Source organism: Sphaerochaeta pleomorpha str. Grapes (assembly GCF_000236685.1).
In the GTDB taxonomy this organism is placed as follows: domain Bacteria; phylum Spirochaetota; class Spirochaetia; order Sphaerochaetales; family Sphaerochaetaceae; genus Sphaerochaeta; species Sphaerochaeta pleomorpha.
Genome location: NC_016633.1, coordinates 1,491,656 through 1,549,326 on the forward strand (window position 1 = coordinate 1,491,656; position 57,671 = coordinate 1,549,326).

At 46.9% G+C, this 57,671-nt stretch carries 52 protein-coding genes (2 of these 52 running past the window's edge); 24 read left to right on the forward strand and 28 right to left on the reverse strand.

The window, feature by feature from the left end; all coding sequences use genetic code 11:
- The 5 genes in view from SPIGRAPES_RS06850 to SPIGRAPES_RS16510 are tightly spaced (at most 1 nt apart) and all read left to right on the forward strand, a layout consistent with a single transcriptional unit that may run on beyond the window.
- On the forward strand, window positions 1-772 hold the final stretch of the coding sequence (locus SPIGRAPES_RS06850) for a TonB-dependent receptor plug domain-containing protein (RefSeq protein WP_014270040.1). Its footprint begins 1,136 nt before the window's first position; 772 of the gene's 1,908 nt are visible here — the last part of the coding sequence; its start codon lies beyond the left edge, outside the window; its stop codon occupies window positions 770-772.
- Window position 773: 1 nt separating this feature from the next.
- A complete protein-coding gene (locus tag SPIGRAPES_RS06855) occupies window positions 774-1,193 on the forward strand; it encodes a MotA/TolQ/ExbB proton channel family protein (RefSeq protein ID WP_050805755.1) in 420 nt (139 codons plus the stop codon).
- The gene (locus tag SPIGRAPES_RS17000) at window positions 1,169-1,516 is read left to right on the forward strand and encodes a biopolymer transporter ExbD (protein WP_014270041.1); all 348 of its coding nucleotides are present in this window, start codon (window positions 1,169-1,171) and stop codon (window positions 1,514-1,516) included. Before SPIGRAPES_RS06855 ends, SPIGRAPES_RS17000 begins: the two co-directional genes overlap by 25 nt.
- Complete coding sequence (locus SPIGRAPES_RS06865) at window positions 1,513-1,863, forward strand: biopolymer transporter ExbD (RefSeq protein ID WP_014270042.1); 351 nt, start codon at window positions 1,513-1,515, stop codon at window positions 1,861-1,863. The genes SPIGRAPES_RS17000 and SPIGRAPES_RS06865 overlap by 4 nt, the downstream gene beginning before the upstream one ends.
- Window positions 1,860-2,624 carry an energy transducer TonB gene (locus tag SPIGRAPES_RS16510; RefSeq protein WP_014270043.1) on the forward strand — a complete coding sequence of 255 codons (765 nt, stop codon included), beginning with the start codon at window positions 1,860-1,862 and terminating at the stop codon, window positions 2,622-2,624. Before SPIGRAPES_RS06865 ends, SPIGRAPES_RS16510 begins: the two co-directional genes overlap by 4 nt.
- On the opposite strand, the gene SPIGRAPES_RS06875 is transcribed toward SPIGRAPES_RS16510, so the two are convergent.
- Complete coding sequence (locus SPIGRAPES_RS06875) at window positions 2,611-3,858, reverse strand: hypothetical protein (protein ID WP_014270044.1); 1,248 nt, start codon at window positions 3,856-3,858, stop codon at window positions 2,611-2,613. The two genes, SPIGRAPES_RS16510 and SPIGRAPES_RS06875, sit on opposite strands and share 14 nt — an antisense overlap.
- 98 nt (window positions 3,859-3,956) lie before the next feature.
- Between SPIGRAPES_RS06875 and SPIGRAPES_RS06880 the strand changes: the two genes are divergently transcribed.
- Window positions 3,957-6,314 (forward strand): alpha-galactosidase, encoded by a 2,358-nt coding sequence (locus SPIGRAPES_RS06880; protein WP_014270045.1) that lies wholly within the window; start codon window positions 3,957-3,959, stop codon window positions 6,312-6,314.
- On the opposite strand, the gene SPIGRAPES_RS06885 is transcribed toward SPIGRAPES_RS06880, so the two are convergent.
- Window positions 6,311-7,438: an NAD(P)/FAD-dependent oxidoreductase gene (locus SPIGRAPES_RS06885; RefSeq protein ID WP_014270046.1), complete on the reverse strand. Its 1,128-nt coding sequence runs from the start codon at window positions 7,436-7,438 to the stop codon at window positions 6,311-6,313. The two genes, SPIGRAPES_RS06880 and SPIGRAPES_RS06885, sit on opposite strands and share 4 nt — an antisense overlap.
- Window positions 7,439-7,538: 100 nt before the next feature.
- Here SPIGRAPES_RS06885 and SPIGRAPES_RS06890 point away from each other — a divergent pair, with 100 nt between their 5' ends.
- Both SPIGRAPES_RS06890 and SPIGRAPES_RS06895 read left to right on the forward strand, forming a co-directional pair.
- Window positions 7,539-8,024 carry a GNAT family N-acetyltransferase gene (locus SPIGRAPES_RS06890; RefSeq protein WP_245535479.1) on the forward strand — a complete coding sequence of 162 codons (486 nt, stop codon included), beginning with the start codon at window positions 7,539-7,541 and terminating at the stop codon, window positions 8,022-8,024.
- Window positions 8,000-8,968: an NAD(P)H-dependent glycerol-3-phosphate dehydrogenase gene (locus SPIGRAPES_RS06895; protein WP_014270048.1), complete on the forward strand. Its 969-nt coding sequence runs from the start codon at window positions 8,000-8,002 to the stop codon at window positions 8,966-8,968. Before SPIGRAPES_RS06890 ends, SPIGRAPES_RS06895 begins: the two co-directional genes overlap by 25 nt.
- Window positions 8,969-9,587: 619 nt before the next feature.
- Here the strand turns inward: SPIGRAPES_RS06895 and SPIGRAPES_RS06900 are convergent.
- From SPIGRAPES_RS06900 to SPIGRAPES_RS06910, 3 genes are read right to left on the reverse strand one after another with little or no spacing between them, the layout of a single operon-like run.
- Entirely contained in the window at window positions 9,588-10,310 is a 723-nt protein-coding gene (locus SPIGRAPES_RS06900; protein ID WP_014270050.1) for an SIMPL domain-containing protein, read from the reverse strand.
- Between the two features lie 14 nt (window positions 10,311-10,324).
- Window positions 10,325-10,933, reverse strand: a complete 609-nt coding sequence (locus SPIGRAPES_RS06905) for an NUDIX hydrolase (protein WP_014270051.1) — start codon at window positions 10,931-10,933, stop codon at window positions 10,325-10,327.
- Between the two features lie 2 nt (window positions 10,934-10,935).
- Complete coding sequence (locus tag SPIGRAPES_RS06910; protein WP_014270052.1) at window positions 10,936-11,865, reverse strand: Mrp/NBP35 family ATP-binding protein; 930 nt, start codon at window positions 11,863-11,865, stop codon at window positions 10,936-10,938.
- 322 nt (window positions 11,866-12,187) lie between these two features.
- Between SPIGRAPES_RS06910 and SPIGRAPES_RS06915 the strand changes: the two genes are divergently transcribed.
- The 14 genes from SPIGRAPES_RS06915 to SPIGRAPES_RS06985 all read left to right on the forward strand — a co-directional run bounded on the left by SPIGRAPES_RS06915 (window position 12,188) and on the right by SPIGRAPES_RS06985 (window position 29,582).
- On the forward strand, window positions 12,188-12,460 hold the full coding sequence (locus SPIGRAPES_RS06915) for an OadG family protein (RefSeq protein WP_014270053.1): 273 nt from the start codon (window positions 12,188-12,190) through the stop codon (window positions 12,458-12,460).
- 24 nt (window positions 12,461-12,484) lie between these two features.
- Window positions 12,485-14,314, forward strand: coding sequence for a biotin/lipoyl-containing protein (locus SPIGRAPES_RS06920; protein ID WP_014270054.1), 1,830 nt, complete (start codon window positions 12,485-12,487; stop codon window positions 14,312-14,314).
- Window positions 14,315-14,328: 14 nt separating this feature from the next.
- Entirely contained in the window at window positions 14,329-15,525 is a 1,197-nt protein-coding gene (locus tag SPIGRAPES_RS06925; protein ID WP_014270055.1) for a sodium ion-translocating decarboxylase subunit beta, read from the forward strand.
- Window positions 15,526-15,615: 90 nt separating this feature from the next.
- Window positions 15,616-16,563: an alpha/beta hydrolase gene (locus SPIGRAPES_RS06930; protein ID WP_014270056.1), complete on the forward strand. Its 948-nt coding sequence runs from the start codon at window positions 15,616-15,618 to the stop codon at window positions 16,561-16,563.
- 3 nt (window positions 16,564-16,566) lie between these two features.
- Window positions 16,567-17,049, forward strand: coding sequence for a deoxycytidylate deaminase (locus tag SPIGRAPES_RS06935; RefSeq protein ID WP_014270057.1), 483 nt, complete (start codon window positions 16,567-16,569; stop codon window positions 17,047-17,049).
- Window positions 17,050-17,051: 2 nt separating this feature from the next.
- On the forward strand, window positions 17,052-17,975 hold the full coding sequence (locus SPIGRAPES_RS06940; protein WP_014270058.1) for a 1-phosphofructokinase family hexose kinase: 924 nt from the start codon (window positions 17,052-17,054) through the stop codon (window positions 17,973-17,975).
- A 204-nt stretch (window positions 17,976-18,179) separates the two neighbouring features.
- Entirely contained in the window at window positions 18,180-19,214 is a 1,035-nt protein-coding gene (locus SPIGRAPES_RS06945) for a BMP family lipoprotein (protein WP_014270059.1), read from the forward strand.
- 72 nt (window positions 19,215-19,286) lie between these two features.
- The gene (locus SPIGRAPES_RS06950) at window positions 19,287-20,825 is read left to right on the forward strand and encodes an ABC transporter ATP-binding protein (protein WP_014270060.1); all 1,539 of its coding nucleotides are present in this window, start codon (window positions 19,287-19,289) and stop codon (window positions 20,823-20,825) included.
- A complete protein-coding gene (locus tag SPIGRAPES_RS06955; RefSeq protein ID WP_014270061.1) occupies window positions 20,809-21,912 on the forward strand; it encodes an ABC transporter permease in 1,104 nt (367 codons plus the stop codon). The genes SPIGRAPES_RS06950 and SPIGRAPES_RS06955 overlap by 17 nt, the downstream gene beginning before the upstream one ends.
- On the forward strand, window positions 21,909-22,853 hold the full coding sequence (locus SPIGRAPES_RS06960; protein WP_014270062.1) for an ABC transporter permease: 945 nt from the start codon (window positions 21,909-21,911) through the stop codon (window positions 22,851-22,853). Before SPIGRAPES_RS06955 ends, SPIGRAPES_RS06960 begins: the two co-directional genes overlap by 4 nt.
- Before the next feature lie 225 nt (window positions 22,854-23,078).
- Window positions 23,079-24,074: an Abi family protein gene (locus tag SPIGRAPES_RS06965; RefSeq protein ID WP_014270063.1), complete on the forward strand. Its 996-nt coding sequence runs from the start codon at window positions 23,079-23,081 to the stop codon at window positions 24,072-24,074.
- Between the two features lie 331 nt (window positions 24,075-24,405).
- On the forward strand, window positions 24,406-26,991 hold the full coding sequence (gene xdh, locus SPIGRAPES_RS06970; RefSeq protein ID WP_014270064.1) for a selenium-dependent xanthine dehydrogenase: 2,586 nt from the start codon (window positions 24,406-24,408) through the stop codon (window positions 26,989-26,991).
- Window positions 26,992-27,426: 435 nt separating this feature from the next.
- Window positions 27,427-28,281 (forward strand): AraC family transcriptional regulator, encoded by an 855-nt coding sequence (locus SPIGRAPES_RS06980; protein ID WP_014270066.1) that lies wholly within the window; start codon window positions 27,427-27,429, stop codon window positions 28,279-28,281.
- 38 nt (window positions 28,282-28,319) lie between these two features.
- Entirely contained in the window at window positions 28,320-29,582 is a 1,263-nt protein-coding gene (locus SPIGRAPES_RS06985; RefSeq protein ID WP_014270067.1) for an amidohydrolase family protein, read from the forward strand.
- Window positions 29,583-29,664: 82 nt separating this feature from the next.
- On the opposite strand, the gene SPIGRAPES_RS06990 is transcribed toward SPIGRAPES_RS06985, so the two are convergent.
- Window positions 29,665-30,669 carry a purine-nucleoside phosphorylase gene (locus SPIGRAPES_RS06990; RefSeq protein ID WP_014270068.1) on the reverse strand — a complete coding sequence of 335 codons (1,005 nt, stop codon included), beginning with the start codon at window positions 30,667-30,669 and terminating at the stop codon, window positions 29,665-29,667.
- A 305-nt stretch (window positions 30,670-30,974) separates the two neighbouring features.
- Here SPIGRAPES_RS06990 and SPIGRAPES_RS06995 point away from each other — a divergent pair, with 305 nt between their 5' ends.
- Entirely contained in the window at window positions 30,975-32,447 is a 1,473-nt protein-coding gene (locus SPIGRAPES_RS06995) for an NAD(P)H-dependent flavin oxidoreductase (RefSeq protein WP_014270069.1), read from the forward strand.
- Between the two features lie 112 nt (window positions 32,448-32,559).
- Here SPIGRAPES_RS06995 and SPIGRAPES_RS07000 read toward each other — a convergent pair whose 3' ends face one another.
- The 19 genes from SPIGRAPES_RS07000 to SPIGRAPES_RS16520 all read right to left on the reverse strand — a co-directional run bounded on the left by SPIGRAPES_RS07000 (window position 32,560) and on the right by SPIGRAPES_RS16520 (window position 53,522).
- Window positions 32,560-32,937, reverse strand: a complete 378-nt coding sequence (locus tag SPIGRAPES_RS07000; RefSeq protein ID WP_014270070.1) for a pyridoxamine 5'-phosphate oxidase family protein — start codon at window positions 32,935-32,937, stop codon at window positions 32,560-32,562.
- A gap of 21 nt (window positions 32,938-32,958) precedes the next feature.
- Entirely contained in the window at window positions 32,959-34,872 is a 1,914-nt protein-coding gene (locus SPIGRAPES_RS07005) for an ABC transporter ATP-binding protein (protein ID WP_014270071.1), read from the reverse strand.
- Entirely contained in the window at window positions 34,869-37,076 is a 2,208-nt protein-coding gene (locus tag SPIGRAPES_RS07010; RefSeq protein WP_014270072.1) for an ABC transporter ATP-binding protein, read from the reverse strand. The genes SPIGRAPES_RS07005 and SPIGRAPES_RS07010 overlap by 4 nt, the downstream gene beginning before the upstream one ends.
- Entirely contained in the window at window positions 37,069-37,548 is a 480-nt protein-coding gene (locus SPIGRAPES_RS07015; RefSeq protein ID WP_014270073.1) for a MarR family winged helix-turn-helix transcriptional regulator, read from the reverse strand. The genes SPIGRAPES_RS07010 and SPIGRAPES_RS07015 overlap by 8 nt, the downstream gene beginning before the upstream one ends.
- Before the next feature lie 216 nt (window positions 37,549-37,764).
- Complete coding sequence (locus SPIGRAPES_RS07020) at window positions 37,765-39,237, reverse strand: FGGY-family carbohydrate kinase (protein ID WP_014270074.1); 1,473 nt, start codon at window positions 39,235-39,237, stop codon at window positions 37,765-37,767.
- A gap of 38 nt (window positions 39,238-39,275) precedes the next feature.
- Window positions 39,276-40,598: an amidohydrolase family protein gene (locus SPIGRAPES_RS07025; protein WP_014270075.1), complete on the reverse strand. Its 1,323-nt coding sequence runs from the start codon at window positions 40,596-40,598 to the stop codon at window positions 39,276-39,278.
- Window positions 40,599-40,618: 20 nt separating this feature from the next.
- Window positions 40,619-41,581, reverse strand: a complete 963-nt coding sequence (locus SPIGRAPES_RS07030) for an ABC transporter permease (RefSeq protein ID WP_014270076.1) — start codon at window positions 41,579-41,581, stop codon at window positions 40,619-40,621.
- A complete protein-coding gene (locus tag SPIGRAPES_RS07035) occupies window positions 41,578-42,687 on the reverse strand; it encodes an ABC transporter permease (protein ID WP_014270077.1) in 1,110 nt (369 codons plus the stop codon). The genes SPIGRAPES_RS07030 and SPIGRAPES_RS07035 overlap by 4 nt, the downstream gene beginning before the upstream one ends.
- Window positions 42,684-44,201: an ABC transporter ATP-binding protein gene (locus tag SPIGRAPES_RS07040; RefSeq protein WP_014270078.1), complete on the reverse strand. Its 1,518-nt coding sequence runs from the start codon at window positions 44,199-44,201 to the stop codon at window positions 42,684-42,686. The genes SPIGRAPES_RS07035 and SPIGRAPES_RS07040 overlap by 4 nt, the downstream gene beginning before the upstream one ends.
- Window positions 44,202-44,268: 67 nt before the next feature.
- On the reverse strand, window positions 44,269-45,333 hold the full coding sequence (locus tag SPIGRAPES_RS07045; protein ID WP_014270079.1) for a BMP family ABC transporter substrate-binding protein: 1,065 nt from the start codon (window positions 45,331-45,333) through the stop codon (window positions 44,269-44,271).
- A 20-nt stretch (window positions 45,334-45,353) separates the two neighbouring features.
- Entirely contained in the window at window positions 45,354-46,166 is an 813-nt protein-coding gene (locus tag SPIGRAPES_RS07050; RefSeq protein WP_014270080.1) for a BtpA/SgcQ family protein, read from the reverse strand.
- A 20-nt stretch (window positions 46,167-46,186) separates the two neighbouring features.
- Complete coding sequence (locus tag SPIGRAPES_RS07055) at window positions 46,187-46,945, reverse strand: DeoR/GlpR family DNA-binding transcription regulator (protein WP_014270081.1); 759 nt, start codon at window positions 46,943-46,945, stop codon at window positions 46,187-46,189.
- A gap of 499 nt (window positions 46,946-47,444) precedes the next feature.
- On the reverse strand, window positions 47,445-48,614 hold the full coding sequence (locus tag SPIGRAPES_RS07060; protein ID WP_014270082.1) for an iron-containing alcohol dehydrogenase: 1,170 nt from the start codon (window positions 48,612-48,614) through the stop codon (window positions 47,445-47,447).
- 128 nt (window positions 48,615-48,742) lie between these two features.
- Entirely contained in the window at window positions 48,743-50,038 is a 1,296-nt protein-coding gene (locus SPIGRAPES_RS07065) for a TRAP transporter large permease (protein ID WP_014270083.1), read from the reverse strand.
- The gene (locus SPIGRAPES_RS07070; RefSeq protein WP_014270084.1) at window positions 50,035-50,526 is read right to left on the reverse strand and encodes a TRAP transporter small permease; all 492 of its coding nucleotides are present in this window, start codon (window positions 50,524-50,526) and stop codon (window positions 50,035-50,037) included. The genes SPIGRAPES_RS07065 and SPIGRAPES_RS07070 overlap by 4 nt, the downstream gene beginning before the upstream one ends.
- Before the next feature lie 81 nt (window positions 50,527-50,607).
- Complete coding sequence (locus SPIGRAPES_RS07075; RefSeq protein ID WP_014270085.1) at window positions 50,608-51,612, reverse strand: TRAP transporter substrate-binding protein; 1,005 nt, start codon at window positions 51,610-51,612, stop codon at window positions 50,608-50,610.
- 89 nt (window positions 51,613-51,701) lie between these two features.
- Complete coding sequence (locus SPIGRAPES_RS07080) at window positions 51,702-52,388, reverse strand: ribulose-phosphate 3-epimerase (protein ID WP_014270086.1); 687 nt, start codon at window positions 52,386-52,388, stop codon at window positions 51,702-51,704.
- Window positions 52,389-52,393: 5 nt separating this feature from the next.
- Complete coding sequence (locus SPIGRAPES_RS16515; RefSeq protein WP_014270087.1) at window positions 52,394-53,143, reverse strand: 5-deoxy-glucuronate isomerase; 750 nt, start codon at window positions 53,141-53,143, stop codon at window positions 52,394-52,396.
- Between the two features lie 49 nt (window positions 53,144-53,192).
- Window positions 53,193-53,522 (reverse strand): cupin domain-containing protein, encoded by a 330-nt coding sequence (locus tag SPIGRAPES_RS16520; RefSeq protein WP_014270088.1) that lies wholly within the window; start codon window positions 53,520-53,522, stop codon window positions 53,193-53,195.
- Window positions 53,523-53,769: 247 nt separating this feature from the next.
- Here SPIGRAPES_RS16520 and SPIGRAPES_RS07095 point away from each other — a divergent pair, with 247 nt between their 5' ends.
- Window positions 53,770-54,810, forward strand: a complete 1,041-nt coding sequence (locus SPIGRAPES_RS07095) for a substrate-binding domain-containing protein (RefSeq protein ID WP_014270089.1) — start codon at window positions 53,770-53,772, stop codon at window positions 54,808-54,810.
- Window positions 54,811-54,949: 139 nt separating this feature from the next.
- Here the strand turns inward: SPIGRAPES_RS07095 and SPIGRAPES_RS07100 are convergent, their stop codons facing one another.
- The 3 genes from SPIGRAPES_RS07100 to SPIGRAPES_RS07110 all read right to left on the reverse strand — a co-directional run.
- The gene (locus SPIGRAPES_RS07100) at window positions 54,950-56,245 is read right to left on the reverse strand and encodes a TRAP transporter large permease (RefSeq protein ID WP_014270090.1); all 1,296 of its coding nucleotides are present in this window, start codon (window positions 56,243-56,245) and stop codon (window positions 54,950-54,952) included.
- The gene (locus SPIGRAPES_RS07105) at window positions 56,242-56,733 is read right to left on the reverse strand and encodes a TRAP transporter small permease (protein WP_014270084.1); all 492 of its coding nucleotides are present in this window, start codon (window positions 56,731-56,733) and stop codon (window positions 56,242-56,244) included. Before SPIGRAPES_RS07105 ends, SPIGRAPES_RS07100 begins: the two co-directional genes overlap by 4 nt.
- A gap of 81 nt (window positions 56,734-56,814) precedes the next feature.
- On the reverse strand, window positions 56,815-57,671 hold the 3' portion of the coding sequence (locus tag SPIGRAPES_RS07110; RefSeq protein ID WP_014270091.1) for a TRAP transporter substrate-binding protein. The gene runs 142 nt beyond the window's last position; only the last 857 of its 999 coding nucleotides appear in the window; its start codon lies off the right edge, out of view; the stop codon is at window positions 56,815-56,817.

Below are 57,671 nucleotides of genomic sequence, written 5' to 3' on the forward strand. Positions count from 1 at the left end.
CAATGGAAGCATCTACCTGCCCACTGGCCTTGTCTCATTGCATCCAAGTGTCAACATTGCCTATATCAGCGACACGAACCAAGTGTCACCCAATGCTTCCCTTGGTGTAATCTATGCAATCCTTGATACAACGTCTCTCAAGGCAACGGTAAGCTATGCGGAAAATGTTCCCACGTTCAGCCAGATGTACTGGCCAGACGACTGGGGTTACCATGGAAATCCTGATTTAAAGACTGAAAAAGGTATCAATGGAGATTTGGGGGCATCCTATACGAACGGTCCTCTTTCCTACGAGGGATCCCTGTTTGGAAGGAATATCTACGATGCAATCGCGGGGGACCCCAATGACAATTACATCCCTTATAACATTGCCCATAGCGTCTATTTCGGAACAGAGCAGAGTGTGGAATGGACAATCAATGCAATGTTTGCCTTACAGTCCAGTTACCAGTACAACAAAAGTTTCGACCTTTCCAACGGGCAGACCCTTTCGGACAATATCGAGGTCTCCTCGGTGCGAAAACATACGGCAAAAGCCTCTGTTTCTTACACACAGAACATCTATGATGTGGTGCTGTCAGGCGAATACCTTGGGAAAACCACGTACTCCGATGCAATCGTGTTGCTGAACCTCAGTGCAAACGCCCAGGTTACTGAAAATCTAAAAACCTATATTGCTATCGACAACCTGCTTAATACGTCCTATGAGTTATATAGCGGTTACCCGATGCCCAAGATGAAGGTCCGTCTCGGTGGAAGCTGGAATTTCTAAGATGGAAGCAACCAATCTACTTTCACTCTTACAAAAGGGAGGAGCGGTCATGTGGCCGCTCTTTGCCCTCCTGGTCATCACCTTGGTGGTAGCAGCACAGCGGGCGATAACGCTTGTCATGCTCTATCGAAACGGGGAAAAGGAAACCAAGGCAAAACTCGAAAACCCGCTTTCGATTCTAGACCTCATCGCCATGATCAGCCCGGTTATTGGATTTTTGGGAACCGTAACGGGTATGATCAATGCATTCAAGTCAGTGTCGGAAGCAACGTCGGTACAGCTACAGGTTGTGGCCTCCGGGCTCTATGAAGCGCTGTTCACTACGGCCTTCGGCCTTATCATATCCATTGTGGCTACTATCTTTAGTTTTCTCCTGGATATGGCAATAGGAAAGGTATGCGAAGACGAAAACAAGAGTTAGCACAGCCAAGCGATATAGCCTTCCTGCTTATCATCTTTTTTTTACTCCTCTCTGGCATAGAGGTGTCCAAAAGCCTCGATTTGCAGAGTGGAAATAAAATTCAGACGCAGAGTGAATCCATTTCCCTGACTATCCACAGTAACGGGGAAATGAGCAATGGAAACACACAAACCAGCCTTGCCGAACTGGAAGGTCTTCTGAATGAAGGAACCTCCCTGTCTGTATTTGTTGAGGGAGAGGCTCTATGGCAGGCAGTAGTCGATGTTCTTTCCATTGCCCAGAGACACCAGGTGGCCTCAATCCTGGTGGAGATGGCACTATGAGAAAAAAACAATCAGCCCCAGCCACTGCCATGACCGACATTGCCTTTCTGCTCCTGTTGTTCTTCTTGATCTTGGCCCTCTCGACACGATTGACCCCAATACCGCTCACCCCGGCTATAAGTGAGGATGCCTTAGCAGCACAGGCTGGCAATACAATTGTTATAGGACGTGACGGTTCCCTTTTCTATCAGGACAATCCGATTTCGCTCTATACAATACCCAGCGAAACGGAAATAACCTTGTTAGCTGACAAGGACACCCCATTCAAACTCATCAGTCCGGTCCTTGAGGCTTTACAGAAAAATGGGACAACAACCATTCATTGCCTAGTGGGACAAAGCCAATGAAACTACCTGCCACAATACTTTTGACAATCACAATTACTGCAATCTCTATTGGAAGCCTCTTCATCCCCTTTACGATGCAAGACAAGCAAGCTATGCAGGTTACCCATGCAACTGCAGCAACTATTTCCTTTAGCGAAAAAGTAGAACAGACTGCATCTTCCCTTAACACAGAACAGCCCGTTGCAGTCGAACAGCCCGTTGCAGTCGAACAGCCCGTTGCAGTCGAACAGCCCGTTGCAGTCGAACAGCCCGTTGCAGTCGAACAGCCCGTTGCAGTCGAACAGCCCGTTGCAGTCGAACAGCCCGTTGCAGTCGAACAGCCCGTTGCAGTTGAGCAGCCCGTTGCCGTTGAGCAGCCCATTTCTATGACTTCAAAGATCTCCTCTGTTGAAGTTGCTGCAAGCAGTAAGAGCCATGCCGCCTCAGCAGTCTCAGAGGATATACGTACTACCTTGGTGGAAGGATATTATGCTATTGATTCGGTAGATGAAGGACCCCAGTTCGACCGTTCTGTCCTTGCAGGGCGAATAAAATACCCTGCCGCAGCCAAGCGACAGGGAAAAGAGGGATTGGTTGTCCTCAGACTGCATATTTCTGCAACAGGTGTAATAGAGTCGATTGCCGTGGAGGAAGACCCAGGGTATGGGTTTGCCGATGCTGCCGTCGCCGCCTTTTCCAACTTGACCTGCCAGCCTGCCTTCCTTCTTGGGAAAGCCGTTGCAGTAACCCTGCTCTACCCGGTACGGTTTACTCTGAGGTAAGCAACCGCTTGGTCAGTCGCTTTAGACTGTGGAAGGTGGAGTCGGCAGAAATAAAGGCCCAGGATTTTGTTCTTTTCAGTACAAGCCCTTCCACAACCTGTTCCACCGTATAGAAATTCCCACCGATGCGGGTATTGTCATAGGGACAGAACGCCTTGGCATAATACAACGTCTTCGTCTCCCCGTCCTTGATAGTGACCGTGGTAGGGGCACCTAACAGCGTATCATTTGGACTAAGGTTTTCGGTTCCCCTGTACAATCTATTGGTTCCCGAACCACAGTTGATTGAATACTGTTGGCTCATCCCCCCTGCATAGAAAGCCCAGGGGGGCTCAATCCTTCCCCCGTACTCAAAGAGGAAATTATTGAAATTGACAGGGATATCGTCAGGACCAAGCGCATTCGGCCCCGGAAAGAAAGTAAAGTAAATCATCTGTTGCCTGGGGTTGATCACACTCGACCAACCTAGGTTAGAGGAACGGGGGACCAAACCGGATATGAAATCGGTCTTCCCTATCGGGGAGGGAACTTCAGTCAAGTCAGCAGTCCCGCCCCCGAGCAAGGGAGCCTTTTTCCAGTCTTCAAACTGTGTGTTCGGCTGCAAGCGCGAAACAGAACCCTGAATCTGGCCAGCGGGGGAAGACACCCATGACTGGGCACAGGCATTGAGCACACACCCCGATTCAAAGAACGGAGACCCGAGTTCATTGCTCCAGGTAGCATTCGTCACCATATCTGCACCGCTATTGTTGGTAATAATGCAGGCGGTGTAATGGACTGGCTGGTTGGGAAGCAACATATCAATCTTGCGAACCTGCCACTTTTCCTTGCGGTTGCGCACTAGACTCATAAGCCAGACTCCCCCGAACTCAGGGTCGGTGCCATAGCGCTCGACCATCCAGTAGGCACTGGGGGTGAACCCACTCTGTCCCTGCTGTGTATTGTCTTCCTGGGAAGTGGGAGGCCCATAATTGGGGAAACTGAAATAGGAACCCGCCCTTTGATACAGATGGGGACTGTTTTTCCAGAAATCCCTGTTTTCATCGCTGAATACAGAAGTGCCGGTGCCCCGGTAGTAAGGAAGCAGATGGGCGTTGATACGCCCCCCGTTTGGGGCTACAGAACTAAGTTCAAGTTCCATACCCCCTTGGTCTTCGAGGACAACCCTGATCAAATCATTGTTCAGAACAGTAGCATTACGGCTTTCCCAAAGTCTCAGACGCCGGATATCCATGATTCTTCTCCTAAAATTCACAAAAAAGCGGGGTGTTTAATTCCCTTTGTCACAGTATACTGTTACCAGATATCCCCTCATTTTTCAAGGAGAGCAAAATGATAACCAAGAAGGACCAATGCTTCTATCTTTCTACCAAAAATACAACCTATTTATTCTCCGTCACAGAGACAGGACATCTAGAGCACCTCTATTATGGAAAAACAATTGCACCAGATTCTATCAACCTGGAAGCACTCAGTGAAAAACGATCGCTCCCGATCGGAACCGGTACAGCCTATGACAACGCCCATAAAACCCTTTTTCTTGGCAACCTCTGCCTTGAGTATTCTACCATGGGAAAGGGCGATTGCAGAGAAAGTTCGGTAGATATTGAATATGGACGGGGAATGCACACCCTCGATTTCACAGTCAAGGACTTCAGGATCCTGCAGGGAAAGCCAAGAACCTTCGGGGGCCTTGCCGAGTCCTATGGGGACAAGGAAACCTGCACCACCCTTGAAATAACACTTAAGGACACCTGCCTGCCCATACGCCTTGCCCTCTCCTACACCGCCTTCGAAGACTCCGATGTCATAACCAGGCGATCAACCCTCTTCAACGACAGCGACAGAACTATCACCATACGCAACCTGGCTTCCCTGCAGCTCGATCTCGATGAGGATGACTGGAATTTCGTCACCTTCGATGGCGCCTGGTCAAGGGAGCGCTATCAGCATGAGAGACCTTTGATGCCTGGTATCATGATCAACGATAGCAAGACAGGGGTCAGCTCTGCAGAGCACAACCCCTGTGTTTTCCTTACCAAACAGGGAAGCACCCCTTCAAACGGAGAATGCATAGGTTGCAACCTCGTCTACAGCGGAAACCATAGGGAACTGGTAGAAACCTCCCCCTATGGGAAAGTCAGGCTTTTGACCGGCATCAACCCAGCGACCTTCAGCTGGGAGCTTTCCAGCCAGGACAGGTTCCAGAGTCCCGAGGCTGTGTTAACCTTCTCGTCCTTGGGAATGAACGGGGCAAGCAACAACTTCCATCACTTTATCAACAACCATATCGTCAGGGGACCTTGGAAATTCAGGGAAAGACCCGTATTGGTAAACAACTGGGAAGCTACTTATTTCAATTTCTCCGAAGACAAACTCATCGCCCTTGCAAAACAATCGGCAGAGCTCGGGGCAGAACTCTTCGTCCTCGATGACGGCTGGTTCGGTATCCGCAACGACGATACCACTAGCCTCGGGGACTGGACGGTCAACCCAAAGAAACTGCCTTCCGGCCTTTCCAGGCTGTCGCTTGAAATACACCGTCTGGGTATGATGTTCGGCCTCTGGGTTGAACCGGAAATGATCAGCGTTGAAAGCGAACTCTACAAGAAACACCCCGACTGGATGGTAGCCATCCCGGGGCGCACTCCCAGTGTCGGAAGAAACCAACACCTCCTCGACCTTACCCGGCTTGACGTTAGGGAATACCTGTTCAAAATACTTTCAGACACCTGGCACCTGGCCGATGTAAACTATATCAAGTGGGATATGAACAGAACCTTCTCCGACCTGTATAGTGCAAACAGCGAAATCCACAACCACGGGGAATTCATCCATCGCTACGTCCTTGGCCTGTATGAATTGCTTTCCCGCCTGACAGCCGCATTCCCCAATGTACTGTTTGAGTCGTGTGCAAGCGGCGGAAACCGTTTCGACCTCGGCATGCTGTGCTTTATGCCGCAGACCTGGACCAGTGACAATACCGATGCCCTTTGCCGGCTCTACATCCAGGAAGGAACCTCCTGCGGATATCCTCTCTCTACAATGGGGTCGCATGTAAGTGCTTCACCCAACCACCAAACCCTTCGAAAGACCGATTTAGATTCACGGTTCAACATAGCGGCCTTTGGAGTCCTAGGATACGAACTTGACATAACCAAGCTTACCCGCCAACAGAAAGAAGCGGTCAAGGCCCAGATTTCTTTTTACAAAGCCCACCGGGCAATTTTGCAGTTCGGTACCTTTAACCGGATAAAACTGGCAAACAGCAGTTCCAACCAGGTGGTATGGCTCGTGCACAACGCTGACAAATCGGAACTATTGGTGCTTTTTGCCCAGAAACTGAATCCGAGCAACCCGGGAACGGATAAACTTCGCATTGAAGGTGCTCATCTCGAAGCTATATATGAAGTCTTCCCACGGCAGCAGAAAATTGACCTGAAATCAATCGGGGACCTTATCAACCAGATAAGCCCCTTTGCCATCAGCGAGGGAAGCAAAACCCAGGATGCTCTCAGTAATGCCGTCTCCCTGGACAGCGAAATCGAACATTACAGGGTTAGCGGGGAATTGTTGGCTAATGCAGGGATCAAGCTGAACCAACAGTTCGGCGGAACCGGATATAATGCAGAAACCCGTGTCCTCGGTGATTTCGGGAGTCGGCTCTACATCTTTAAAAGGATCAACTAGAAGGACAGCAGTTCTGCAATTTCCTCAGGGGTAACGGCCTTCAGATAGTGAGAACGAAGGAAGGCCACGTTTTCGACACTGCCATAGAGCAGAGCTCCCTTGAGCTTTCCATCCTCGACGAAATACGCTTCATACCGCCCATCCTTCAATTTATTGGTGCTTGCTCCCGAGACATCCCCCACGCTCACAATTTCCAACTTCTCATCTTTGAAACGAGTCATCAGCACGGGGGGAATATAGTCCTTTGTTTCCCCGAGCAATGTAGCCATAACGCTCTGGGCCATCCCAATGGCAACGGGAAGAATGCCTGGCACCTGTCCCTTATATTGGGCGCAGTCTCCGATTGCAAAGATATGCTCATCGCTGGTCCTCAGCTTTTCATCGACGACAATACCCCTGTCGACTTCAAGATCGGCATCCTTGGCCAAGGAAGTCTCAGCGTTCACCCCCAAGGAGAGAATAAGGGTTTTGCAGGGGATATCCTCTCTGCCTTCCACGACCAAGGCCTCGATCCGATTGTCTTGGTCGACTCGTTTGCCAGTAGCTTTTATGCATTCATTGATTACAAGGCCGTCCGACTCCAGCTGGACGCGTAACAGTTTTGAGGCCTTTGCATCAAGCTGCCTTGCAAGGATATGCGAAGCACCTTCACATACAGTGACACCATAACCTTTGCGCAGTATGGCCAAAGCAGCCTCGAGGCCAAGCAATCCACCGCCTAGTACCACCACGGGATCTGCAAGGGTCTGGCTTATCAACAAGGCATCCTCGAGGGTTCTCAGCGTGCTGACTCCTTTCGTATTGGCAAAAGCATCGAGTACCCTTCCCCTGCTTCCGGTTGCAAGTACAAGGAAATCATAAGGGGAGGTTTCACCATCATCCAGAAGGATTTCCTGTTTCTGGCGGTCAATTTTCTTTACTGCCTTATGGACCAGGTAGGGAGCCTCCCTCGTAGAGGGAAGTGCGCAGAGCCCCTCTTCATCACAGAGCAGCTGGGGAAGTTTAATCCTGCTGTAGAACCCATACGGTTCCTCCGTGTATAAAGTAACAGCAACACCTCGGCTGGAAAGTCTCTCAGCTACCATGGAACCTGCCACACCATTACCAATCACACATACTCGCATAGTTTCCTCTCCCTTACAAAACTATAGCACAAACAGTACCCTGTCCACTGCCAAATTAAGATACTTGCCCCAATCTCCTGCGAGCTGTATTATGGCGATCATGGAACAAATCGTTATATATATCGAAGAGAACGCCCAAGGCAATACGCTCTATCAGCGCTATCTAAGCGAATGCCAGGCTATCAGGAAAACCGTGTTCATCGAAGGACAGGACGTTGCCCCCGAGATAGACCTGGACGGCCTTGATACCTCGTGTGCCCATCTGCTTTTGCTCCTGGGTGAAAAACCGGCGGCGACACTGAGGATACGCAAAACCGCCGAAGGAACAAAACTTGAACGGGTAGCGGTTTTGCAAGAGTTCCGAGGTCACAACTATGGCAAACTCCTTGTCCAGTGCGCACTCGCTCTCAGTGAACCTCCTGTATATATCCATGCCCAGGTACCAAGTGAAGGGTTCTACAAGAATCTGGGCTTCACCGTGGAAGACCCAACGATTTTCTATGAAGCAAACATCCCCCACAGAACCATGTTCTGGCCAAACCATATAAAAGGAAAAACACAGTGCAACATCATAAGACTATCGTAATTGCAGGGGCTGGCGTATTCGGGACAGCCATTGCCGAACGCCTTGCCTGGAATGATACAAATACAGTCATCCTCTGGACTATTGAAGAGGATGTAGTACAGGACATCAATAAAAACCATAGGAATAGCAAATATTTCCCCACCCACTTTTTGAACACGACTATCAGGGCAACCAATGACAAGGAAATATTCCGTTCTGCGGACTGCATTCTGCTTGTGATCCCCTCAAAGGCCATAGTGCCCTTTACCAATGAAATCCAGTCGATGACCAAAGAAGGCTGCATGGTAATAAACCTTGCAAAGGGAATGAGTGACGACGGGGCCTTCATCACCGAAAAAATCCCGTTTGCCCGGACGGCAAGCATGAAAGGGCCGACCTTTGCCATAGAGGTGCTCAACGGCCTTCCTTCGGCATTCACCTTCGGAGGAAGCAAAGCAGACTACCTGGAATTCAAGGAAGAAGTACTGAAAGGAACCGGTCTCTACCTGGACCATACCGTCGATATCCGCTCCGTTGAACTGATGAGTGTCTTGAAAAATATGTATGCAATAGCCATTGGTCTGGTCTCGGGCAGATTCAATTCCCCTAATGTTGATTTTCTGGTCTATACGAAGGCTGTCAATGAAATGAGAAAATTCCTCACCCTTTTTGATTGCGATCCACAGACTATCTTCTGTTACTGCGGACTCGGAGACCTGGGACTTACCAGTCTCAATGACCTTTCCAGGAACAGAACCATGGGATTGCTGATGGGCAAAGGTTTTTCCATCGACAACAGCGGCAGCTCATCGACAGTAGTGGAAGGGTGCAGAACCATAAAACTCATGGGGGAAATGACAAGGGAAAAAGGCCTCAAGGAAGAATACCCGCTCGTCCAGGCACTCTACAGGCTGATGAATGAAGGTGAATCACTCAATGACTATATGATGGCTACCTTTTCCTGACCAGATAGGGGCCAATTAAGAAAAACAGGGAAATAAACCGGTACCAATAAAACGGACAATTGTATAAAAGATTCCTTTTCAACAAGTAGACTCTGTCAAACACAGGGTCTACTTGTTCTTCAATCCTTGGCTCTCTTGTGACCTTGAAATCTGGTAAATGTAAGATGGATTTGGTATACTGTTGCATGGGCGTCCGTCCTTGTTAGCTTGTTTTTTGGTTAAATCAATACTAACAGATGGATTGCCCATTTTCTATAATGATAGGTCAGGTCTCTTTTTTGGCTGTTTCATCATTCCCCACAGATATTTCCCATGAACCAGATATTTCCCCTACACTCAATAAAAAACTCCCTCAAGCTTGCACCCTTGAAGGAGTTCCGCATAATGCGGGAAGTGTATCCTGCCGTTACCTCAGAAATGAGGGGGAAAAAACTAAACAGGATATAAACGGTGAATCACGTAATGGCCTAAACCAAAGCAGTCCACACGTCGGACATGTATACTATAACAGTATCTGAGACAAATGTTAAGCCTTTTATTTTTTAAAATACATATATTCGAACCCGAAGGTTGGTTTTCCATCATATTCAAATATATAGCAATAAAACGTAGGGCAATGCTAGAACATCTCCAAAACCATGGAAATGGTTGCCGACACTGTCATCGAACCGGAAGGGACCTCGGTTCCCGCTGAAAAACTCTCGGAAGCCATCATTACCTTGGCCCGCACAGAATAGCCGTTCGAGGCAAAGGATGATTCGGTTATGGAAATAGGTCGCCCTACTTTCATATTCGAACTCTTGGCATACATCTCGGCCTTCTCAAACGCTTCGTCCACGGCTTTCTTCCGGGCTTCCTGGATAGCAGCACTCTTGTCTTCCTTATCGAACCTGACCGAGTCCAACTGAATTGAGGAAACAGATCCAAGCTGGTCGATCAAAGAGCCAAGCAGGGGAAGGTCCCTAAGGGTTACCGACAGGCTCTGGCTTGCTACCTGGCCTGCAAGGAACTGCTTGTTGTCGACCCATTCATACTCTGGCCTCAGGTTCAAGGAGGTAGTGGAAATATCTTTCTCGGCAATACTGTTAGAGCGGAGCACTGTTAGCAATTCAGCCATCTTGGCATTTGCAAAGGCTTGGGCTTCGCTTGTCGTCGGGGCCCTCTCGCTTACCTGGATGGAGAATGTAGCGATATCGGGTTGCAGCACTACCTCACCTGATCCTGAAATCTCAATTGTACGTACCAAACCTGGTTCTCCGCCTTTCGCACTCATGCAGGAGGAAAGGAAAAGAACCAATACCATCGACAGGGCGCAATAAGAGAGTACGTGTAATCTTTTCATGGAACCACTCCTAATTATGTATAGAGATACGGTCTTAGTTTTGCTTCCCGAAGGAAGAACCCAAGGGCAATCATCATAATACCATTGTCATAAAGGCCTGTTCCCATGGAAAGAAGAATCTCCTCTACAGGGACAGAAAGAACATCAAGCTGTTCATTTGGGTCAAGGTTCTGGGCAGCTACCAAGTCCAAACCCTCGGCAAGGTAAAAATAGGACCTGTTGTTCATGAACGCAGAGTTGGGACTGACATTGCCCAATAGTTTTATGGGGTCGGCATCAAGCCCTGTCTCTTCTTTCAATTCCCGAATTGCAGCCTTGACCGGTTCTTCGCCTTTCTCGATAACCCCAGCGGGGAATTCCCTGGTTACCGTAGAGGAACCATGTCGGAACTGCTGGACCATGACAAACATAGGCCTGCCGTCTTCACCTCGGTACCAGGGGATTACCGTGACCCAGTCAGGGCTGTCTACTTCGATAAAACGGGAAACCCTACCATCTGAAGAAGTCCGTTCAATGGTACAAATGTCAAAGATCGGACCCTTGAAAACCTCTTTCCGCTCCCCGCTTTTCCATATTAGGTGGTCGATGTCGCAGGTATCACCAACATTGAACGGATCTCTCATGACTATTTTTCCTTTCTTGAGGTACAGTGGCTACTACAGGAAGAACAAGCAGAAGCGCTACAGGTTTCAGTTCCTGCAAAATCTGTTGAACGTGAGGTAGAACAAGCAGTCCCGGCATTGATTATCTGGGCAATTTGCTTGAGGGCCATCGAAGAGGCACTACCCGGCTGAGACTGCAGATAACTCTTTCCTGCATCTTCGGCTTCCCGCAAAGAAACTTCTATGGGAATCCTTCCAAGGAACGGCACTTTCATATCCTCGGCCATCTTCTTACCGCCGCCAATTCCGAAAAGAGGGATTTCCTCATTGCAATGGGGGCAGATCAATCCACTCATATTCTCAACGACCCCAAGAATCGCGACTTGAAGTTTGCGTGAAAAATTAACCGAACGACGTGCGTCGAGAACGGCAACTTCCTGGGGGGTTGTCACAATGATGGTACCGGTCAACTCGGGAATCGTCTGGCAGACTGTCAGCTGCTCATCCCCTGTTCCCGGAGGAGAATCGATGAGCAGGTAGTCGAGCGTTCCCCAATCGGCCTGGGCCAGAAACTGACGGATCGCTGCCATTTTCATGGGACCGCGCCAGACAATGGGGGCATCTTTGTCCGGGATAGCGAAAGCAAGGCTCATCACCTTCAGACCGGGCCGGGACTCAACCGGGAAGAAACTCTTGCCACCGTCTTCGGTCTGCAAAATCCCATCCTCGCATCCAAGCATCTTTGCCACATTGGGCCCATGGAGGTCGGTATCGAGGATACCGACGGTGCAACCGCTGTCTACCAACGCATTCGCCAGATTGATGGTAACAGTGGTTTTTCCAACCCCACCTTTGCCGCTCATGATAAGAATCTTGCGTCCGATCTTATCCATATGGGCCCTGATTGCCTTATCCTCGGCAATCCTTTCTGCAAAATCCATTCCTTCAGCCATATTGTGACATACTCCTTGCGGAAACTTTTTTCCATGGAAAACATACGACAAAGTAACAAAACAGACAAGGGCAACGGGAACAAGGCACCCTATTGAATTTGTTTGGGATAAAGGAGGAACAAAGATTGTGACTGAGGGAAAAACAGCCAAACATAAACAGTTTACGCAACAAACTGCAACAAACAAGAGAGAGCAACCTAGATTAAATTACCATTTATCATACCTTTACTTGAAACGGGTCAACTATATCTTGTATACTATTTCACGGTGAATTCATCGTAGGCCCTAGGCCTCGATCACTATTATACAATCAGGAGTTCGTATGATATTCTTAGCGCAGCTACCGAAAGAACAACTCATGGAACAGTTGCAGAATGGTTTAATCCTTATGCTTCTTGGAATGGGAACGGTATTCGTGTTTCTTACGCTGCTTGTCTTCTTGACGAAAGGTCTAAGTGCCTTAATCAGGAAGTTTGCCCCCCAGAAACCCGTTACCATCGTAAAAACACCAGCATCAAACGTCGCCGTAGCCTCTGGCTCGGAATCAGAAATCGCAGCAGCTATCGTCGCTGCATTTGCAAAATCAAAACATTAAGATACCAACCGGAGGTTATCCCCAATGAAAAAGCAAGTTAATTTCATGTGCACCGCATTCCGCGACGGATTCCAGTCTGTCTATGGTGCCCGTGTGTTCACCAAAGATTTTATGCCTGCAGTAGCAGCTGCCCGCGAAGCTGGCATTACCCATTTCGAAGCCGGCGGTGGTGCACGGTTCCAGTCCCTTTATTTCTACACCAATGAAGATGCCTTTGCCATGATGGATGAGTTCCGCACGGTAGCAGGACCTGATGCCGACCTACAGACCCTCTCCCGTGGTGTCAACGTTGTCGGACTCGATTCCCAGTCCAGGGACATCATCGACTTGCACGCCAAGTTGTTCAAGAAGCACGGAATTTCCACAATCAGGAACTTCGACGCCCTCAATGATGTCAACAACCTCATCGACAGCGGACGCGCTATCAACGAAGCCGGACTCAGGCATGAAGTAACCGTCACCATGATGAGCCTTCCCCCGAATACCGAAGGTGCCCATGATCCGGATTTCTACGAAGGCGTACTCAAACAGATCCTCGATGCCGGTATCAAATTTGAATCAGTTTGTTTCAAGGATGCCTCAGGTACTTCTACCCCAGCGTATGTATTCGAGACTATCAAACGCGCACGCAAGTTGCTCGGAAAAGATATGAACATCGTGTTCCACACCCATGATACCGCAGGCGTAAGCATCCAGCAGTATATGTGTGCCATCGAAGCCGGTGCAAACCAGGTTGACCTCTCCATGGCTCCCGCTTCCGGCGGTACCTGCCAGCCTGACATCGTCACCATGTGGCATGCTCTCAGGGGTACCGACTACGACTTGGGAATCGACATCATGAAAGTCCGCAAAGCCGAGGAAGTATTCAAGGATTGCATGAAAGACTACATCATTCCCCCCGAAGCCATGACCGTCAACCCTGAAATCCCCTTCTTCCCGCTTCCAGGCGGTGCCCTTACCGCGAACACCCAGATGCTCCGCGACAACAAGATGATGGATAAATATCCTGCAATCGTCGAAGAGATGGGAGAAACAGTTGCCAAAGGTGGTTTCGGAACTTCTGTTACCCCTGTTTCCCAGTTCTATTTCCAGCAGGCTTTCAACAACGTTATGTTCGGACCTTGGAATAAGATTGCTGAAGGCTATGGAAAGATGGTCCTCGGCTATTTCGGAAAGACCCCTGTCGCCCCCGATCCAGCGGTAGTAAAGGCTGCTGCAGAACAGCTCAAGCTTGAGCCTACCACCAAGCTGGTTGCCGATATCAACGATGCCGACCCTACCAAGGGTATAAAGGCTGCCACTGCGTTGCTTGAAGCTGCAAAGCTCCCGATCACTGACGAAAACATTTTCATTGCAGCTTCCTGCAAAGAAAAAGGTATTCTGTATTTGACCGGCAAGGCAAAGCCGAACGGGATCCGCAAGATTGACCATGAAGCAGAAGCTGCCAAGGCAAGCGGTGAATACACCGTTACCGTCAATGGCAAGGCTTATGGCGTCAAACTCGGAAAAGCCAATGCAACGGTTAACGGCGTAGAGTACCCGATGAATGTCGTAAACGGAATCGATGCTGCAGCCATTGCCGCAACCTCGGCTCCTGCCGTGTCCGATGGGGCAGCAGGTGTAGTCCTGCCTACCGGCGCTGGGGTTACCGTCAAGGCTCCGATGCCTGGTTTGATCCTTCGCCTCGAGGTAAAAGTCGGCCAGAAAGTGACCAAAAACCAGTGCGTGCTCGTCATGGAAGCCATGAAGATGGAAAATGAGATCTTTGCCCCTTGCGACGGTACCGTAACAAAAATCTGTGTAAGCCAAGGCCAGCAGATGCAAAACGATGACGATCTTATCGTAATCGCCTAAAGGAGAATGCTGAGATGATTGGTTCCGCACTAAATAACCTCTGGCAGTCCACAGGGCTGTTCGGATTCCTAGGGATGGCAGAAGGCTTCGGGATCGGGAATATCATAATGATCCTGATCGGCTTCGTGCTTCTCTATCTTGCCATCAAGAAGGGGTTCGAACCCCTCTTGCTGGTTCCCATTGGGTTCGGATGTATTCTATCAAACATTCCCTTTGCCTTTATTGCAGGTATCGACCCCTCCACAGGTGATGCTGGCTTTATCAAGCTTTTGTTTGACATGGGCATCAGTTCAGGACTTTTCCCGATCTTGATTTTCATGGGCGTTGGTGCCATGACCGATTTCGGGCCGCTTATTGCAAACCCGAAAACCTTGTTGCTCGGTGCTGCTGCCCAGTTTGGCATTTTCGTTGCCCTGCTCGGAGCCCTCGGCCTGAGTTTCATTCCCGGTATCAACTTCACGTTGCATGATGCTGCCTCCATTGGTATCATCGGAGGAGCGGATGGACCTACGGCAATTTATGTTACCAGCCGTCTGGCCGCGGATCTACTCGGGCCCATTGCCGTTGCAGCCTATAGCTACATGGCCTTGGTTCCTATTATCCAGCCCCCGATCATGCGCCTCTTGACTACCGAAAACGAACGGAAAATCAGGATGCAGCAGCTCAGACCTGTTAGCAAGCTCGAAAAGATGCTTTTCCCTATTGTTGTTTTGACAACCTGTGCAATTCTCCTCCCCTCAGCCACCCCACTCATCGGTTCACTGATGTTCGGTAACCTGGCTAAGGAATGTGGAGTGGTAAACAGGCTCTCCGATACCATGCAGAACGCACTGATGAACATCGTAACGATTTTCCTCGGCTTGGCTGTCGGTTCGAAGATGGAAGCCTCACACTTCCTCAACCTCAACACATTGGGAATTTTGGTTCTCGGTATGGTTGCTTTCAGCATCGGAACCGGAGCAGGCGTCCTTATTGCGAAGTTGATGAACAAGCTCGACCCGAAACACCCGGTCAACCCGCTTATCGGAAGCGCCGGGGTATCGGCAGTTCCGATGGCTGCCCGTGTTTCCAGTAAGGTCGGTCAGGAATCAGACCCCCAGAACTTCTTGCTCATGCATGCCATGGGTCCGAACGTTGCCGGTGTTCTCGGTTCTGCCGTAGCCGCAGGCGTATTGCTTGCAGTTGTCCCTTTCATGGAAGTACTGGCCTAAACCGGTTGCAAATCAACTATTCTGCAAAGGTCCGTCAAATGACGGGCCTTTGCTTATCTTCCAGGGGTTCAGCCCCTTTTTGGTCTACCAATGAAACCTACTGTCGGCTATAGTACCTGTATCATGGTCATTATTCTTATCAGCGTCTTCATTCTCCTCCTGTTCTGGAACACCGCCCTGTGGGGGTATCAGGATAAAAACATCAACGACATCGAAAGCGATGATGCTGCCTGTTTCTGCGAGGAAGCGAAAAGCATTGTCCTGAAGGCAAACAATAAAAAGGCTATCATCCTGGTACATGGATACCCTTCATGCCCCAGATTATATACCTATAGTGCCAAGCGTTTTGCTGAGGCAGGGTATGATGTCTATGCACCCCTTCTGCCCGGTTTCGGTACCGATGTAAAGGAATTTGAGAAGACCTACTTCACGCAGTGGTTCAATTACCTTTGCCGTTATTATGAAACGATCAGAGCTTCCTACCCTACGGTAGTTGTCTTGGGAACAAGCATGGGGGGCATGATGACTCTCAAGCTCGGAGAAATCTACAGCAATACGCCCCAGGCCCCTGCTGCCTTGGTTTCCATCTCCGCTCCCGTAGTCTACAATAGTATCCGCGACTGGATATTTACCGATATCAGGCTTTCTGTCATGCGGACCATTTCCCTTTTCAAACCTACCTTCGCTGCAAAAACCGTGCGTGGAAACCCCAAGGGCGAAGATGGCAATGAACTATGGACGGGGTATGCAGGGTTGTTTATTAACCAAGGACTCAGCCTGATTAACGCCATGGGCCCTGTCAGGAGAGACCTGGGGAAAATCTCCTGCCCGCTCTATGCAATCCAGGACGTCAATGACAAGACGGTCCCTTTCAAGAACTTGAAAATCATCCAAAGGGAGAATGGAAGCCACGACTTCCAGACCCTCGAGACCGAAATGGGCAATTACGGGCATACACGTCATGCGTTGCTCATGTATTATTCTATCCAAAGTGAATTGACCGATTCCATTCTCGATTTTCTCAAAGACAAGGAGTAAAAAATGGCAAAACGTGAAGACTATATCAGCTGGGACGAGTATTTCATGGGCGTTGCAGTCCTTTCCTCTATGCGGAGCAAGGATCCCCATACGCAAGTAGGTGCCTGTATTGTCAACTCAGAGAAAAAAATCGTTGGCGTCGGCTACAATGGCTTTCCCATCGGATGTAATGATGATGAAGTTCCCTGGGAACGCGAAGGAGAATGGCTTGACACCAAGTACCCCTATGTCTGCCACGCCGAGCTCAATGCAATTCTCAATAGCATCAGCAGCAACCTCAAGGGATGTACGCTCTATGTCGGTCTTTTTCCCTGTAACGAATGTGCAAAGGCAATCATCCAGGCCGGAATCAAGGAAGTGGTATATCTCTCGGACAAATATGCAGAGGCCGATAATACAAAGGCCTCCAAATGGATGTTTGACCAGACAGGGGTCTCCTACCGGAAGCTTGCATTCACCCACCCTTCCATAACTATAGGGTTCTGAACATGATACTTACCGTATGCCTCAACCCAACCTTCCAGAATACCATGCTTTTCGACTCGTTCACCCTTGGCGAAGTAAACCGTTGCATCACTCATTTTCTCGATGCCTCGGGCAAAGGAATGAATACTGCAAGAATCCTCTCCCAGCTAGGTGAAGATGCTTCCCTGCTCACCCATCTCGGGGGAGTGAGGAAAGAGGAAATGCTCAGCCTGTGCAAAAAAGACAGGGTAGAAATCCTCCATGCAGACAGTGAAAGCGAGATACGGACCTGTACAACCATCATTTCCCAAGGGCAATGCACGGAACTTGTCGAGGAACCCTTTGCAGTAGCCCCTTCCACGGAATTAAAAATCAGGCAACTATATTCCCAGGCTTTGAGCCGGGCAGAGGCAGTCATCATCTGCGGGACACGGGCTCCAGGATATAGCGAGAACCTGTATAGCGACTTCACCTTCGAGGCAAAGCAACAGGGGAAATTCGTGCTTCTGGATGTAAAGGGCCATGACCTGCTTTCCTCCCTTCCCTTTCGTCCCGATGTTATCAAACCGAATCTTTCCGAATTCATGAAAACCTTTTTCGATGAAGCTATCGGGGAGCAAGAGGCAACAGAAGAATGTAAGGCTAAGGTGATTGCCAAGCTGAAAAGCCTCCATACCCTGTATGGATGTTCAATTGTACTCTCCCGGGGCAAAGCCGATACCTGGCTGTACGATGGGTCTTTTTACACGTGTCCGGTTATTCCTGGACAGGTGGTGAACACCATAGGTTGCGGCGATACCTTGAGTGCAGTCCTGACCTCAAGGTTGCAAAAGGGCCAAACTCTGCAACAGGCAATCAATGAAGCAACCCGCTATGCAACAAAGAACGCCGAAAACATCCATCCGGGAAATATCAGTAGCGAACCAATACAGCCAATAAGCTATTAATTTTTGATTTATTTCTAAATTTTGCAACACTTTTATGCCAGTAATAGCAAAAAATTTTAGTATAAATAATCTATATCTCAATGTAATCAATCTTTTTTTATCAATTAGCGAACGATAGCCTTTGACAGTTTGAAGATTATCCATCTATACTGGTAAAAATTAATTCCCACCTAGTGGGTAGTCATTCATTGAGGAGAGAGTTCTATGAAAAAACTAATGACAATTGTCTTATGCCTTGCCATGGTAAGTTCCGTAGCCTTTGCAAACGGAAGCAAAGAAACTGCCCCTGTTGCTGAAACCAAATCAAATGTTGTAAAGATTGCATTGATTATCGAGAATACTGTCGATGACAAAGGGTGGGGTCAAGCAATGCATGACGGCATCCTCCAGGCCCAAGCAGCACTGCCCGGTCGCATCGAATACAGTTACAGCGAGAAAATGAAACCTGTTGATGCAGGTTCCGCTGCCCGCCAGTATGTTGCCCAGGGTTATAATATCATCATTGGACATGGTGCCCAGTACAAGAACCTGATGCTTGAAATGGCTGACGAATATCCTAATGTCACCTTTGCATTCGGAACCAGTGCCGAGGTCGGTCCTGCCAATGTATTTACCTACATGCCTGAAAGCGAAGAAACCGGATATCTCTCTGGCTTGATCGCCGGTCTGACCACCAAAGAAAACACTATCGGTATTGTCGGTCCTGTAGACGGTGGCGATGCTGCCCGTTACAACCGTGGTTTCGTACTCGGCGTACAGGCTGTAAACCCTGCTGCCAAGATCATGGTTGCCCATACCGGATCCTTCGGTGACTTCGTAAAAGCCGGTGAAGTGGCCCAGTCCCAGATCAAAGCCGGTGCAGACGTTCTTACCGGTTCTTCCCAGCAGGCTCTTGGAGCACTCCGTGCTGTTGCAGACTACAAAGATCAGCCCATTTGGTGGGTTGGCCAGGACCTTGCACAGCTCAGTATTGCCGAGGGTTACAAGTGTATCGCAGCTTCTTCCTACAACTATGCTTCAGTCATCATTGGTCTGATCGAGAAACATGATGCCGGTATCATGGGTGGTGCATGCATCCCTATGAACTTCAATAACGGTGGATTCGTATTCAAGTTCAACGATTCTTTGAAGAGCATGTACACTGGAGCAATCGAGACCAAAGTCAACGAAGCTCTCGCAACGTTCAAATCGAAGCCCAATACTATCGATTGGAGTTCTGTAGATTACGCAAAGCTTTAATCTCATACTATAAGAGTCATGGGAGGGAAACCTCCATGACTCTTTTTTTGAACTAATCCGGAGGATTTTCGTATGGAATTGACAACAAAAAAAATTACCAGCCTTCGGGTGGAACACATTACCAAACGATTTCCCGGCGTTCTCGCCAGCGACGATATCTCCCTTTCGATTGCAGAAGGTGAAGTATTGGCACTCGTAGGGGAAAATGGTGCCGGAAAAACCACCTTGATGAACATCCTGATGGGACTTTACCAGAGCGATGAGGGACGTATCCTTATCAACGGGGAAGAAGTCAAGTTCCGTTCACCCAACGATGCCTTTGCAGCTGGTTTGGGGATGGTACACCAACAGTACATGCTGGTCCCCAATATGTCTGTACTTGAAAACATTGCACTTGGCTACAAAAACGCCTGGGGCCCCTTCAAACTCGACCTGAAAATGGTCAGGAACCGAATCAATGAAGTCTCCAAGAAATATGGATTGGCTGTAGACCCTGATGCCTATATCTGGCAACTCTCCGTAGGCGAACAACAAAGGGTCGAATTGGTCAAAACCCTCTGCCTCGGTGCACGTTTCCTCATCCTGGACGAACCGACCAGCGCCTTGACCCCACAGGAAACAGACGAGCTCATCATTCTGCTAAAAAGAATGTCCAGTGAGCTCTCGATTATCTTTATCAGCCACAAGCTCCAGGAAGTAAAAGATCTCTCTGACAAGATTGTAATCCTGCGCCACGGCGCGGTCGTCTTTGAAGGGAAAACCAGCGAGCACTCACCGAGTGATATCGCAGCCTTGATGACGGGACATGAAGTCGAACTCCCCCAGAACGACGAACCTCCCTGTGAAGGTGAGACTGTTCTGGATATTAAAAATCTCAACGTGAAGAGTGACAGGGGCTTTTTGGCCCTGAGAGACCTCAACCTGTCTATCAAGGCTGGGGAAATAGTAGGGCTGGCTGGAGTTTCGGGAAATGGACAGCGAGAACTCGCAGAGGCGATTAACGGACTGAGGAAGGTCGAGGATGGCGAGATCCTTTTCTTCGGGAAAGACCTTGCCAACAAATCGCCCAGCCATATCATTGAGGCGGGAATGGGATATATTCCTGAGGAACGGAATACCGAGGGTATCGTGCCTTCTTTCTCAATGAAGGAGAACTTGATCCTCAAGGATTCTTCACACACCCAATTTTCAAAGTACTCTTTCCTCAAGAAAAAAGAGATTGAAAAGAATGCAACGGATCTTAGGATAAAGTTTGATATCCGCAGCCCGAATACGTCTGTTACAGCCGGATCACTTTCCGGAGGAAATATCCAGAAGGTTATCCTGGCCCGTGAGCTTTCACGGAAACCAAAATTCCTAATCGCAGTCTACCCGATCAGGGGGCTCGACCTAGGGGCAGCGGAGTTTATCCACAAGCAGCTTTTGGAGAAAAGACGGGAAGGAATCGGAATATTGCTGGTCAGCGAAGAGCTGGATGAAATCCTTGACCTCTCTGACCGTGTAGCAGTTATTTTCAAGGGACAAATCCAAAAAGTATTGGACAGAAAGGATGCAAACCGCAGAAGCCTTGGCATCCTGATGGCAGGAGTGAAAGATGACCAAACAGTTTAGGATTATGTATAAAGTCGCCATCATCATTCTGGCTATTCTCTCTGCAATGTTGATCGGTGCCATTATTCTCTGGACAATCGGGGCTGATGTAATGAAAACCTACACAGTCATCCTTCTGGAACCGCTGAAAAGCACATTGTCTATCAGCGAGGTCCTTCTCAGGGCAATACCGTTGACGCTCATTGCCCTCGGTATTTCGGTTGCCTACCGCAGTGGCATCATCAACATCGGTGCTGAAGGCCAGATGGCTATGGGAATTCTGGGAACCACGGCAGTTGCCTTGCTGTTCCCTGATCTTCCCAAACCGGTACTGATGCCTATGGCAATCCTTGCAGGTGCGCTTTGCGGGGCTTTCTGGGGCTTTATCCCGGGGATTCTCAAGGCAAAGCTCCAGGTAAGCGAATTGCTTTCCACTGTTATGCTCAACTATATTGCAGCCCAGTTCTATACGTTCTTTCTCCGCGGGCCGATGCTCGACCCTGCCGAGATTACCATGGGAAGCGGGACTCCCCAGTCGATGCGCTTGACCAAGAACATTTGGCTGGATCGTTTCCTTCCTGGCACACGGCTCCATACAGGGCTTTTCCTTGCCCTTGCCTTGGCCCTTATCATTTACCTGGTGCTCTGGAAAACCTCCTTCGGCTACAAGATGCGCGCTGCAGGGGCAAGTGCCCGGGCTGCCAAGTATGGTGGTATCAATGTGGCTTGGTATCTGATAATCGCCATGGCAATCAGTGGTGCCTTTGCGGGTATCGCCGGTTACGTTGAGGTAGCTGGTGTCCACAGGAGAGCCATCGAAGGCATTACCGGTGGTTACGGTTTCAGCGGCATCGTCGTTGCCCTCTTCGGAGGATTGCATCCGGCAGGAATTATCCCGGCCTCTTTCTTCTTTGGCCTTTTGCTTGTAGGCGCAGACATGACCCAGCGAATGGTGGGAGTACCTGCCAATATGGTGTATGTATTGCAAGGCATCATCATTTTGGTCATTGTAGCTACCCAGATGATCCTGGCTGACCCCTATCTGATGGAAAAAGTCTGGCGTAAATTCCAGAAACTTACACACCACACCAAGGAGGTGGAAGCATGAGCTTTATAGAAAATATCCTTTCGCTTGGAATTCCCTTTTCCGTAGCCCTGTTGATTGCCTCCCTTGGGGAGATGTTCAACCAGCGCGCCGGTATCTTCAACCTCGGATGCGAGGGGATCATGGCAATGGGAGCCTTTTTGGGAATGTTGGTTCCTTTTAGCTTTGGGCATGGCGGGGCAACCCCGGGAATTTATAATATCCTCGGGCTGTTGCTGGCAATGGGAGTCGGAGCACTGTTTGGGATGCTATTCGGTCTGGTCGTCGTAACCTTCCGTGCACCCCAGGGAATTGCCGGTATCGGGTTGCAGATGTTTGGTGTAGGAACTGCCGGAACCCTCTTCAGGCATTTCGTAGGTGGCTCTCAGAGTATCCCTGGCATCAGCGAACTCCCGATCCCTGTTCTCTCGAAAATACCTCTTCTTGGGCCTATTCTATTTTCCCACAACCCATTGGTGTATCTGGCTTTTGCTTTTGTCCCTGTTTCCTGGTACATTCTTTTCAAAACCCCCTGGGGGTTGAAAGTTCGTGCAGTAGGGACCAACCCAAGGGCTGCTGACTCTATCGGTATTGAAGTAAACAAGGTACGTTTCCAAGCTCTTGCAGTCGGAGGGGCCCTTGCAGGTCTTGCCGGGGCTTACCTGAGCCTTTGCCAGGTAAAGATGTTCAGTGATGAAATCATTGCAGGAAGAGGGTTCATCGCCGTTGCCTTGGTCTATTTCGGCCACTGGAATCCTGTAAAGATTATGGCTGGCGCTTTGCTTTTCAGCCTTGCACAATCCCTTCAACTAGCAATTCAGGGCCAGGGAATCAATTTCCCCTATGAATTTGCAGTAATGCTTCCCTATGTTCTGGTTATCATTGTATTGGCTTTCAGCCGTGAAAGCCAGTTGCTTGGACCTACAGCACTAGGCAAGCCGTTTAATAGGGAAAAAAGAACCTGACCGACAATTGTCAGCCGGGTATTGACCGATTTCTCATGTGTTGGAATGGGGGCTGCGTTGCAGCCCCCTTCCTCTTTTCATGCAACAATGATTCGGCTTTTTAAAGGTAGGATATGAAGTAGGACTGTTCCAAGAAGTGCTAAGAATATATTAATAATAAATAGTTGCTTAAAGCATAATTGAAGAATACGATATGTAGATAACATTTCTTAGGATAATCCCAATATGCAACAGTATAAAAAACGAAAATTAAGTATTGACCAACAAATTGCCCATATGAGAGAAACAAAAGGAATAAAATTCAGCGTATCTACAGAAGACGATGCAAAAGATTTTTTACAAACGAGCAATTACTATTTCAGAGTCAAGTCTTATGCCAAGAATTATGATAAATTTCAAGCCCCCCCACGTGAAGGTAAATATATTAATCTGGATTTTGCATATCTAAAAGAATTGTCAATAATAGATATGCATTTCAAAGATATAATCCATAGAATCCTTGAAGCAATAGAACATTTTGCGAAGTTGCAAATAGTAAATGATTTGGAGAACAATCCAAGTGAAGACGGTTATAATATAGTTAGACTTTTCTTTGAAAATGACCTAATGATAAATGAAAACAGAATCTTGAATACAATTTCGAAACACAAAAATAGTTACTGTGGTAATTTGATCAATAAATATTGTCCATCATATAACCCTTCACCAAATGACCAAGCGTTTGCTTTATGGAATGTAGAGGAAGTACTATCCTTCGGAGATTTTATCAAACTATTCGAATTCTATTATACAAAGTATCCAAGCCAAACATTTGATATTAAAAAAACCAGAAGTCTGCTCTGGTCAGCAAGAATGCTTCGTAATGCGGTAGCCCATGACAACTGTTTGCTTAATAGCGTCCGGACTGGTTATGCTAATAACAATTTTAAAATTAACCTGTATCTAAATACCTATATTCAGAAAAATATAAAAACAATTTCTCAACAAACTCGTAGTTCAAAATTATCAAATCCCGTAATTCATGATTTTGTTGCATCCTTGATTCTGTTTGATGAAATAGTAACAAGCAGAGAAATAAAAAAATCAAGAATCGATGAGTTATCTTCTTTTATTAATACAAGATGCAGAAACCACAAAGAGTATTTTGAAAAAAATTCATATCTAAGCTCAACCTATCAGTTCATAAAGAAAATCGTTGACTATTATGCCAGCGTTATATAAGATAATACATGATGAACAAAAAAATGCCTTGCCGGCATCTTTTATAGGAGGGGATCCCGCCGTCGTATACGGACAGATTCACTCCGATTTTTTTTGCTTTTTCAGTTAATTCCATCCTATTTATCCAGGTTTTCCACCTTCCGTCCCCTCCTCCTGCAACAAGACGCAACTGCTCCTTGACTATTTCCACAATTCAAGTGAAAATATATCGGTATAGTATCACAGACCGATGTATCCATTCTCAGGATGCTGACGCTAAGCGGCTAACAACTGTTCCCAACTTAATCAAATGGTCCCATTACATTCCGGTTTCATAAGGAATCAGGGTGCAATGGTATTGGAGGGCAAAGCTGTGTATGCTTTCAGCGTAAATGGAAACCAGATTTCCTATGAAGGTGAAGATAAGAAACTTCTCCGTTTCCTACGGGAAGACCTTAACCTTACCGGAACCAAAGATGGTTGCAGTGAAGGGGCCTGTGGCACCTGTACTGTTTTGATAGATGGCAAGAAGACAAAGGCGTGTGTACCTTCCCTTTCAAAGCTGGAAGGAAAATCAATCATAACCATAGAAGGCCTGACAGAAAGGGAAGACGAGGTCTATTCCTACTGTTTTGCTGAAGCTGGTGCAGTCCAGTGCGGCTTCTGTACCCCTGGGATGATCCTTTGTGCAAAAAGTCTCATTGATGTCGAGAAGAATCCTACTCTCGATATGGTAAAGAAAACCATTAAAGGTAACATCTGCCGATGCACCGGGTATAAGAAAATCGAGGAAGCCATTTTGATGGCTGCAACCTTTATGCGGGAAGATAAACCCGTCCCCAAGCAAGAAGAAGAGCCTAAACTTACAAAGAAATTCCGTCGCGTCGATGCAGTGGAAAAAGCCCTGGGAACAGGGCTCTATACCGACGATATCCGTATCGATGGCATGGTGTTTGCAAAAGCACTCCGGTCAGCCTACCCCAGGGCCCGGGTGTTAGAAATCGACTCAAGTGAAGCGGAAAAACATCCTGACTTCATACGCATGATCACAGCCTCCGATATACCGGAAAACAAACTCGGGCACCTCACCCAGGACTGGGATGTCTTTATTGCCAAGGGAGATATTACCCGTTATATCGGTGACGCCATTTGCCTGGTCGTTTCAAAAAGAAGGGAAACCCTCGACGAAATCGCTTCTCTGGTCAAGGTAGACTATGAGGTACTCAAGCCCGTGCTCTCCATCGAGGAAGCACTAGCTGAAGAAGCCCCCTTGATCCATGAGGGGGGGAATACCCTTTCGGTGGAACATATTGTCAGGGGTGATGCTGATTCTGCGATTGCAAACAGCAAGCATGTAATCTCACGGATTTACCATACCCCCTATACCGAACATGCCTTCATGGAACCGGAATGTGCAGTAGCCCTCAGCGAAGGGAAAGATGGTGTCCTTGTATATACTTCTGGGCAATCAATTTATGATGAACAGCATGAGATTTCGCGTATGCTACGATTGCCTACTTCTAAGGTCCACTGCCACAGTATGCTCGTAGGGGGAGGCTTCGGCGGCAAAGAAGACATGAGTGTACAGCACCATGCAGCCTTGGCTGCCTGGATACTCAAGCAACCGGTCAAAGTAAAGCTCAGCAGGCAGGAAAGCCTGATGGTTCACCCCAAACGCCATCCTATGGACATCGAGTTGACCACAGCCTGCGACGAAAACGGAAAACTGACTGCAATGAAAGCCGTTATCCTGGCAAATACAGGAGCCTATGCTTCCCTTGGGGGGCCGGTTTTGCAAAGGGCCTGCACCCATGCCTCCGGTCCTTACAATTTCCAGAACTTCGATGTCCTGGGAAAAGCGATTTATACAAATCTGGTACCGGCTGGAGCCTTCAGGGGCTTTGGGGTTACCCAGAGTTGCTTTGCAGTCGAGTCGAATATCAACCTGCTTGCCGACGAACTGGGATTGGATTACTGGACGTTCAGGAGATTAAATGCCCTTAAACCAGGCGACATCATGCCAAACGGCCAGATAGCCGGTGGCGATACCGGTATCATAGAATGCCTCGATGCTGTCAAGGAAGCGTATTTTGCATCACCGCGTTCAGGCATTGCCTGTGCTTTGAAAAACAGCGGAGTCGGGGTTGGGGTGCCAGATAGCGGCCGCTGCATCCTCTCGGTTGAGCAGGGAATCGTGCACATCCGAACCAGTGCAGCCTGCATGGGGCAGGGAGTTGCTACCATGTGCACCCAGATGCTTGGGGAGACTTGCAGCTTAAAAACCTCACAGATGCTCGTTGAGCGACCCGATACCGTCAGAACCCCGGATTCGGGAACCAGTACAGCCTCAAGGCAGACTGTATTTACCGGAGAAGCTGTAAAACGGGCAGCCCTTCAATTGAAGGATGCGCTTGCCGAAAAAATGCTTGCCGATCTTGAAGGCAGGGAATTCTATGGTGAATATACCAGTGAGACAGACCCGATAACCTCGACTAAAAAAAATCCAGTCAGCCATGTAGCCTACAGTTATTCTGCCCAGGTGGTTACTTTGGATGAAAGCGGTAGACTGGAAAACGTCGTCGCTGCCTGTGATGTCGGGACAATAGTGAATATGCAAGCTTTGACAGGCCAGATTGAAGGTGGAGTGGCCATGGGACTGGGTTACGGCTTGACGGAAGACTTCCCCATGAAAGATGGCTATCTTGATGTGAAATACGGGACCCTTGGGTTGCTCAGGGCAACCGATGTCCCCAATATCGAGGTCAAACTGGTGGAAGGGCCGAACAAGAGCCCTATTGCCTACGGGGTAAAGGGAGTCGGTGAACTCTGTACCATTCCAACTGCCCCGGCATGCCAGAATGCCTACTACCGCTTTGACGGCAAGTTCCGCACTTCTCTTCCGTTGGAAGAAACTGCATACAGGAAGAAAAAGAACTGAGAAACATATCTAGATTTTGAGTCAGAGCCTACATACAGGAAAAGGTCGCCTTGGCGACCTTTTCCCTTAAAAGCCTAGTCTTATTTCTCGACTTTTCTACTTACCTTCCGCACTGCGCGGAACGGTCTCCCCCCTAGTTTCTGGCTGAGGAATTGCTTGCATGGGTTTCGGCCTAGCATACTTGGGGGCATCGAGTGCCTTTCATGGCTTTTGTGCTTGGATCTCAACAATGTTGAGTCCTCTTCGTTAGGAAGTTTTGTAAGCATACTGAATCCTCCTTCCTGATGAGAAACAAACAGCCTCTCCCTAAAGTATAATCCATATTCTTCAAAATTCAAGGCACGCAACGACCTTGAGAAACTCGCAAACCTGTGCATACTTTGAGAGGACAGGTTTCTTTGGAGTCTTTATACTTCTTTTTGCGAGGCCGATGAAATGCAGTGGTTACAGAACCTGAACGACGCACTCACCTACATTGAAAACAATCTTGATGGCGAAATCTCCTATGAGAAGGCTGCCCGGCTTGGAGGATGCTCTACCTACCACTTCCAGAGGATGTTTGCCTATGTCAGCGGAGTTCCTCTCTCTGAGTATATTCGTAGAAGAAGACTTACCAAGGCTGCTTTCGATTTGCAACGGGGAGATAAAGTACTGGAGGTAGCCCTTCGCTATGGGTATGAGTCTCCAACTTCATTCAACCGGGCATTTTGCAATCTGCACGGAATGGTTCCTTCCCTGGCTCGCAAACAAGGGTCTGCCTTGAAGGCATATCCCAGGATGACATTCAGCATGACTATCAAAGGAGATCAGGAAATGGATTACAGAATCGAAAAGAAAGAAGCGTTTAGAACAATCGGTGTCAAGCTTTCACTAGAGAAAGACTCAGATTCGAGTTTTGAAAAAATTCCCCATTTCTGGGCACAAAAACAACAGGATGGAACCATTGCAAAGCTCTGTTCTATGATGGGAGAAAAACCCGAGGGCTTATTTGGTATCTGCAGCAGCCAAGAGAAACTCTGGCAGTGGAATTATTACATTGCAGTAACCTCTTCTGGTACAGCGCCGCAGGGTTTTGAGAGTTATACGGTCCCCGCTGCCACCTGGGCCGTATTCCCCTCAAGAGGCCCCATGCCCCAGGCTATACAGAATCTGCAGAAACAGATTATGAGCGAATGGCTTCCCACATCAAACTACGAACTGGGGACGGCCCCTGACATAGAGGTCTATCTATCGGAAGATCCCTCAGACCAGAGTTTCGAGGTCTGGCTACCGATAGAGGCCAAGGGTTGATAGCTTGCCAAGGAGTATATGCATGATATCATATACATATGATATTAAAACATGCACGATACCTGGGAAGTGACCACTTGGTCCACACCGGCGATATTAAAATCTCCTCTTCCGTCATTGGTGAGATTGCTGACAATCTTGACCCCAATAGGGGTGAGGAGATTTTCGACTGTACCCACTACCTCATTTTACCCTCCCTTGCCGATTGTCATGTGCATACCCCCGACACCCTGCTCAGGGGTTTGAACAGGGATATGCCCATGAAGGACTGGTGTAATGATAGCGTTCAGGGAAAACTACAGAGATTTATTTTTGACTACCTCGACGGCATTGTCGAAACCCCGGCTTTCAGGACCTTGGTTCTGTATGCCTATATGCAGTATGTCAAACAAGGGGTTTCCTTTATTGTTGAAACCGGGCAGGCAGACGAATCCTCAGCTGTCTTGCAAGAATGTGCCCAAGAAATCGGGATAAAAGCCCTCGTCGACTATTACGACCAATATCCGCCAGAAAAAGAGGAAACCGATCTCGTGATTCAAGGCACCCACCTGAGTGAAGAAGAAGACCTCACTGAGGAAATCCTGGAGAAAACAAGGATCCGATACGCGCAGGACAAGCCTTTCTTGATGACCCATTGCCTGGAGACAAGCTGGAGACGGGCAGAAATAAAGAAAAAGTTCGGGCTGTCTACCATTGAACTACTTGCCCGTGAGCATATGCTTGGGGAAAAAACCATTCTGTTTCACTGCGTAGAAACCACAGAAGATGACATCTTACTTTTGGCCAAACATCAGGCAAATGTTGTACATTGCCCACTTTCCAATATACAAAGCAGCGAGGGGAACATGAACCTCTGCTCTATGCTCCAGCAAAAGATCAATGTAACGCTAGGCACCGATTTTATAACCCATGACCTCTGGGATGTCATGAGAACCACCTATGGGGAATTGAAGCAGGGAATGCACCCTGAGCTCTATACGGCAAACATCGTCTTTGACATGGTTACCACCCATGCCGCCCCGTTAGCAGAAGGTACCGGATATTGTGGAATAATCGAAGAAGGCAATAGCGCTGACCTATGCTTTATCAAACTCAACAACCAGGTAAGCCCACTCATCTCGTTACCCGGATTCTCCAATATCATGCACAACATTGTCCTCTATACCCGCAATGAGATGATAGACCATGTCATGTCCAACGGCGTGTGGATCATGCAGGATAAAAAATTCCTGACCATTGACGAAGAGAAAATCAGAAGGGAATATTCTCTGCTTGTTGCCCAGCTATTCCAGAATAAATAGAAAGCGATAGGCTACCACTAAAAAAGCTCCCCCTGGTGGGGGAGAGACTTTACAATAATAGTTTAGCTGTCTATCTATTTGCTCACTTTACCGAAGGAATGGTAGTACCGTAGGAATCCCAATTGGCAACAAGAGAATCGATCACCTTCGACCCGACTAAAAACCCGTTCTTCATCCCCATCGAGAAAGCACCTGAGCTTGCGCTAAGGCTTTCAAGCACCGTTTGACCGGGATACGGTTGATCAAAATTGACAACATCACGACAGACAAGCAAACGGTCGAGCAAGCCGTAATTCATGGCAGCAACACCGAAAGCACTGTCTTCCATCTGGGTTACCATATAGGTTCCAGCCCCATAGGCAGCACAGACTTCATCTGCATGCAAAGAAGAGTGTTCACCATGCCAGTAGCTGTCTCCGGTTACCGAGACGCCCATGCGAACGGCAGGGGTTTCCAGAGCCTCTGCAGCACCGTAATTGGCTCTGTATGCGGCTGCCTTTGGATCATCGACAAGCACAACATCCTTTGTAGTCTCATAGGCCCACTGGGAAAGGCTTGCGTTGAGCTTGATATACCCTGCCCTGTCGTATCCTTCGCTACGAAGGAAGGTAGCAGAGGTGCCAGGGGCAATATCGGACTCAGTCCAGGCATGGCCAAGCTCGAAGTCTACCAATTCATTTGCCCAGACAACGTCCCCCAAGGTCCCACGCTGCGGAGGCATCCCGGAACATCCGGAAACCAAGATATAGGTCTGGGAGAAATCAAACCGTGGGTCACTGAGAATTGCAGTGAGCGTTGATGAGGCTTGAGCCTTGCCCATACCTGCGATACATCCTGCAACACCATCATCGTTGATATACAAGGTCAAAGGCATGGAATTGAGCGTGTAACTTTCAGCACCATCAAAATAGGTTTCATAGTAATTCTGAAATTCACCGGCAAAGTCCCCTTTATTTGCACCAACTTCAAACATGTCGAGCACGAGTACCTTGACTACGGGTTTTTCGACCACGCCCTGCGCCATAAGGTTTGTTGCAGAAATTACCAATACAAGCAACAAGATTGTCATCTTCACATACTTTTTCATTCTAGACTCCCCACATTGTGTTTCGTTTCATGAAAGATACTTGAATTTATGTTGCAAAAACAAGGGTGTTTTTGTTTTTAGTCATATTTCTTACTTTGTACAACAGTACACAAAGGAACCCTGTACAAGACTTTTACAAGAATTTCACCAAGGGACATACTTCTTTTCCATCAGTGATTACTTACCAGACCGAAAGGTATTTCTTCTTTGCTTACCACTATGACACTTTTTGTAATTATGTTAAAATAAACTCACGGGTTTATTCCCGAATAAATCAGCAGTAACCAAAGAAAGGAAACAAGCCGATGAATACATCACGTTTCGATACATTACTGACCTCACTTCGCACCGTATCGGATAACCTCTCGAAAACGCTCCCCTTCAAAAAGATTTCAGGATTCATTGAAGAAATACAACAAACCAAACCAGCTTGGCCCCCACTGAGAATAGGAAGGCTTGTAGCTCCTGTTCCTATCGTACAGGGTGGAATGGGCGTAGGAATCTCTCTTTCATCCCTAGCCTCTGCTGTCGCAGAAGCCGGTGGTATCGGTGTCATTGCGGCAAATGGGATTGGACTTCTGGAAAAGGATTACTTTGAGGATGGGCAGGCAGCAGGTCTGCGTGCCTTCAGAAGGGAAATCAGGACAGCCAGGGAAAAGACAAAGGGGATTATCGGGGTCAACATCATGGTTGCCCTCAATGATTTCCACCAGATGCTCGACGTCGCTATTGAAGAAAAGGTCGATATCGTTTTCATGGGTGCAGGACTGCCTATCAAAGGGCTCCCGGTAGCACGGATGAGAGAAAACGGTGTTGCCGTTGCCCCTATCGTAAGTTCGGCAAGAGCTGCCGAAATGATTTTCAAAATGTGGGGGAAAATCTACCAGGATATTCCCGATGCCGTAGTCTTTGAAGGTCCATTGGCCGGAGGACACCTCGGGTTTGCCCCTGAACAACTGGACAAGGAAGAGTTCCAGCTCAAGGCAATTGTCCCTCAGATTGTAGAGGCCTTGATTCCCTTTTCCAAAGAGTTCGGAAGGGAAATACCGGTTATCGCAGGTGGCGGGGTATATTCAGGACAGGATGTCTACGATACCTTGCAACTCGGCGCCAGCGGTGTCCAAATGGCTACCCGCTTCGTTGCTACTGATGAATGCGACGCAGACATCAAATTCAAACAAGCCTATGTCGATTGCACAGAGGACCAGATCGGTCTCATAAAAAGCCCTGTCGGCATGCCAGGACGTGCAATACGCAATGACTTCATACTTGCAGCAGAGGAAGGGAGACGCCCCTCCTTCCGTTGTGCCTGGAAATGTCTAGCTTCCTGCAAAGCCCAGGATGCCAACTATTGCATTTCCATTGCATTGAACAATGCGCGCAAAGGTCTTTTACGTCAGGGCTTTGTATTCGTAGGGGCAAATGCCTATAAGATTGATTCCATTGTACCCGTCGCATCGCTTGTGAATGAATTGGCCGAAGGATATTGGCTCGCAGCCCATGAAAAAGCCTCGGTCAAACTGGAACAACTGGTAGAGCGGGCCGAGAAACTCTGGAAAAAATATGAGGGTATGGATTCTCTGGTGATCGAACTGGGAAAAGCCTATGAGCAGGCATTGCATGCGCTGCCCGAGATTTCCCTGACAGAGCTCCGCAACCAGTATAACAGTGCAATATCCAAAGCAAGGAATCTACAACTACAGACAGTGGAACATGTGGTAGGCGCTTGGGATTTGTTCAAAGCTTCCCCGGCAACCGTCCCACAGACTTCCAAGTAAGAAAGAAACCGGGAATTGCTTTCAGCTTCTCACCGGTAAGGCAAAGCAACGAGCGACCATCCAGATGTAATACTGTAGGGTCGCTCGTTTTAGTCTCTTTCGTTTACATATGTTACAGAAGTTTCTCTTTGCCACTGAAAATTTCTGAAACCTTCAACACAGCAGCACCATGACCGGGATGCTTGCTCGGGTTCCAGGTTTTCATGAAACTATAGTAAGATCCTTCAGTATGGTACTCGAGCTCACCCTTTATCTGGAAGGATTTCCCTTCCTTGGTAATAAACAGAACAGTAGCCTTGCTGCCCTGTTGGATATTCTCAAAGGTTTTCTGAAAATAGTTATTGGCTATGACAATCTCGCTCTCTTGGTAAAGGCCGACACAGGTTGCATAGATGCTGTTAGGAATCCCTTCGCCATTGACGGTGGTAAATACTACCGCCGGTTCCCTCTGTTCCCAGGCATCTAATACCCTTTTTGGCAATTTCTCCATGATTCACTCCTTATTCTTTATTCAGACAGCTTTTTCAAACTGGCTATTATACAAAGATGCATAAAACCCATTCTTTGCCAAAAGATCGTTGTGCGTGCCCTGCTCCACGATATCGCCATCATTCATTACCAAGATTAAATCTGCATTCTTGATCGTAGACAGCCGATGGGCGATGATAAAACTCGTACGGTTCTCCATGAGGGTATCCATGGCCTTCTGGATCAAGATTTCGGTTCGGGTGTCGACACTGCTCGTTGCTTCATCAAGGATGAGAATCTTCGGATCGGCCAGAATGGCCCTGGCAATGGTCAGCAATTGCTTCTGCCCTTGGGATATATTGTTTGCCTCTTCATTCAGCACCTGCGAATATCCATCGGGCAACGTTCGCACAAAGTGATCAACCTGGGCTGCAATGGCAGCTTCCTTCACTTCTTCATCAGTCGAACCGAGTTTTCCGTAGCGGATATTGTCGGCAATGGTACCGTTGAAGAGCCAGGTATCCTGTAGGACCATACCAAAAAGGGAGCGGAGTTCGCCCCGCTTGAAGTTCTTGATATCGCGTCCGTCAATCAGGATTGCGCCGTTATCGACATCATAATATCGCATCAAAAGCTTTACCATAGTTGTTTTTCCAGCACCGGTAGGACCTACGATGGCAATTTTCTGTCCAGGCATAACCGACGCGCTAAAATTATGGATGACCGTTTTGTCAGGGGTATATCCAAAAGAAACCCTATCGAAACAAATATTTCCATCCACATGCACCACAAGGTCAGTGTCACTGATAGTATCGTCATTTTGAATTGACAAGGCATGTTCGGTTTCCCTCAGTTCCTCTTTTTCCCCAAGGAATTCAAAGACTCTCTCTGCCGCGGCCGCTGTCTGCTGGAGAATATTGGAAATATTTGCAATCTGGGAAATTGGCTGGTTGAATGAGCGCACATACTGGATGAAGGCCTGGATTCCCCCAACGGTCATCGTACCGTTTGCGGCAAAATATCCTCCGAAGATACAGATGGAAACATAGGAAAGGTTCCCGATAAACATAATTATGGGCATCATGAGCCCGGAAAGGAAATTCGATTTCCATGCCGAATCATACAGGGCTTCGTTATAGTCCTTGAAAATCCTTGCAGAATCCTCTTCCCCGTTAAACGCCTTGACCACTACATGTCCTGAAAGCATCTCCTCGACATGTCCGTTTACCTTACCGAGATACTTCTGCTGGGCCTTGAAGTGTTTCTGCGATTTTTTGACAATTCTCACTACCACCACAAGGGAAACAGGAATCACCACCAAGGCAATCAGGGTCAGGCGCCAGCTAATGGAAAACATCATGATTCCGATCCCGATAATCGAGGTAACGGAGGTAATGATCTGGGTCATACTCTGGTTCATTGTCTGGCTGATAGTATCGACGTCATTGGTAATTCGGCTAAGCACTTCACCATGGGTTGTCTTGTCATAATAACCAAGAGGCAGACTGTGCATTTTCTCACTGATGTTGTTTCTGAGCCTAAAGGTAACCTTTGCGGTTATGCCTGACATCACAAACCCCTGCAGATACATGAAGACAGCACTGGTGACGTACAGGACAACCAGAAAGAGGATAATCTCCCCTATCCTTGAAAAGTCGATACTGCCACTCCCGGCAATCTTTGCCATCATGCCGGTAAACAATACATCGGTAGCCTGACCCAACATTTTTGGTCCGATAATCGTAAAGACAGTGGATAGTACGGCAAGAATCCAGACAATCAGAATCATCCAGACATATTTGCCGAGGTACCCGATCAATTTAGCCATAGTACCGGAGAAATCTTTTGCCTTTTCCCCTGCCATCATACCATGCCTTCCCGGTCCTCCGCCTATGGGACCACGGCCCAGGGGACCTTTCTGAGAATTGGTTTTTGGTTCGTTTGAATTCTGGCTCATGCAAGTTCCTCCTCACTAAGCTGCGAAGATGCAATCTCATAATACTGCGGACATTTTTCCAGCAGTTCTGAGTGGGTTCCCTTCCCGACGATTTTCCCTTCATCAAGCACGATAATCTGCTCTGCTTTCATGATGGTACTTACCCGCTGGGCAATTATGAGAACGGTACTTGTACCAGTATGTTCTTTCAGGGCTTTTCGCAGCTTCATATCTGTCTTGAAATCCAAGGCAGAAAAGCTGTCGTCGAAAATGAAAACCTCGGGGTTCTTTATCAAGGCCCTGGCTATGGATAGCCTCTGTTTCTGCCCTCCTGAGACATTGGAACCACCTTGGGAAATCTCTGAAGCGAAGCCTTCGCTCTTCTCATTGATAAAATCCATAGCCTGGGCTACCGTGGCTGCAGTCTGCACTTCTTCCTCAGTGGCATCTTTCTTCCCATACAGTAAGTTCGAGGCTATGGTACCGGAAAGGAGAATGCCCTTCTGGGGGACATACCCGATCTTGTCACGCAAATCTTTCTGGCGTACCTGCCGGATATCAACGCCATCCAAAAGGATTGCACCTTCGGTGACATCATAAAAGCGCATGGCCATATTGGCTATGGTCGATTTTCCAGAACCGGTCGATCCGATAATGGCCGTCATTTTCCCAGGTTCTGCTACGAAGGAAATATCCTGCAAGGCATCTTCTTCAGCCCCATGATACCTAAAAGATACATTCCTGAATTCCAGTAGGCCCTTTTTCTGTTCATCGAAGGCTTGGCTCTCTTTAGGATCTACGATGGAATTCTCGGTTTCCAGGATCTCAGCGATGCGGGTTGCCGAAACTACTGCACGAGGGGCAAGGATAAACATCATCGAAAGCATGAGGAAGGCCATGATTATCTGCATGGAATATTGCATGAAAGCCATCATGTCGCCTACTTGCAATGCCGAGTTGGCAATCTGACGGGCCCCTACCCAGACAATGGCCAAAGAAACCCCGCTCATCACCAAAGTCATGAGCGGAAAGAGCAAAGACATTACCCTATTTACAAAGAGGGTGGTACCTGTCAGGTTGTCATTGGCAACTTCGAACCGTTTTTTCTCATAGTCCTGTGTCCCAAAGGAACGGATGACCATCAGACCAGTGAGGTTTTCCCGCGAAACCAGGTTCAATTTATCTACCAGGATTTGGATTGCCTTGAACTTAGGCATGACGATTGACATCAAAACCATGATGGTCCCGATGAGAACAAGGCAGGCAACCGCGATAATCCAACTCATGGAAACGGATTTGTCCAAAGCCATGATAACCCCTCCGATACCAATGATCGGGGCATAGCAAATCATCCGGATTCCCATCATAAAGAAACGCTGGATCTGGGTTATGTCGTTTGTACACCTTGTAATAAGGGAAGCAGATGAAAACTTGTCAAATTCATTGTTCGAAAAACTTTCAATCTTCTCAAATACGTCTTTTCTAAGATTCTTTGCAATTCTTGCTGCAATTCGGGATGATAGAAAGCTAACCATGATAGTTGCAAGCCCCCCCAACAGGGCAATGAGCAACATCTTCACCCCGATTGCCAGAATGTAGGCAGACTGGGTCGAACGCATATCGGCACCCAATTCAACAAGGAATAGTTGCGATAACATTATTCCACTTTGGTTGCGTATAGTTTCATTGCTTTCCAAGGCTTTCTGATGGGCTGTTTCCAGAACTTGGGGAGGTAATTGGCTGATCAACGGGAGGATCTGGTAGAGCTTTGAAATATCCATAGTTGAAATTTGCATCCCCGTTTCGCTGCCCGACTGGCTACCCATTGCCTGGAGGCTGTTGATCATTGTCCAGGTTGCAATCCCGAAAGCAGCATCAAGACGAGAGGAATCATTGCTATCCTGCATTTCTTTCACATAGAACTGTACCCCTGCCTGTGGATAGAGTTGCGCATAGGAATTGTCATCCTTTGCTACCAGCCGATAGTTTGTAGAGACCAACTCTTTTTCCCCAGAATCCATGAATGTGGTAATCAGTTGCATTCCTTCTTGGCTGATGGCCTCAGGGGAGGCATGCTCCAACCCGTTTTGCTGAAGTCCTACATTCACGATATCCGACATGAGGTTCGGAAGATTAAGTTCACAGATTGCCTGCACAAAAAGAATTGCAAGGGTTATCAAGAAACCAATTGCGAAAGGCTTCAAATATTTTACCAGTTTAATCAAGGTGTTCTTCCTTCTTGTCATCCTGAGGAGAAATATCCTTCAGGTCTTCGGTTATATCGGTCAGTCGGGCTACAAGGGAGATGAACTGTCGGGTATTCTCTTCGCCGAACCGTGCAATAGCCTGGTTTACCAGATTGTTGAAATTAGTCTTTCCCTGTTTGAGAACTTCCTCACCATCTGCTGTAAGGGTAACTACAATTCTTCTACGGTCATTCTTGTCGATTTCCCGATGTACATACCCTTTTTTCTCAAGCGAATTGAGCATCTGGGACACTGCAGGTTTGGTAAATTGCGGATGATTCTGCATTTCTGAGGCAGATATATCGGTACTGGAACAGGGCATATCACGAGAAATCCTTTCCATGACAAAGAATTCACCCATGTTGATCCCACAGCAAGGGAGGAAACTTCTCCCTACCTTCTTGAATCGGTGCATGGCAGCGATGAACTCTTCTTTCAATAAAACATCCATTTTTATTTGCATCCTTAACTATTAAATACTATAACTATTAAACATAGTACAAATAATACTGAATACCAGTGACTGAAGACAAGATGTTTCTTATGGTTTTTTATGTAGATTGCTGGGCTACGAGTATTGGAAGCCCAAGCAACCATTTCTGAGACAAAAACCTCCCCCGTCAGAAAAGGGGGAGGAACCTGTAATTATCGAAGAAGAACATTGTTGCTAGGCTTTTTTCGTAATAGGTTTCAACGCTTCATAGATTAATCGGAAAGTTTCATAAGGACGTCCATACCTTGCATGATTTTCCACTGAAAAAGGAATGGTAATCGTTTCCTCAAGAAAACGGTCTGCAACCTTTTCCTCCATAAGGCCACATCCTATACCAGCCAGCAGGGCAGCTCCCAGACAAGACCCAGGATTGTGTTTTACATACTGTAAATCAAACCCTGTCACATCGGCCATTATTGAACGCCAGAGGGTACTTTTGGACCCCCCGTTGGTTATGAACACCCGTTGTATAGGTAACCCAAGTTCAGTAAAAACTTCAATATGATGACGAAAACTAAAGGCTACCGATTCAAGCATTGCCCGATAAACGTGATCTTTGGAATGGGAGAGAGACAACCCATAGATAACTCCTTTTGCATCGACATCGAACAAGGGCGTTTTCTCTCCTAGAAAATACGGGAGGATTACAACCCCCTCGGAACCGGGGGGGACAACAGAGGCCCGTTCATCCATCACCGTAAAATCGGCAAAGGAAAATTCTTTTTGGAACCATTTGAGCATTGAGCCGCTACTGGCAGTACAGCCATTGAGCAGATATGGGACACCTGAACTGCAACCGTAATCAATAAATAGCCGGTTGTCCGTGACCAGATGATCCAAGGCAAGCAGAATATCCCCGGCTCCACCGAGTTTGAAAACGAGATCCCCTGCTCTCCTAGCTCCGGTACAGAAGGAAGAGGCTACATGGTCTGCAGTCCCTGCGATTACCGGAATTCCTGCCCTAAGTCCTGTCAATTGCTCAATTTTAGAGGTTGTAGAGCCAATAATATCAGTCGAGTTTGAAACGGGAGGAAGCCATTTGCTATCCACACCCCCGAGTTGCATGATTTCTTCCAGCCAGGAATCTTCGGATAAATCCCACATGCCACTTTCCAGAGCCCAGTTATGTTCGACCTGGACAACCCCGGTCAAGAGAAACGCCAGATAGTCGTAAGAACCCAGAATATAGCGTATCTGCTTTATTATTTGTGGATGATGTCTGGTAATCCAGAGGATTTTAGGGAAAATATGCTGCTGGTTGACACGGTTTCCTGTTTTTGAAAAAAACCAGTCAGAATCAAGCTGAGATTCCAATTCAGCTATTTCTTTTTCTGAGCGAATATCATTCTGCTGGATTGAATGCATCAAAGGTTTCTTATCATTGCCTAAGGCGATTAAGGCAGGAACCATTCCCGTAACACCAATTGCCCTGATTTTTTCCGTATCCGTTGCCGAAACAACCTCACGCAATAAATCATACATATGGTTTTCCCAAATCATCGGGTCTTCTTCTGCATAACCAGGTTTCGGACTCAAAAGGTCATGGGGTTTTGTCCAAGTTCCTAGTATCTCACCTGTAGCAGACACCAAGATCATTTTGATGGCAGTGGTACCGATATCGATTCCCAAAGAAAAAGCTTCATTCATTATTCAGTATTCTCCCTATCCTTGCCAGTTTGCATGGATTACTGTTCCATTCTCCGGAGCAACTCAGTAGTTGCCTTTTCTAAATCCTGTGAACATTGACCCATATCTAGCGTCTGGAGGATTTTGTCTTTCATCAGCCAAACACCATCGACCATTGTATGGGTAACACTTAGGCCTGATACGGAATAAACGAGTTGCGTATAGAAATCTTGCCCGCAAAGAGGTCCCCAGCCAATATCGCCAAGGTCTAGTGCAATGATGTCTGCTTTCTTCCCTGCTTCAAGAGAACCAATCTCATGTTCTTTTCCCAAGGCCTTAGCTCCTCCTTGGGTAGCCATCATTACCAAATCCTGGGCAGTGATGGCTTTGACATCCTGCTCACGATGAATAATCAGCTTTCCAGCGGTCCCCATTTCACCAAACATATCATAACTATTCGAATTGCACACATTATCTGTTCCCAGTACAACAGTAAGACCTGCTTCCCTCATGGCTTTCACGGGAGCAGCAGGAAAACCACTTCTCATAGCAGCAGATGGAGCCATTACTGGGAAAAACGGGTGTTTTGCAAGTAACTCAATATCTTCTTGGCCAATGGTTATCGAATGGGCAGCCAGAATAGGTATATCCAAGATACCGATTTCTTCCATTTTTTGGGCTGCGGAGCATCCAAATCGAGGTATACAATAATCATTCTCTTCATTACTTGTTGCAAAATGAATATGAAATCCTGAATTATATTTCTTCGCTAAGGCAATCTCACGCTTGATTAGCTCCAAGCTATTGTCCACGAAAAAAGCATGGGGACCAACCCATCCAGTAATGCGGCTATTGTCTTTTGCCATTTCCAAAAATGATTCACATTTTACAAGTTCTCTCTCCCGTGAGGTGGCATCCCCTAGTTCCACAATTCCATAGGCCAGCACACCACGCAAGCCTGATTTTTCAACCTGCTCAAAAATTTTGTCTGTGTAAAAATATTGGTCAGCAAAACAAGTCGTACCGGTACGGATCATTTCGGCACAGGAAATGGGAGTAGTGAGACTTGCCATCTGCCCATCTGCAAACGATTCATAGCGTCTGAGCGTATTGAGAAACCCATCCATGGTAAACAGGGAGACTCCTTCACACATTCCCCTGGTGAGAACCATGGGGGTATGGTTATGACAGTTCACCAGCCCTGGCATGAGCAACCGATTCCCCAATTGTATTACCTCATCTTCAGGTCCAAAGGGGAAAGAACCCTCTCCTACCTCCATGATGGTATTTCCTTGTATTACGACGAACCCTGGGTTATATATACGAAATGACAAATCCATGGTTAACACATATTTTGCTTCAAGAACTGTTCTCTTAGGCATTTTGCCCTCCATTTTTCTGATTAGTGAAGTGAATTACGGCTTTTTCGTATCTTGGCTTTATAGGAAACAATACCGAGAATTGCCAAAGTCATGAAATATGGCAGAATTTGGATGATATAGGGTGGAATCTTTGTAACATTCTGCAATCGAAGGGCAACTGCATCTGCTACACCAAAGAACAACCCGGCCAAGAAAGAACCTCCGGGATTATTAAAACCAAACAAAGCGGCGGCATTGCCCAGCCATCCCCTACCACTACTCATATCCCTGGTAAACAAGGTCAGATGACCTACCGAGAGAAAAGCTCCCCCCAGACATGCCATTGCTCCACTGAGTATTAAAGCTGAGTATTGAACGTTTTTGACAGATATCCCAACGGATTTTGCAGCATCTGGATTTTCTCCGACTGCTTTGAGATGTCTTCCATATTTAGTTTTCCCAAAAACAATTATCATGCATATTGCCAGAATCCAAGTTACATACACAATACTATTATACCCAGAAAATAGTTTTCCTATCAGGGGAATCTTAGATAACAAAGGCAGGGAATAGGAAGGTAATTGAACAATGCTTGCATCAGACCACGTACCTGACTGATGGAAGATAGCCCTCATTAAAAAGACGGTAGTCTCACTGGCAAGCATATTGATTGCAATAGACAAAATAACAAGATTGACTCGAAAACTTGTATGCAACCAGGCAAAAAACCAACCCATTAAGGCACCGAACCCCATTGAGACAAGAACCCCTAAGTAGGTAGCCAAAACCGGATGGATGACCCCAAAGGCAGTATGGTTCCTAAATAAATACGTCGCCACGATTGCAACAAAGGAACCCCAAAGCATTTCTCCCTCAATGGCAAGGTTCAACACACCGGCTTTGTTACATAAAGCTGCTGCAAGTGCTGCCAAAATAACTGGAGTGGCAAGCCTTAGCGAGCTACTAAGGAGATTCATGGTAAAAAAATCCAATAAAGCATTCATTGTGCCGACTCCTTTTTCCCTCTGATGTTTTTATACGATCTCTGGAAAAAATTGCTCACTTTTTTACAGGTCATTTCAACAACCGGTCTATATACATTCTCAGTTGCAACGAAGAAAATAATCAGAGCAATGAGAACACCCCCTAGCTCCCTAGGTATTTTAAGGTTTATCTGGAGCCCTAATTGGGCACCCTGCCGTATTCCAGCGAGAAGGATAGCAACTAGCATTACTCCAAAAGGATGGGAACCTCCAAGCATTGCAACACTAAGGCCATCAAAGCCAAGGCCGGAAGAAAAACCGGTCATAATCCTATGGTAATTGCCCAAAATCTCCATGCATCCGGCAAGACCAGCGAGCCCTCCTCCTATGAACATGGTACGAAGGACGACACGCTCAGATTTTATGCCACCATACCTGGCAAACATCGGGGCTTTACCAACCATTCTCATTTCATAGCCCCCAGGGGTTTTCCAGATATATAGATACGAAAGGATTACCAGAAGTATTGCTATCACAAAGGAGATTCCCCACCGTGAACCTTTCACAAATTGAGGTAACCAGAGTGCTTGATCAAGTACCGCAGACTGGGCTTTTTGCCCGGCATCAGCCCGTAGGGGAAAGGCTACAAGATATTCCAAAGCTAACGTAGCTATGTTGTTCAGCATAATTGAAGAAATAATCTCGTTAACCCCTAGCTTTACCTTCAACAACCCTGGTATCAAACCATAGAGACCACCAGCTAGGATTGAAGCGGCAATAATAACAGGAACCATTAGATAAGGAGGAAGATTGAGTTGAATTCCCAGCCATGCCGCCATAACAGCCCCAAAAACATATTGCCCTTCCTGCGCAATACAAAACACGCCAACCCGAAAACCGTACATTGCAGCCAGACCAGTCAAGATCAAGGGTGTCGACTGACCCAAGGTAATCAGCAAGGGCCAGACTTTCCCTGAAAACCCGAACGCACCGGAAACTAGAACCTTAAAGGCTTTCAACGGAGAAACCCCGGTTAAAGCAATTAATATAAAAGAGAAGGCTATTCCGAGCAAAATTGCGGTTATCGAGACAAAAACAGCACTTCCAAATCTCTTTCCTCTTTTCATATTGATATGCCTCCAACCATTAACAGGCCGATAGTTTGTTCGTTAATTTCAGAGCCCTGCAATTCCCCCTGAATTTTTCCTGAATACATTACGCCTACGCGGTCACTAAGTGAAAGAATTTCCTCAAGTTCAACGGAAACAAGCAGTACAGCGACCCCTGCATCCCTCTGCTCGACTATCATTCTATGAACAAACTCAATGCTACCTACATCAAGCCCTCTCGTCGGTTGATTGACTATCAGTAACTTGGGATTAGTCGCCAGTTCACGTCCTAACACTACTTTCTGCATATTTCCACCACTCAGCTTAATCACAGGACTATCAATGGTCGCTCCTGCTATGGAATAGGAATCAATAATCTGCTGTGCATGAATATTGCATACCTCTTCGTTTAGCAAACAGCCTCTTCGGAACTCTTTTCTATCTTCAAATCCAAGCAAAGTATTTTCAGAAACTGAGGCTTCAGGATTTAGCCCCATTGCAAGCCGGTCTTCAGGGACATGGGCAATCCCTTCTTTTCGCCTTCCTTGTACAGTCATCAGGGAAATATCCTTTCCAAGAAGACGTATTTTCCCTGATGTTGGCTGTATCATTCCGCAAATGCAGGAAACCAAAGCATCCTGACCATTGCCACTCACTCCTGCTACACCATAGATTTCACCTGAGCGAATCTGCATCGATACTGAATCCAACTTTACAATTCCGCTTCCATTACGGAATCGTAGGTTTTCAACAGAAAGGACGATATCTTTGGGCTCGGCTTTTTTCTTAAAGACCTGTAGAACCACATCTCTGCCAACCATCATATTTGCAAGATCTGCTATGGAGGTCTCCTTTGTTTCCCGCGTACCAATCACCATACCTTTTCGCATTACAGTTATTCGGTCGGAAACATCCAAGACTTCCTGCAATTTATGGCTTATGAACAAGATGGTCGTTCCATTTTTTGCCAATCCCCGAAGGGTCTGGAGAAATTCCTTGACCTCTGAGGGGGTAAGCACGGCAGTCGGCTCATCAAGAATGAGAATCTTGACATTACGGGCAAGCATCTTGAGAATTTCCAGTCTCTGAAGAAGCCCTACAGGCAGTGTTTCAGTTATGGCATCAGGATCGATGGGCAAATGATACTTCCGGGATAATTCCTTGACGAAGGCAATTTCTTTTCGATGGTTGAGTAACCCAAGACGAGTAGTTTCCATCCCCAGCACAACATTCTCTGCTACAGTAAAGGAATTCACCACCATAAAATGCTGATGTACCATACCTATTCCTGTCTCGATAGCCTCAGAAGGGTTTTTAAAATGGACAGGATCTCCACCCACATAGATAGTACCGTTATCAGCCTGTTCCAGACCAAACAGAATGTTCATGAGCGTAGATTTTCCAGCTCCGTTTTCTCCACAGATAGCATGGATTTCTCCCTCTACAATGGAAAAGCTTACAGCATGGTTTGCCTGTACATTTGTTTCGGAATAGAATCGACTTATATTCTCAAACTTAATCACTTCTTTCATGCGAACTCCCTATAAAAACAGCCCCCCTCCCATATAGTTTGGGATGGAGGCATTGAATGGGAAAATATTACTTGAGAGATTCCCAGAGAGGTTCGGTTAATGCATCATATACCTTATACTCACCGCTCAGAATCTTTGCCCGATAATCAGCAGCGACCTTCTGGATTTCAGGAAGTTTAGCTACCATATCGGAAGGTCCTTTGTCAGCAAAGGTAGTTACACCCGTATCCCAGGAAAGTCCTGTTGCCCCATCTTCCATATCAAGGGTACGGAAGCCCCCCTGGAAAGTTCCTTGTACATATTCTTTGATTAAATCATAGGTACTGTTATCTACCCTTTTGATTACAGAGGTAATGATATGCCCTGGATAAAATCCATCCTGGACATTGTCTACCCCGATAGCAAACAGATTACGCTCTGCAGCGGCAGCAAGAACACCTTCTCCAGAAAGTCCACAGACCTGATAAAGAATGTCACAGCCTTCATCATACAAGGCGATTGCGCTTTCTTTTCCCAGGGTAGGGTTCGAAAAATCGAATCCAAGATAGTTTACATACACCTTACATTCGGGATTAACAGCGAGAACACCTTGCTTAAAGCCATAGTAGAACTGATTGATACCAGGGGCATCACCACCGCAGACTACACCGACTTTATCAGTCTTTGTAAGCATACCGCTCACAACACCCGCTAGGAAACTGGATTTATTCACATTGATTAAGAGGGAAGCAAGGTTCGAAGGAAGTTTTTCTGCAAACAGTTCGCTTGGGGATCCAAACAACTGTTCAGGATATTCAGTTGCCAAATCCAGCATCATTTGAGTGTCCAGTCCAACTCCAAGAATCAAGTCATATCCTTTATTAATGGCACTTCGCATTGCTGTTTCGTGCTCATGGACCCCTTGGGTCTCAATTAAATCTACTTTGACAGGCAATTCCTTATTTGCCCGTTCAACTCCAATTGCAGCGCTATCACAGAAAGAACGATCCCCAAGGGGGCTGGGAAGGACAACAGCAACTGTAATCAGGTCTTTTTCGGCTTCTACTGCAGCTGATTCCTTTGCTCCACTTGCAAAAAGTGAAATAGAGGCTGCCAGAACCATGAGCACAACAAAACAGAACTTTTTTTTCATTTTCTCATCTCCCATAGATATTATTTCCTGAATGCCGTAACGACATCCATGAATCTCAATACTTCTTCCTTGTCGACCATCTCAAAAAAATCCCCATTCCGTTTGAAAGCCGACCCAACTACAGCACCATCAACCACTGACAATTTCGATGCAACACTCTCAACGGTACATCCGGTATTTGCGAAGACAGGAGTATCAGGTACCGCTTCTGCAACCCGGGCCAGTAATTCAGAAGAAGTCTCAGCCCCTGCAGTTCTCCCAGAGATACAGAGGATATCAGGCTGATGATTGAAAACTGTTGTTTTTGCAATATCCACAAGATCCCTGTTTCCAAGATATACACTTGCCTCTGGGAATATATTGAACATCAGTTTGACAGATTCTCCCCCGATATCACGTCTCCTTCTGGCAATGCTTCCATAGTTGGTATCCCAGAGACCAAAGTCACTAGCATAGACTCCGCTAAATATCTCACGAACAAAGGTAGCTCCTGTCACTACGGCAAGTTCAACACTTGCTTTTGCATCCCAAAGAACATTCACCCCATAGGGAATCTTTATCTCGGATTTGATTTCCCCTATTATCCTTCCCATTGCTGCGATCGTTATAGGCTCTACTTTGGTCAGATACGGAAGACTGAACTCATTGGAAAACATTACCGCATCAACACCACCTTCCTGCAATGCAGTCAAGTTCTTCAATGCTCGGTCAACCACCCATTCCATTCCTTTGTTGTTATCATACTTAGGGTCCCCAGGAAGGGGATCAAGATGACACATTGCAATAATGGGTTTTTCGGTCCCATATGCATCTTTCAACCAATTCTTACTCATGTTTCCTCCACAGTGCCAAACTATTTCGGTTGGATCACCGTTATTCCTTGTTGCTGAAATGAATCGCGAAGAGGCTCAGGTACCTTACCGTCGGTAACAACAATATCAAGAACCTCCAGATCACAGATTTTTGCAAATGTGATCTTATTAAATTTAGAATAATCAGCCAAAGCGATAACCTGATGGGAGTTTTCCACCAAGATCCTTTTTACAGCAGCATCCTCTGCATTGTATTCAGTTACCCCTACTTTGCTGTCAATCCCACCAATGCCCATAAAAAATTGGTCAACGTGGATATTCCTCAAAAACTCAAGTGTGTAACTACCTATCAGAGAACCTTCTCCGGGGCGAAGCAATCCTCCAGGTACAATTACCTGTAGGTTGCTATGACTGAGACAGAAATTCATAACCCGAAGGTTAGTGGTGATAATAGTAATCTCTTGATAATCTGCTAGGCTTTGAGCCAACGCCAAGGCTGTTGTCCCACTATCAAGAGCTATGGTAGTGCCTTCCTTAACCAGGGAAGCCGCCAAGCGTGCAATTGTTTGTTTTGCTTCCAAAGAACTGGAAGCACGCAAATCAAACTGTGGTTCCTGGATGCATTTATTAATGGTCATTGCCCCGCCGTGAACCCTACGGATCATCATTTTTTCCTCAAGCGGTTGAAGATCTCGTCGAATTGTCATTTCAGATACCTGCAAACGGGCAGAAAGATCTGCAACAGAAATGAAACCTGATTGATCCAATAACCCAAGGATTACTTGTTGTCTCTTATTCATAATCTCCCTGCTTTGTTCGACTACGCTCACCATGCCTTTTACTTATCATGCATGCAACACAATCTGTCAATAAAAGGTTTTTGTAATGAATCGAGTCTTACATAGTAAAAAAAAAGGAAAAACAACATAGATATAAACAGGATAAATAAGAATGGTTAATCTTACAAATTCATCATTTTTTATATACTAACAGCAATTTTGTTTTAGCAGATTTGAATATTTTATCAAATTTTTCGATAGTATTTTTATTAATTTCTGTGCAGTCTCATTGTAAATAGAGAATAATAATTGAGCTCAAGGAGAAACCAGATGAGCTTTATCGAACATATTTTGGTGTGAATTCGAACATTTACCTTTTTTTGGGTTTTATTTGTGTTAATTCACACAAACTTCAAATTTGATCTTTTGTTGCAATTACAAGCCATTTATGCAACAAAAAAATCTCCCTGATCTCATCTTTCAAAGACCGGGGAGATTGAAGAAATACCCTGACAGAAGTTTAGGCAAAAGACTTTGAGTAAATCTTGAGACAATCCTCATCGGACAATACTACAGGATCGACAGCAAAAAGACCGCCCATGTTGGCTCTGGCATTTGCAACCATAGGAAGCAACTCTTGCTGTGTAATCTGGTAGTCTGACATTTTAAGCGAGTCAACCTGACAGGCTTTCTGCAATTCGACAAGAGCCTGCACAAAATCCATAGGATCCTTTGCATCGGTCTTTCCCATTGCCTTGGCCATATCAACCATTCGCTGGTCACAGGCATGAACCGAAGCCATGTGGGTATAGTATTCACGGCTAATCATGATCAGGCCTGCCCCATGGGGAAGATTTGGATGATAAGCACTCATTGCATGTTCGAGAGAATGTTCAGAGATACAACCCGAGGTCGACTCTACCATACCAGCTAGGGTATTTCCCAGGGCCACATCTTCCCTTGCCTTAAGGTTGCTACCATCTTTCACTGCGGTTTCAAGACTCCGGGCAATAACCTTGATAGCCTCGAGGCTATAAAGGTCGCTGAGTGTATTCGCTGTATTGTTGATATACCCCTCTGTGCTGTGGAACAAGGCATCAAAGCCCTGGTAGGCAGTCAGATGGGGAGGAACCGTAACCATGAGTTCTGGGTCTACGATGCTTAACACAGGGAAGGTCCCGAGGTAGCCCGAACCAATTTTCTCGTTGGTCTCTTCTTTGGTGATTACCAGCCAAGGATCGGCTTCTGTACCGGTTCCTGCAGTCGTAGTGATTGCCACGATGGGAAGAGGCCAGGTTGGGATAGCTTTTTGGCCTCCACTGCCACCACCGATATAATCCCAGAATTCACCTTCATTGGTAGCCATGATTGCAATGGCTTTCGCTGAGTCAATCGTGGAACCACCACCCAGGCCGATTACAAAATCACAGCCGTGCTCTTTGGCAAAGGCTGCTCCTTCGCTCACATGTCTTCTTACTGGATTGGGTAGGATTTTGTCGAACACGACAGATGCCACCTTGGCTTTTTTAAGTTCGTCTTCCACTCTCTGTAAATATCCGTTGGCCCGGGTCGATTTACCGGAAGAAATAACGATCAGGGCTTTCTTTCCAGGCAGGTCCTGTTCATGCAGGTGATTAAGTTGACCAATGCCAAAAAGAACCTTCGTTGGAATGTGATATGTAAATGTCATCGTTGCCTCCAATTTTTAATACCTATTGCTAATATAGGGATTTATAGGCTATTAGGCAAATAAAAACAGTACAGGCTGCCACACCGAAAGGTGCAACAGCCTGTTTCCTATTTACATACGATGAAGGGTCAAGCCATCAGCGAAGGCAGGAACATGGTAACCTGCGGAACGAAGGTGACCAGCATCAGATCGGCAACCATCATCAGGTAGAAAGGCAGAACTGCCTTGGTAGCCTTCTCGATGGATATCTTGCCGATTGAGCAACCTACGAACAGCGCCGAGCCTACCGGGGGAGTCGTGAGACCGATGGCCAGGTTGAGAATCATCATGATGCCGAACTGCACGGGGTCCATGCCCAGGTGCCCTACGATTACCGGGTAGAGGATCGGGGTGCAGATGATGATCAGCGGTGCCATATCCATGATACACCCGAGGACCAGCAGCATGAGGTTGATCATCAACAGCAAAAGAATCCTGTTGTCGGTTATCGTGAGCAGCCCGTTGGTAACTGACTGGGGGATGCGCAAAAACGCCATCAGGTACCCGAACGAACTTGCAGCGGCAATGAGGCTCATTACCATAGCCAAGGTCTTCAGGGAGTTGCGCAGAATCGATTTCATCTGCCTAAGCGGAATCTCCTTGTAGACGAAGAAGGTTATGAGGAACGAATACACTGCGGCAACAGCTGCCGACTCGGTCGCGGTGAACACGCCGGAGACAACCCCGCCCATGATTATGATGATCGTGAACAGGCCCATAACCGCCTCGCGGGCGATTTTAAGCGTTTTCCTCCAGCCGTAGGGCTTTTCCTTGGGGTATTTCCTCAGGTAGGCGATGATTCCTGTCGGGATCATCAGCAGAAGGCCGAGCCCCACACCGGGGATGACCCCGCCGAGGAACAGCTTCCCCACCGATACCCCGCCTCCGGCTGCCATTGCAAAGATAATCATGTTGTGGCTCGGCGGGATGAGGATTCCCTCGCAGGCACTGGTGACCGTAACGGCAACGGCAAAATCCTCGTCGTATCCGTCGTCGACCATCATGGGGATGAGCATGGCACCGATTGACGATACATCAGCTACTGCAGACCCAGAGATGCCACCGAAGAACATCGAGGCAAGGATGTTTACCTGGGCCAGACCACCACGGAAACGTCCGATGAGGGCATTGGCGAACCCGACGAGCCTGCGGGAGATACCGCCCTGGCTCATGATCTCGCCTGAGAGGATGAAAAACGGGATTGCAAGCAGGGAGAAGGAGTTTACTCCGCTTACCAGCCTCTGCACGATGGACATCATCGGGATATGCAAGAACATAGCCGTGAACACCGAGGAGAGGAAGAGGGAGAAGGTGATGGGGAACTTCATGATGAGCATGAAAACAAATGAACCGAGGAGAATGAATGAAGCCATACTTGTATTCATCTGGAATCGCCTCCCTTGAACTTGCAAAAGTCTTCATATACGTGGATAAGGGAATAGGCAACGATGAATACTCCCGAGACAGGCAGGACCAGATAGTTCACCGCATTGGATATATGGGTGGCAGGAAGGAACGACTTGGCGCCATTCACTGTCAGCTTCCAGCCGTAGTAGAACATGATGACCCCTATCAGGATTTCAAGGACATCCTTTGCTGTGTCGAGGGTAAGGAAAAATTTCACGGGCAATTTTTTTGGCAATATGGATACGTTGATGTGGAGGTTCTCCTTGACGCCGAGGGCCATGGCGATAAACGTAAACCAGATGACGATAACCAGGGAAATCTCTTCGGACCAATGGATTCCAGATTTGAACCCGTATCGCAGTACGACATTGAAAAATACGATGACAACCATCGCAAGCAACAACACCATGGCCAGTTTGAGAACCCAATCAAATACGGAGTCAAGAATCTTCTTGAACTGCTCCATGGGATACCTCCAAAAGGATATATATCAAAAAGCGTGGGGTTCCAAAGGAAACCCCACATCCAGACTAGTTCATGATGAACCTTATTTTACAGCCTTGATCTTTTCAACCCAAATACGACCTTGCTCATCGAGCTGATCTTGGTATAGGGGGGCCATTGCAGCTGCAAACTCAGCCTGGTCGTTGATCGTGTTGATCTGGCAACCGGCAGCGCGGACCTTTGCCTCTGAGGTCTTCTCAAATTCAGCCCAAGCTGCAATCTCAACAGCCTGAGAATCCATGGCAGCCTTCTTGATGAGGGCCTGGTCGTCGGTTGAGAGCTTATCCATATTAATTTTGGAAGCAACAATCATCTCAGGGACCCTGGTGTGCTGGTCGATCGAGTAGAACTTTGCCACCTCAAAATGGGCTGAAGTCGCATACGAGGGCCAATTGTTCTCGGCACCGTCGATAACACCGGTCTGCAATGCACTGTATACATCGCCATAGGCCAATGCTGTAGGAACTGCACCGAGAGATTTGATCATACCCATCATCAAAGAAGATTCCTGAACACGGATCTTCATGCCCTTGAGGTCGGCAACAGTGTAGATCGGTTTTTTGGTGTTGTAGAAGGAACGTGATCCAGCATCAACATATACCAAACCTAAAAAACCATCTTTCTCAACAGATTTAAGAAAATATTCACCGATTTCACCATTCAGAACATTCCAATAATGATTAGCATCCCTGTAGAGATATGGCATCTGCAGGATATCAAGTTCAGGGCTAAAGGAAGCAAGAGGACTAATCGAAGTTCTAGTAAAGTCAATTCCACCAAACTGAAGTTGTTCGATAACAGACTTTGCATCACCAAGCTGGGCACTAGGATACACCTCAATAGTAATTCGGCCGTTGGTCCTTTCCTTCACCAAGCGAGCAAATTCCTTGCATCCAACAACAGTTGGATAACCATCAGGCTGATTATCAGCAAGTCGCATGGTAATATTCTTCTGCACAGGTGCTTTTTCTTCCTGAGATCCGTTCGCAAACATAGGAACCATTGCCAGTGAAAGGACAAATAAACAAATCATAACCTTTTTTAACATTCTCTCTCTCCATTTTGATTTTTCCGAACCAGTTATAGAATAATGCCAGGGCGCCACAAAAGTGGCACCCAGTCCTCGCCCCCATCGAATTAAATCTTACCAGAATGCGCTTCTTCCATTTCTTCTTTGAATTTCCTGCATGCTAAAAGCAACGATTCCTGTTGCTTGAATATGGTAAAGTTTCCAGTAACATAGACCTCAACGCCCAACCGTGCACATTCTCTTGCATGGGAATAATCGATACCACCATCTACAGAAATTAAGAAATCCAATCCTCTTGCTTCTCGCAACAGGACCAACTCTTCGATTCTTTGCATACTACCTGACATAAATCTTTGTCCGGCGTAGCCAGGTTCAACGGTCATCACCACCACGTAGTCGACATAATCAAGCACAGGGATTACAGATGAAATGCTTTGGCTTGGATTGATTACTACCCCACCTTTCATCCCATTTTGGTGTATCAGGTCTAAAACCCTGCGACTAAAAGGGGTAGAATCCAGATGAAAACTTATATAGTCAGCTCGGTTTTCCTTGAGTTGGGGTATATACGCAATCGGATCAGTAACCATTAGATGTACATCAGCTTTAATCTCTGGATAATTTTCCTTCAGCTCCCCAACCAATTTGACCGGAAAACAAAGATTCGGGACATAATGACCATCCATGATATCGATATGAAACCAAGAAGCGCCTCCCTCTACAAGCTCATTGACTTGCCTTCCAAATTCTAAAAATTGACAGTTTGCCAACGAAGGTGAATTAATTATGGCCATGCATTCTACTCCAAACGATCACCATAGATTTGCTGTGTATGCAAATCCATGAAATTTCTATCTTCAGCGGTTTTTGAAACCATGCAATAAATATACCTAAGACCAGTTTTGGGACAGCCGACATTCGGGTGATATCCAGAGGGAATAGAGATAACATGACCTTCTTGAACCATTACAACAGAATCCTTCTGACCCATCTCGTCATAAACACATTGCAAGCCAAAACCGTCTTCCATATTGAAATAACAGTAGGTTTCTTCCCTTTTTTCACCATGTTCATGGGGAGGCCAGGCTGTCCAACCACCAAGATTTCCAAAACAAATTCCAACTAGAAACCGACTTGAATCAAATTTTTCATCTATACAATTCCAAACATCACGTTCTGTTCCACCACATGCTTTGCCATATCGGTTATGGCGACTATCTGCATCAACATCAGTAAACAAGATTGATGAGAATGAGGTTTTTCGAGAACAAGAAGCGCCGAATCTCATTACTACGGCATTTTCTGCAGCTAATAGAAGGGAATCATCAATAGGAAGATATAGAATATCGCAGAGTTGGACATTTCCCGTTTCATGTTGATGTTGATAGAACACATCTCCCTTGATAACCACAAGACAAAGTTCCTCGCTACCACTTTCTACAGAAATTTGACCCTTAATCTCAAGTCTTTGGACACTTGTATATTCAAGTCCGAGGTTACAGGGTTCCTGTTTTGTAAGTACTTCCTGAGGTAATAAATGATGTAACAATGTATGAACTCCTTATATGATTAATAGAAAGATTTTGTTTTTGGATGCCCTAAAAATGAAACAGAAAAATCTTAAGCTTTGCTTCCCCGGTCTTTCGTATTGCATGGACCGTATGTGCTGGAACTATCATCGAGAAACCTGCTGAAATTGCAAATTCTTCATCGGCCACGATCATGCTTCCCGTACCCTCAAGCACAAAGAATCCTTCGTTATCCTCGTGGATACCAAAGGGTAGAAATTCAGTGTTCTGAAATTCATTGACCATTGCTGAAAAACCTGTGATAGGAGAATTTTCTTCATCGAATACTATCTGGCTTATAGCGCCAGGAAAATTTTTAATCACCTTTGGTTCTCTATTCATCACATAACATTTTTTCATTACAAAACTCCCCCGGCTCAGGATAGCTCCTCATTAGAGTCACTTAGAAAGCCTCATTGGAGCCAATATACCATTGATCAAATCAAAGCGCAAGAAAAATAATAACCGTTTACCCTTATTTTTTATTACTTATTTAAGCTTTTTTTATATTTTCTTTACTTTTATAGTAATCGTTTACCCTTTCCAATAAATTTATTCCAACTTTTCCAATATTCTGATACTATCAGTTTGTAAGGAATAAACCCAAATGCGATCCACACTCAATGATATTGCCCAAAAGGCAAATGTTTCAAAAGTCACAGTCCATAAAGCTCTTCATGGGAAACCAGGAGTCAGTAAAGAAACCCGTAATCGAATTTTGAAAATTGTTAGTGAAATGGATTATTCCATCAACCCAATGGCTTCATCTCTGAAGAGAGAAACTTTGAAAATCGCATTGGTATACCCAGAACTAGAACCAGAGATGAATTTCTTTTTCAGGCAAATCAAGCAGGGAGTTGATGATGCCGAAAGAAAATTACTCGACTTCAATGTATCATTATTACGATATACCTGTGGTGAAACTTGGGAACAACAAGCTGAAATCCTCAAGCAGATAGCAAAAGAAAATCTGGTTGATGGCGTCGTAATCTATTGCTGGAATGATAAAGCCCTTAACCCGTATTTCGAAAATCTCGACAAACTCAATATACCTGTAGTGACTTTTCATTCGGATGCTATTAATTCTTGCAGAATTGCTTCTGTTACCGCTCCTGATGAGAAGACTGGCAATCTAGCTGCTGAATTTATGAGTCAAATAGAGCCAGATTCTGGACATATCCTTTTACTGAGTGGAAATACAACGCAAAAGGTTCTTCGTGACAATTCTCTTGGCTTCCATGCATATCTTCATGAGAATCGTCCAGATTTGAAAATAATTGAAATCGAGAATTTCCAAACCCTGGAAAATCTTTCCGAAACGATTCCGAAGCTAATGGAAGTTTTTGGAGATATAAAAGGAATTTATTGTACAAATGCTCGAAACAGCATTTCTCTCTGTACAATTATTGAAAACCTACACTTAACAAATATTAAAATCATCACTACCGACGTATTCCAAGAACTGAAGCCTTACATAGACAACGGAATTGTCAACGGGACAATCTGGCAAGACCCGATGCACCAAGCCTATGATGCAATTATGCTTATGTTTGATTTCCTAACAGCGCACCCTTTCACAAAAGGAGTGCTTACTGAGGTAAAAATTGGAATAGTAATGAAAAACAATTTTGATTGCTTCCTTACTTGATCTGACTAATTGCGAAGCAAGGTTTCATTCTCAACCATTCTATATGATTTTCTGAAACAACTGCTGAAAAACAAAAACAGTACAGGCTGTCACACCGAAAGGTGCAACAGCCTGTTTCCTATTTACATACGATGAAGAGTCAAGCCATCAGCGAAGGCAGGAACATGGTAACCTGCGGAACGAAGGTGACCAGCATCAGATCGGCAACCATCATCAGGTAGAAAGGCAGAACTGCCTTGGTAGCCTTCTCGATGGATATCTTGCCGATTGAGCAACCTACGAACAGCGCCGAGCCTACCGGGGGAGTCGTGAGACCGATGGCCAGGTTGAGAATCATCATGATACCGAACTGCACGGGGTCCATGCCCAGGTGCCCTACGATTACCGGATAGAGAATCGGGGTACAGATGATGATCAGCGGTGCCATATCCATGATACACCCGAGGACCAGCAGCATGAGGTTGATCATCAACAGCAAAAGAATCCTGTTGTCGGTTATCGTGAGCAGCCCGTTGGTAACTGACTGGGGGATGCGCAAAAACGCCATCAGGTACCCGAACGAACTTGCAGCGGCAATGAGGCTCATTACCATAGCCAAGGTCTTCAGGGAGTTGCGCAGAATCGATTTCATCTGCCTAAGCGGAATCTCCTTGTAGACGAAGAAGGTTATGAGGAACGAATACACTGCGGCAACAGCTGCCGACTCGGTCGCGGTGAACACGCCGGAGACGACCCCACCCATGATTATGATGATCGTGAACAGGCCCATAACCGCCTCACGGGCGATTTTAAGCGTTTTCTTCCAGCCGTAGGGCTGTTCCTTGGGATACTTTCTCAAATAGGCGATGATTCCTGTCGGGATCATCAGCAGAAGGCCGAGCCCCACACCGGGGATGACTCCGCCGAGGAACAGCTTCCCTACAGATACGCCGCCTCCGGCTGCCATTGCAAAGATAATCATGTTGTGGCTCGGGGGAATGAGGATTCCCTCGCAGGCACTGGTGACCGTAACGGCAACGGCAAAATCCTCGTCATATCCGTCGTCGACCATCATGGGGATGAGCATGGCACCGATTGACGATACATCAGCTACTGCAGACCCAGAGATGCCACCGAAGAACATCGAGGCAAGGATGTTTACCTGGGCCAGACCACCACGGAAACGTCCGATGAGGGCATTGGCGAACCCGACGAGCCTACGGGAGATACCGCCCTGGCTCATGATCTCGCCTGAGAGGATGAAAAACGGGATTGCAAGCAGGGAGAAGGAGTTTACTCCGCTTACCAGCCTCTGCACGATGGACATCATCGGGATATGCAAGAACATAGCCGTGAACACCGAGGAGAGGAAGAGGGAGAAGGTGATGGGGAACTTCATGATGAGCATGAAAACAAATGAACCGAGGAGAATGAATGAAGCCATACTTGTATTCATCTGGAATCGCCTCCCTTGAACTTGCAAAAGTCTTCATATACGTGGATAAGGGAATAGGCAACGATGAATACTCCCGAGACAGGCAGGACCAGATAGTTCACCGCATTGGATATATGGGTGGCAGGAAGGAACGACTTGGCGCCATTCACTGTCAGCTTCCAGCCGTAGTAGAACATGATGACCCCTATCAGGATTTCAAGGACATCCTTTGCTGTGTCGAGGGTAAGGAAAAATTTCACGGGCAATTTTTTTGGCAATATGGATACGTTGATGTGGAGGTTCTCCTTGACGCCGAGGGCCATGGCGATAAACGTAAACCAGATGACGATAACCAGGGAAATCTCTTCGGACCAATGGATTCCAGATTTGAACCCGTATCGCAGTACGACATTGAAAAATACGATGACAACCATCGCAAGCAACAACACCATGGCCAGTTTGAGAACCCAATCAAATACGGAGTCAAGAATCTTCTTGAACTGCTCCATGGGATACCTCCAAAAGGATATATATCAAAAAGCGTGGGGTTCCAAAGGAAACCCCACATCCAGTCTAGTTCGTGAAGAACCTTATTTTACAGCCTTGATCTTGGCTACCCATGCCTGCTGGTCAGCATTGAGCTGGCTCTGATACAGGGGGGCCATGGCAGCTGCAAACTCAGCCTGGTCGTTGATCGTGTTGATCTGGCAACCGGCAGCGCGGACTTTTGCCTCGGACTTTTTCTCGTACTCGGCCCATGCGGCTACTTCAACAGCCTGGGACTCTTTGGCAGCCTTCTTGATGAGGGCCTGGTCGTCAGCAGAGAGCTTGTCCATGGAAATCTTGGAAGCAATGATCATCTCAGGGACCCTGGTGTGCTGGTCGATCGAGTAGAACTTTGCAACTTCGTAGTGTGAGGAAGAATCGTAGGAAGGCCAGTTGTTTTCAGCACCGTCGATAACGCCGGTCTGCAATGCACTGTATACATCACCATAGGACATCGGGGTAGGAACAGCACCGAGAGCCTGTACAAGACCCATCATCAATGCAGATTCCTGAACACGGATCTTCATGCCCTTGAGGTCGGCAACCGTGTAGATCGGTTTTTTGGTGTTGTAGAAGGAACGAGCACCTGAATCGTAATATACGAGACCGACAAAACCCTTGTCACTCATTGAATCGAGGAAATACTGACCAATTTCGCCATTGAGTACTTTCCACATGTGATCAGCGTCCCTGTAGAGGTACGGCATCTGCAGTGCGTTGAGCAAGGGCTGGAAAGAAGCAAGGGGGGAAATGGAGACACGGGTGAAGTCGATGCCACCGAACTGAACCTGCTCGATTGCGCTCTTCTCGTCAGCGAGCTGAGCCTGGGGATATACTTCTACCTTGATACGACCATTGGAATATTCACCGACAAGACGGGCAAAGGCTTCGTCACCGAGAA

Coding starts and splice junctions, on each gene's coding strand:
- SPIGRAPES_RS07020 (WP_014270074.1), bottom strand. CDS start 39,237: ATGAATGAAGCTTTTTCTTTGGGAATCGATATCGGTACCACTGCCATC.
- SPIGRAPES_RS07035 (WP_014270077.1), bottom strand. CDS start 42,687: ATGAAAAGAGGAAAGAGATTTGGAAGTGCTGTTTTTGTCTCGATAACC.
- SPIGRAPES_RS07030 (WP_014270076.1), bottom strand. CDS start 41,581: ATGAATGCTTTATTGGATTTTTTTACCATGAATCTCCTTAGTAGCTCG.
- SPIGRAPES_RS06965 (WP_014270063.1), top strand. CDS start 23,079: ATGCAACAGTATAAAAAACGAAAATTAAGTATTGACCAACAAATTGCC.
- SPIGRAPES_RS07100 (WP_014270090.1), bottom strand. CDS start 56,245: ATGAATACAAGTATGGCTTCATTCATTCTCCTCGGTTCATTTGTTTTC.
- SPIGRAPES_RS06945 (WP_014270059.1), top strand. CDS start 18,180: ATGAAAAAACTAATGACAATTGTCTTATGCCTTGCCATGGTAAGTTCC.
- SPIGRAPES_RS06915 (WP_014270053.1), top strand. CDS start 12,188: ATGATATTCTTAGCGCAGCTACCGAAAGAACAACTCATGGAACAGTTG.
- SPIGRAPES_RS07000 (WP_014270070.1), bottom strand. CDS start 32,937: ATGGAGAAATTGCCAAAAAGGGTATTAGATGCCTGGGAACAGAGGGAA.
- SPIGRAPES_RS06950 (WP_014270060.1), top strand. CDS start 19,287: ATGGAATTGACAACAAAAAAAATTACCAGCCTTCGGGTGGAACACATT.
- SPIGRAPES_RS07105 (WP_014270084.1), bottom strand. CDS start 56,733: ATGGAGCAGTTCAAGAAGATTCTTGACTCCGTATTTGATTGGGTTCTC.
- SPIGRAPES_RS06995 (WP_014270069.1), top strand. CDS start 30,975: ATGAATACATCACGTTTCGATACATTACTGACCTCACTTCGCACCGTA.
- SPIGRAPES_RS06880 (WP_014270045.1), top strand. CDS start 3,957: ATGATAACCAAGAAGGACCAATGCTTCTATCTTTCTACCAAAAATACA.
- SPIGRAPES_RS06855 (WP_050805755.1), top strand. CDS start 774: ATGGAAGCAACCAATCTACTTTCACTCTTACAAAAGGGAGGAGCGGTC.
- SPIGRAPES_RS06990 (WP_014270068.1), bottom strand. CDS start 30,669: ATGAAAAAGTATGTGAAGATGACAATCTTGTTGCTTGTATTGGTAATT.
- SPIGRAPES_RS06955 (WP_014270061.1), top strand. CDS start 20,809: ATGACCAAACAGTTTAGGATTATGTATAAAGTCGCCATCATCATTCTG.
- xdh (WP_014270064.1), top strand. CDS start 24,406: ATGGTATTGGAGGGCAAAGCTGTGTATGCTTTCAGCGTAAATGGAAAC.
- SPIGRAPES_RS17000 (WP_014270041.1), top strand. CDS start 1,169: ATGCGAAGACGAAAACAAGAGTTAGCACAGCCAAGCGATATAGCCTTC.
- SPIGRAPES_RS07075 (WP_014270085.1), bottom strand. CDS start 51,612: ATGTTAAAAAAGGTTATGATTTGTTTATTTGTCCTTTCACTGGCAATG.
- SPIGRAPES_RS06935 (WP_014270057.1), top strand. CDS start 16,567: ATGGCAAAACGTGAAGACTATATCAGCTGGGACGAGTATTTCATGGGC.
- SPIGRAPES_RS07060 (WP_014270082.1), bottom strand. CDS start 48,614: ATGACATTTACATATCACATTCCAACGAAGGTTCTTTTTGGCATTGGT.
- SPIGRAPES_RS06925 (WP_014270055.1), top strand. CDS start 14,329: ATGATTGGTTCCGCACTAAATAACCTCTGGCAGTCCACAGGGCTGTTC.
- SPIGRAPES_RS06910 (WP_014270052.1), bottom strand. CDS start 11,865: ATGGCTGAAGGAATGGATTTTGCAGAAAGGATTGCCGAGGATAAGGCA.
- SPIGRAPES_RS07015 (WP_014270073.1), bottom strand. CDS start 37,548: ATGGATGTTTTATTGAAAGAAGAGTTCATCGCTGCCATGCACCGATTC.
- SPIGRAPES_RS07070 (WP_014270084.1), bottom strand. CDS start 50,526: ATGGAGCAGTTCAAGAAGATTCTTGACTCCGTATTTGATTGGGTTCTC.
- SPIGRAPES_RS07050 (WP_014270080.1), bottom strand. CDS start 46,166: ATGAGTAAGAATTGGTTGAAAGATGCATATGGGACCGAAAAACCCATT.
- SPIGRAPES_RS07005 (WP_014270071.1), bottom strand. CDS start 34,872: ATGAGCCAGAATTCAAACGAACCAAAAACCAATTCTCAGAAAGGTCCC.
- SPIGRAPES_RS06985 (WP_014270067.1), top strand. CDS start 28,320: ATGATATTAAAACATGCACGATACCTGGGAAGTGACCACTTGGTCCAC.
- SPIGRAPES_RS06980 (WP_014270066.1), top strand. CDS start 27,427: ATGCAGTGGTTACAGAACCTGAACGACGCACTCACCTACATTGAAAAC.
- SPIGRAPES_RS06940 (WP_014270058.1), top strand. CDS start 17,052: ATGATACTTACCGTATGCCTCAACCCAACCTTCCAGAATACCATGCTT.
- SPIGRAPES_RS06960 (WP_014270062.1), top strand. CDS start 21,909: ATGAGCTTTATAGAAAATATCCTTTCGCTTGGAATTCCCTTTTCCGTA.
- SPIGRAPES_RS07095 (WP_014270089.1), top strand. CDS start 53,770: ATGCGATCCACACTCAATGATATTGCCCAAAAGGCAAATGTTTCAAAA.
- SPIGRAPES_RS06900 (WP_014270050.1), bottom strand. CDS start 10,310: ATGAAAAGATTACACGTACTCTCTTATTGCGCCCTGTCGATGGTATTG.
- SPIGRAPES_RS06875 (WP_014270044.1), bottom strand. CDS start 3,858: ATGGATATCCGGCGTCTGAGACTTTGGGAAAGCCGTAATGCTACTGTT.
- SPIGRAPES_RS06865 (WP_014270042.1), top strand. CDS start 1,513: ATGAGAAAAAAACAATCAGCCCCAGCCACTGCCATGACCGACATTGCC.
- SPIGRAPES_RS07040 (WP_014270078.1), bottom strand. CDS start 44,201: ATGAAAGAAGTGATTAAGTTTGAGAATATAAGTCGATTCTATTCCGAA.
- SPIGRAPES_RS07045 (WP_014270079.1), bottom strand. CDS start 45,333: ATGAAAAAAAAGTTCTGTTTTGTTGTGCTCATGGTTCTGGCAGCCTCT.
- SPIGRAPES_RS07055 (WP_014270081.1), bottom strand. CDS start 46,945: ATGAATAAGAGACAACAAGTAATCCTTGGGTTATTGGATCAATCAGGT.
- SPIGRAPES_RS06920 (WP_014270054.1), top strand. CDS start 12,485: ATGAAAAAGCAAGTTAATTTCATGTGCACCGCATTCCGCGACGGATTC.
- SPIGRAPES_RS06890 (WP_245535479.1), top strand. CDS start 7,539: ATGGAACAAATCGTTATATATATCGAAGAGAACGCCCAAGGCAATACG.
- SPIGRAPES_RS06930 (WP_014270056.1), top strand. CDS start 15,616: ATGAAACCTACTGTCGGCTATAGTACCTGTATCATGGTCATTATTCTT.
- SPIGRAPES_RS07025 (WP_014270075.1), bottom strand. CDS start 40,598: ATGCCTAAGAGAACAGTTCTTGAAGCAAAATATGTGTTAACCATGGAT.
- SPIGRAPES_RS16510 (WP_014270043.1), top strand. CDS start 1,860: ATGAAACTACCTGCCACAATACTTTTGACAATCACAATTACTGCAATC.
- SPIGRAPES_RS07065 (WP_014270083.1), bottom strand. CDS start 50,038: ATGAATACAAGTATGGCTTCATTCATTCTCCTCGGTTCATTTGTTTTC.
- SPIGRAPES_RS06885 (WP_014270046.1), bottom strand. CDS start 7,438: ATGCGAGTATGTGTGATTGGTAATGGTGTGGCAGGTTCCATGGTAGCT.
- SPIGRAPES_RS07080 (WP_014270086.1), bottom strand. CDS start 52,388: ATGGCCATAATTAATTCACCTTCGTTGGCAAACTGTCAATTTTTAGAA.
- SPIGRAPES_RS06905 (WP_014270051.1), bottom strand. CDS start 10,933: ATGAGAGATCCGTTCAATGTTGGTGATACCTGCGACATCGACCACCTA.
- SPIGRAPES_RS16520 (WP_014270088.1), bottom strand. CDS start 53,522: ATGAAAAAATGTTATGTGATGAATAGAGAACCAAAGGTGATTAAAAAT.